Below are 55,120 nucleotides of genomic sequence, written 5' to 3'. Positions count from 1 at the left end.
ACCCGTCGGCGACCGTCCTCGGCAACGGCGACGTGATCTCCTTCGGCGGGCTGAAGGAGGACTCCACGGGCAACGTGACCGCGGAGAAGTTCTCTGCGGCGCAGAACAAGTGGCTGCCGATGAACGAGGTCAACCAGACCTGGTCGTACTGGGGCCTGTACCCGTCGATGATCCTCATGCAGGACGGGCGGCTCTTCTACTCGGGCAGCCACACCTTCGGCAACGGCACCCCGGGCACCGGCGCCTCCGTCTACGACTACGACGCGAACACCATCACCGACGTGCCCGGCCTGCGGAACAAGGACGAGCGCGACGAGTCGGCGAGCGTGCTGCTGCCCCCGGCGCAGGACCAGCGGGTGCTGACCATCGGCGGCGGCAACAACGAGCGCAACCCCGCCGCGAACCGGCTCACCGACATCATCGACCTGAAGCAGCCGAGCCCCGCCTACACGGCCGGCCCGGACCTGCCGCAGGGTCTGGTCGACCAGGGCGCGGGCAAGCGTCCGCAGACCGGCGCCGAGGGCAAGATGTTCGTGTCCGCCGTGCTGCTGCCCGACGGCAAGGTGCTGGAGACCGGCGGCGGCCTGCACGACCGGGCCGACCCGGTGTACGAGGCCTCGTTCTTCGACCCGACCACCAACACCTACCAGCCGGGCCTGGCCACCGACCCGATCCCGCGGACGTACCACTCGGCTTCGTTCCTGATGCCGGACGGCCGCGTCATGTCGGTCGGGGACAACCCGGGCAACGGCACGTACAACCACAACGTGTCGATCTACACCCCGCCCTACCTCTTCAAGGGGGCGCGCCCGCAGATCACCTCGGTGATCGACAGCCAGTGGGTGTACGGGGACACGCAGCGCATCACCGTCAACCGGGCGGTCGCCAAGGCGGAGCTGATCCGTCCGGCGGCGGTCACCCACTCCTCGGACCCGAACCAGCGGTTCGTGGACCTGCCGCTGACGGTCGTCAACGGCACCACCATCGACCTGAACGTCACCAGCAACCCGAACCTGGCCCCGCCCGGCTGGTACATGCTCTTCGCGGTCGACGCGAACGGCATCCCCTCGATCGCGCGGTGGGTGCACCTGGGCGGCCCGTCCGCCCTGGCGGCGTCCGCCGAGCCCCCGACCGCGCACGAGCACACCTTCGCGAACGAGCTGGCGGACCCGAAGAAGAACCCCGCGAAGCGGGACTCGGCCCCGGTGGCCCCGACCGTGGCCGGCTGCGACCGGCACTACGGCACGGCCAACGTGTGCGTGCCCACGCGGTTCCCGGCGGAGGTGAAGGCGACGACGAAGGCCCGCTGCGACTGGCTGGCCGCCCACAAGTACCCGGCCCGCCTGAAGGTCAACGGCAGCGATCCGCTCCGGCTGGACCCGGACGGCGACGGCTACGCCTGCACGTAGGCGCGCACGTAGGCGCGGGCAGGTGCGCGCAGGCGCACGCAGGTGCGCGTCCCAGGGGCCGGGCCCCTGGGACACGTTCCGTGGTTCAGGCCCGGCGGAGCCGGATCACCGGGATGTCCCTGTCCGTCCCCCGCTGGTACTCCTCGTACCGGGGGAACACGGAGAGCAGGAGGGGCCAGACCCTGGCCTTCTCCTCCGGGGGCAGCACGTCGGCCCGGGCCCGGAACCGCTCGCCCAGCACCCGTACGTGCACCTCGGGGTGGGCTTCGACGCTCGCGAACCACAAGGGGTGCCGGTCGGAGCCTCCGTTGGAGGCCACGATCAGCCGGCTGTCCCCGTCCTCGGCGTAGATGAGGACGGTGCGGTGCCAGTCGCCGCTGACCCGGCCCCGGTAGTCCAGCAGCAGGCAGGGCGAGCCGTTCATGTCGGTGTCCCGCGTGCCGTCCGACTCCTCGTACCGAACCGCTTGGTCGCGCACGTGCGGGTTGGGGCTGAGCTTCACGGCGGCCGGGTCGTAGTCGGGCATCTGGATTCCTCTAGTGCGAGTAGGCGGCCAGCGAGATGCCGACGTAGTGGGCGACGAAGGCGGCCAGGGTCAGGGAGTGGAAGACCTCGTGGAAGCCGAAGAAGCGGGGGGAGGGGTTCGGCCGCTTGATGCCGTAGATGACGCCGCCGATGCTGTAGAGCAGGCCGCCGACGATGACCAGGACCAGGACGGCGATGCCGCCGGTGCGCATGAAGTCGGGGAGGAAGAAGACGGCCGCCCAGCCCATGGCGATGTAGCAGGGGGTGTAGAGCCAGCGCGGGGCGCCGACCCAGAAGACGCGGAAGGCGATGCCGGCCGCGGCCGCGATCCAGACCGCCCAGAGCAGGGTCCGCCCGGTGGAGTCGGGCAGGAGCAGGACGGTCAGCGGGGTGTACGTGCCCGCGATGATCAGGAAGATGTTGGCGTGGTCGAGCCGCCGCAGGATGGCCTCGCCGCGCGGGCCCCACGTACCGCGGTGGTAGACGGCGCTGACTCCGAAGAGCAGGCAGGCGGTGAGGACGTACACCCCGCAGGCCACCCGGGCCGAGGTCGAATCGGTGAAGGCCATCAGGACGAGGCCCGCGATCACCACGGCGGGGAACATGCCGGTGTGCAGCCAGCCGCGCATGAGCGGCTTGGCCTCCTGATCGGCGGGTTCGACCATCGGAGCGGCCGCGGCAGCGGCGTCGGAAGTCATGCCGAACATGCTACCTACGGTTGCGTAGGTTTCCGTTAGTGCGCTTTACGGAAGATTGACCGGAGTGGCGATGCTCACGTGAGAGGCCCCCTGGACATATGCGCACACGCACCGGATGATCAGATGAGTGCGGTCGACACCGGATGAGCGGAGCGCGAAGCGTCCGGGTCGCGGCCCCCACGGGGCAATCACAAATCAAACCCCTCAACAAGGAGCGATCGTGGCGCGCGACATCGCGGCTGGCACCACTTCCGACGTCCCCACCAAGCACCAGGAGCTGGTCTCCTGGGTCGAGGGCATCGCCGCCCTCACCCAGCCTGACCGCATCGTCTGGTGTGACGGCTCCGAGGCCGAGTACGAGGCCCTCTGCGACGAGCTCGTCTCCAAGGGCACCTTCAAGAAGCTGGACCCGGCCAAGCGCCCGAACTCGTACTACGCCGCCTCCGACCCCTCCGACGTCGCGCGCGTCGAGGACCGGACCTTCATCTGCTCCGAGAAGGAGGAGGACGCGGGCCCGACCAACCACTGGAAGGCCCCTTCCGAGATGAAGGAGCTCTTCGCCGGCAAGGGCGAAGAAGGCGGCATCTTCCGCGGCTCCATGAAGGGCCGCACGATGTACGTCGTCCCCTTCTGCATGGGCCCCCTCGGCTCGGAGCTCTCCGCCATCGGCGTCGAGATCACCGACTCCGCCTACGTCGCGGTCGCCATGCGCACCATGACCCGCATGGGCCAGGCCGTCCTCGACGAGCTCGGCACCGACGGGTTCTTCGTCAAGGCCGTCCACACCCTCGGCGCTCCGCTCGCCGAGGGCCAGGACGACGTGCCGTGGCCGTGCAACACCACCAAGTACATCTCGCACTTCCCCGAGACCCGCGAGATCTGGTCCTACGGCTCGGGCTACGGCGGCAACGCCCTGCTCGGCAAGAAGTGCTACGCCCTGCGCATCGCGTCCGTCATGGCCCGCGACGAGGGCTGGCTCGCCGAGCACATGCTGATCCTCAAGCTCACCCCGCCGCAGGGTGAGTCCGCGTCCCCGAAGTACATCGCCGCCGCATTCCCCTCCGCCTGCGGCAAGACCAACCTGGCCATGCTCGAGCCGACCATCCCCGGCTGGACCGTGGAGACCGTCGGTGACGACATCGCCTGGATGCGCTTCGGCGAGGACGGTCGCCTGTACGCGATCAACCCCGAGGCCGGCTTCTTCGGCGTCGCCCCCGGCACCGGCGAGCACACCAACGCCAACGCCATGAAGACCATGTACGCGAACACCGTCTTCACCAACGTCGCGCTCACCCCGGACGGCTCCGACGTCTGGTGGGAGGGCATGACCGAAGAGGCGCCCGCGCACCTGATCGACTGGAAGGGCAACGCCTGGACCCCGGAGTCCGAGACCCCGGCGGCCCACCCCAACGCCCGCTTCGCCGTCCCGGCCTCCCAGTGCCCGACGATCGCCGCCGAGTGGGAGGACCCCAAGGGCGTCCCGATCTCCGCGATCCTCTTCGGCGGCCGCCGCGCCTCCGCCGTGCCGCTGGTCACCGAGTCCTTCGACTGGAACCACGGCGTCTTCATCGGCTCGAACATCGCCTCCGAGAAGACCGCCGCCGCCGAGGGCAAGGTCGGCGAGCTGCGCCGCGACCCCTTCGCCATGCTGCCGTTCTGCGGCTACAACATGGGCGACTACATGGGTCACTGGGTCGACGTGGCCAAGGACAAGGACCAGTCCAAGCTCCCGAAGATCTACTACGTGAACTGGTTCCGCAAGAACGACGCGGGCAAGTTCGTGTGGCCCGGCTTCGGCGAGAACAGCCGCGTCCTGAAGTGGATCGTCGAGCGCCTCGACGGGACCGCCGAGGGCGTGGAGACCCCGATCGGCATCCTGCCGACCGTCGCCTCCCTGGACACCGACGGCCTGGACCTGCCGGCCGCCGACCTGGAGTTCCTGCTCACGGTCGACAAGGAGGTCTGGCGCGACGAGGCCTCGCTGGTCCCCGCCCACCTGAACACCTACGGCGACCACACGCCGAAGGAGCTGTGGGACCAGTACGAGGCGCTCGTCAAGCGCCTCGGCTGATCCCTCCGGTCCTCCTGGGCCTCGCCCCACCGAGCTCCCGCGGCCGGCTGTCCCCGGCCACGGGTTGACGCGGGATTCCCCGACTCAGGACTCCCTGCGACCTTCCAAGTAGGTCGTGTGCGTCTGCTGACGGCGGGCCTCCGTTTCACGGAGGTCCGCCGTCATGCGTTCCGCTTCCTCCCGCAGCAGCGTCAGCTGCCGCTCCAGGTGGCGCTCGGGCGATTCGCCGCCCGCCGTGAGCCGGGTCCACCAGCGCGTCCGGTTGTAGGTGTCCACGCACTCCGGCACGTCCGTGCGGATGGCCCGGGTCAGCGCGTGCACCGCCTCCGGATCGGCGGCCAGGACCCCCGCCACCCAGCCCGGCTCCAGCATCGCCGCGTACAGCGCCAGCAGCCCGGCCAGCACCCCGGCCGGCTCGGCCGGCAGGTCCACCTCGCCGACGTACTCCTCGAGCCGCGCGAAGTCCTCCCGTACGAAGCCCAGTTGCTCGGCCGGCTCCGGCGGTACCGGCGGCGCCGGCACTTCCGGCGGGGCGACGAGCGCGCCCGCCCCGTACAGCCCGGCGACCACCACCGGCCAGTACGTGCCGGCCACCCCGGTGAGCGTCAGACCCACCCCGACGAGGCCGCAGGCGCTGCCGGCCAGGTTCTTCTTCGACTCCACGTAGGTGAGGAGACGCGTGCGCAGAGGCCTACTGGTAGCCACGGATCTCCTCGAAGGCTCCGTCCAGCGAACCGTTGCCCTCGGTGGCGTCGAAGAGCCGCCCGCCGGTCAGTTCGGTGATGTGGGCGAGCTCCTTGCGGTCCGAGTCGCCGAACAGCACCGCGAAGACCGGGGTGTGCTTCTGCCCCTCGGGCAGCCCCGCGTAGAAGGCGTCGAACTGCTTGGCCCCGGCGCCCGCGGTGTTCTCGCCGTCCGTCATCAGCACGATCGAGGTGAACGCGTCCGCGTTCCCCTTGCCGAGCTGCTGGTACGCCGCCTGCAGGCTGCTGTAGATGGCCGTACCGCCGTCCGGCCGCAGTGCCTCCACGTCTCCCCGGATCGCGTCCAGCGCCGCTCCGGGGTTGCCCGGTTCGACCGTGTGCGTCAGAACCTTCTTCACCTTGTCGCCGAAGGGCAGCAGCGTGACCTCCTCACGGTCCCGGAACCGCTCACCGGTCCCCGAACTCCCCGTCCCCGTCAGGTCGGTGAGCGCCGACTTCAGCCGGCCGATCCGGTCCTCCTCGGCCATCGACCCCGAGGTGTCCAGCACGTACACCGTGCGCGAGGGGCGGCGCAGCTCGTTCTCGTAGCTGGCCAGCAGCCCGTCCGCCACCGAGCGGGTGCCCGGGAAGGGGAGCTCGCGCCGCTTGTCCGGGTCCAGCCCGGCCGCCGGGGTGACCCCGGCCGCGACGGGCCGCCGGAAGGTCTTCTCGGTGATCGCCTTCTGCGCCTCGGCGCCGCTCAGGTACTCGGTCAGCGCGCGCCCCGACTCGCGGGCCCCGGCCGGGGCCGAGGTCAGCAGGGTCAGCGGATAGTGGGCCGTGACCACGCCGTCGACCGGCCGGATCACCGTCAGGTTCGTCTTCGCGTCCCGGTTCATGGACAGCAGCACCGACTCGTAGTTCACCAGCGCGTCCACGTCCCCGCGCTGGGTGTACGCCGCGGCCAGCCAGCCCGAGGATCCCGAGGTCAGCTTCTGCCCGGCGAAGAAGCCCTTCAGCATCGGCTGCGCCTTCGCCACGTCCGCGTCGGTCAGCGCCGCCTGTGCGCCCGAGAGCCCGGAGGCCACCGAAATCAGCGCGGAAAAGCCGGAGTTGGAGCGCACCGGGTCGGTCATCCCGTACGTCAGCTTCCCGGCGGCCACGGCCTCGTGGACCGCCGACCAGGTCACCGACCCGGGCTGCCAGCCCAGCCGGGCCAGCGCCTCGGGCTTCACGCCGAGGGCGACCGGCGAGGACATCACCGGGGTCTCGCTCGACAGCTTGTCCGCGGCCTCGGGCCGCAGCCGCAGGTAGTCGTTGGAGGACAGCCAGATGGCGTCGTACCTGCCGTCCGCCTTGCCGGAGGCGATCTGCTCGACCGCGTCGAGGGTCCCCGACGTGGTCAGCTCCACGCCGACCCCGGTGGCGGCCTTCGCCGCCTTCAGCACCTCGTCCATGTCGGACAGCTCGCTGGAGGCCAGGACGCGCAGCGTGCCCTCCTGGTACGCGGTCTGCTTCGGCTTCGGGTGGTCGTCGTCCGTCGCGCACGCGCTCGCCCCGAGCAGGGTGGCGGCGAGCGCCACCGCCGCGGCGAGCCGTCGGCGCATCACGGCGCCGCGGATGCTCATGCCGTTCATCGGGCGTCGCCGCCTTCCAGGGCGCTCGCGGTGCGGGTGCGCGCGAGGTATGCGGAGGCGTTCTGGAGTTCGCCGGTGAGGGACTCCACGGTGGCGGCCATGTTCTCGGTGGCCTGCACCTTGAAGGTGTCGATGGTGTCGAGCGTCTTGTAGATCTGGGCGAAGGCCGTCCGCAGCGTCTCCGCGCCGACGGCCGGATCGGCGGCGATCCGCTGGATCTCCCCGCTCTGCGTGGACAGCATCTCCGCGTTGCCGCGGATCAGGCCCTCGGTGGTGTCGCGCAGGGTGTCGATCTGCTTGATGACCTCGCCCTGGGTGTTCAGGGCCTGCGCCAGCATCACGGCGATCCGCAGCGCGGACACCGTGGTGGTCGCGGCCCGGTCGACGCCCTTGATCAGCTCTTCGTTGTTGCGCCGGACCACGTCCATCGCCAGGTAGCCCTGCGCGCAGACGGCCAGCTGGGTCAGCAGGTCCTGGTGCTTCTGCCGTACGGGGAACAGCACGTCCACGCGCAGCGCGTCGGCCTGTTGCGGGTCGCTCTGGCCGGCGATCCGCTGTTCGACGGCCGCGTCCAGGGCCTCGGTGAGCACCGCGTACTCCTGGAGCTTGCCCATGGTCTCCCACAGGCGGGCCCGCTCGGTGTGCAGGGCGGCGTTGTCGCGGCGCAGCTCGTCCTGGCCGCCGCGCAGCGCGCCGACGATCCGGTTGAGGGTGGTCTGCGAGGAGGCGTACTTGGCCACGTGGTCGCGGAACTTGTTGCCGCCGGGCAGCTTGGAGAGCAGCTTGCGCACTCCCTTGGCGGAGCCGCCCGAGCTGCCGCTGGGGTCCAAATCCTCGACGGTGCGGCGCAGTTCGACCAGCGAGCCGGCGACGCGGGCCTGGGCGTCGCCGCCGCCGTCCGTGTCGAGGGAGCGTACGGCCCGCTCCAGCATGCGGTTGGACTGCTGGGCGGCGCCGCGGATGTCGGCGGAGCCGAGCCCGGAGATCTCCCCGATGCGGGTGGCGAACTCGGGGGAGCGGCTGTCGATGCCGGCCAGCGAGCCGACGTACTCGCCGGCCCGTCGGGCCATCTCCTCGCGCACCCCGTCCTGGAGCGGTACCAGGCCGGAGGCCTGCTCCCGCTTGACGGGGGCCACGGGCTCGGGGGCGGTGAGGACGAGCGGGCTGTCTGCGCCGCCGTCGGGCGGTGTCAATGTCATGGTGTTCTGATCCCCCTATCCCTTGGCGCGCGCGGCCAGCGCCATCAGGACCTTGACGGTCGGTGCGCTGACCTGGCGGATGCCGGTCAGCTCCGACTTGAGGTACGCGGTGTGCGGTGCGGCGGCGGTGTTGAACTCGGCCACGCCCTCCGTCGGCCGGAACCCGTGGCGGACCACGAGCGAGCGCAGCTTCGGGTCGGTGGCCAGCAGGGTGCCGAGTTCCGTGGCCTTCTCGCTGATCGGTACGAAGGTGTGCGGGGAGTTCACGGTGGTGTCGGGGTACAGGACCACCATGTCGCCCGGATCCTGCTTCTGCTGGAGCAGGCTGGCCACTTGGGCCTCGTAGGCGAGGATGAGCGGTTCGCCGCTGCCGCTGATGAAGGCGCGGAAGGGGCCGTCGGTGCTCTGTTCCAGGGCGCCCTGGACGGAGATCAGCTTCTTCATCAGGGGCGCGGTCCGCTCGATGCCGGCGTCGTCGGAGACGACGGTCGAGCCGTTGGCGACGTTCGAGGCGGTGGCGAGGAAGAGCGCGCCCGAGTTGGAGGTGGTGGGGTCGGTGGTCTTGATGAACACCGTGCCGCCCAGCTCCGGGTAGGCGCTGGTCCCGCCCTGGAGTTCCTGCCAGGTCTTGGCCTCGCCGGCGGCCTTGAGGAAGGGGCCGAGGAGGAGGGTGCCGGAGTTCTTGCCGGACATCTTCGCCAGGCCGTGGTCGCGGAGCACCTTGGCCGCGTTGGAGCGGGCGATGACGACGAGCGGGGAGAAGAAGGGCTTGGTGTTCTGCGAGCCCTTCACCCCCGCCTTCTGCTCGATCTCCGCGCTGGGTTCACTGCTGCTGGGGAAGGCGAAATCGAAGTCCTTCAGGGCGAGTTGGTTCATCGCCCAGGAGCCCGAGGTCTCGGTCTTCACGGTGTAGCCCTTGTCAGCAAGGGCCTTGACGACGTCGGGGTCGCGGAAGAACTCGGACTTCTCCGAACCGATGACGCCACGCACGGTCTTCGTTGCCGTGCCCTCCGGCTTCTTTCCTCCGATGGCGATGACGGCGATCACGCCGCCCACCAGGAGGACCGCCAGGGCGATTCCTAGGATGCGTCTCACGGGTGCAGAGTGCTCGCGGAAACCCACATTCCGCGATGGGTTGAGTGAACGCCGGGTGACGAGGCGGTCCCACTTCGAAATGCTGTGTGGGCCCGTGAGTGCTGGTGACCGGGGCGGGCGCCCGGGAGGATCGTGCCATGGGCGTGAGCGCGTTGAAGTGGCAGGGCTGGCTGGTCGCCCTGGTGTTCGTGGCGGGACTGCTGGTCTTCGCCCCGCTGGGGCTGTACGTGTGGGCGGGCAGTGCTCCCGCCGCGCGGCCGGCGGGGGCCGCGCGGGAGGACGTACGGATCACCGGCTGCCGGATCGACCCGTCGAGTCGGCGCGTGGTGGCCTCGGTCGAGGCGGTCAACGGCTTCCCGGCGCAAGGGGCTTACGTGGTCACGGTGGAGTTCCGTGAGCCACCCCCGGCCGCCCGGGGCCCGCAGGTGCTGGTGAAGGTCCCGGGTGTCGGCCCGGCCGCGACGGAGCGAGCCGAGGCGGTGGGCCCGGTCTGGCCCCCGGCCACGATCCCCTGGTGCGGCATCGCCGCGGCGGAGTTCGCCCCGGACCCTGTCTCCGCCCGTTCCGTGGGGCTCCGCCCCGGCTCCCGCGCGTCGAACGCCGGTGAGGCCGGATTCTCCAGCCCGCCCGGAGCGCGCTTCGGCCCGTCCGGCGGTTGAGGACCGGCTCCGGGCGGAGCCCGGGGAACGGTGGAAGGGCGGGTGGGGGACAAGCCCCGCAGGGTGTGGCGCCCGGTCCGGAGCCTCCGCGGCCCCGGACCGGGGCCGTCAGTGGGCGCCGACGAGGTCGAGCGCGGCGGCGTGCGCGTCCATGCGCTCGGCGGCGAGGATCGCGACCGTGGTGTCGGCGCGCGAGGCGGCGACGAGCAGGGCGCGGGCGGCGAGGTCGTGGGCACGCTGGTGCAGCGCGGCGGCGGCCCCGGCGTCGGGCTCCTGGCCGGGGCGCAGGGTCGCGCGGGCGGGCTCGGCCCCGCGCAGGCGGGTGACCTGGGCGGCGAGGACGGCGGCGGCCTCGTCGAGGCCGAGCTCGTCGGTCACGGCGAGCAGCGCGGCGAGATGCCCGGCGAGCTGGATGTCCAGGGCTTCGGCGCGGCTGCTGCGGGGGTACTCGCCGCGGTGGACGCCTATGCGGGGGTCGACCGCCTTGGTGCGAATCGGCTCGTACATGGGTGCCTCCTGCGTGGTCAGGAGACCATCCTACATTGGATTGGTTCTAAAGTTGAGCTGAATCTTGGTCTTGCGTGTCGGCTTGAATGCGCCTTGTCGTCCCCGGGAGTAACGTTCAACCTTCTACTTTCGGTGCACGTATGTGCGGAAGTGCGTGCAGGTTGACGGTATTGATATTCGGGGTGGGCGCAATGGCTGTGGCCGGGGATGTGTCGGGCGTGTCGAGGGTGTCGGACATATCGGGTGTAGAGGCTGTGGTGCGGAGCGATGCGGCGCTCCTGGAGGACGACCTGGCGGCCTTCCTGGCCTCCTTGCTCACCCCGGCCGCGCCGCGATCGGTCTACGCGGCGGCGCTGGGGCGTTCCCTGTACGCGCCGGTCGCCGACGCCGTCGGCTCGAAGGTGGGCCAGGCGGCCCTGGCCCCGGCCGCGGGAGCGCCCGCGGACCGGGCCCCGTTGCGGCCCTCGATGGTGTTCTGGGCCTACCGCAACTACCGGGGCTTCCCCGACGCGGCAGGCGATGAGGCTTCCGCCGCGGACCTGGCCGCGGTCCGCCGCGCGGCGGTGGCGGTGCGCGTGCTGCTGAAGGCCGCGGTCGCCCTCGACGACATCCAGGACGGGAGCGGCGTCCGCTACGGCGAGGCCGCCCTCCACGTCACCCACGGTGTCCCGCTCGCCCTCAACACCGGCTCCCTGCTGATCACCGCGGCGCTGGAGCACGCGGCCGAGCCCGCCGTGGTGCGGAGCCTGCTGCGGTCGGTCGGCCGGGGCTTCACGGGCCAGGCCGTCGACGTCTCCACGCGGACCGAGCTCACGCGCGCGGAACTGCTGGCCGCGCCCCTCGCCGAGCGGGTGGCCTTCTGGGAGTCGGTGGCCGCGCTCAAGACGGGCACGCTGTTCCGGATGCCGCTGGACGCGGCCGTGGCGGCCCTGGGCGTCGTGGAGGACGAGCGGCGGGTCCTGGACGGGGCGATGCGCGACCTCGGACTGGCCAGCCAGCTGTTCAACGACCTGACCGACTTCGTACCCGAGTACGGCGGCCGGGGCACCCACGAGGACTACGGCCAGCTGAGCAACCGCGTCTTCCTCGAACTGCTCGACACCGCTCCCGCCGGCGGGCCGGGGCCGGAGCAGCTCGTGGGGGCGCGGCTGAAGGAGTTCGTGCTCGGACACCCGGACCTGCGGCCCACGCTCCTGCGCCTCGCGTCCCAGGCGGTGGAGCTGAAGCGCTCGGCGATGGAGGCGGTGCGCGGTGTGTGCCGTTCCGAGCGGAGCGCGCGCTACTTCGACGTGACGATCGAACGCAAGGGCCACCTCATCGACCGGCTGCACGCGACGCTCGTGAAGGGTGAAGGCGCATGAACCCCACGGACAGCCGCACGGTGGTCGAGCGCATCCGGGCGAGCACCCGCGGCCGGCACGCGGAGCTGGAGGGCACGCCCTTCTCCGCCGCGATGCTCGCCGGGACGCTCCCGCTCGACCGGTACGTCGACCAGCTCGCCGCCTACCGGACGGTCCTGGACGCCCTGGAGGGCGAACTGTCCCGCGCCGGCGCGCCGTGCGTGACCTCGGTGTGGTCGGCGGACCTGGTCAAGATCCCCTGCATAGACCGCGACCTGATGCACTTCGCCGAGGACGGGGTGTTCCCCGGGTCCCGCGCCGGAGCGCCGGCGGTCGCCTTCGCGCGGGAGGTCCGCGCCGCAGCGGCCTCGGACCCCCTGGCCCTGCTCGGGTTCCTCTACGTACTGGAGGGCTCCACGATGGGCGGCATGATCCTGCGCCGGTACGTCGCCGAGGCGTACGGGCTGCGGGACACGGACGGCGTGGCGTACTACGCCAGTGGCGACCGCGAGCGCTGGGCCCGCTTCACGGCGCGCCTGGACGAGGCGCTGCCCGGGCGGGCGGAGCAGGACGGCGTGGTCACCGCGGCCGGCCGGGCCTACCACCACATCGCCGCGATCTCCGCGGCCCTGTCCACCGGCCTCGGCGCGGCCGCCGCGCAGAACGCCGCGTAGAACGGCGCGGCCCCCGCGCGCGGCCCGTGGGTACGGGGTCGCGTGCGGGGGCCGTCGAGCCGGGTCCGTCCTACGGCTGGCTGTACCCGTCGAGGAAGTTGCCGATCCGGGTGACCGCGTCGGCGAGGTCCTTCGCGTTGGGCAGGGTCACGATCCGGAAGTGGTCGGGCTCGGGCCAGTTGAAGCCCGTACCGTGCACGACCATGATCTTTTCCTCGCGCAGCAGGTCGAGGACCATCTGCCGGTCGTCCTTGATCTTGTAGACGGACGGGTCCAGCTTCGGGAACAGGTAGAGCGCGCCCTTGGGCTTCACGCAGGTGATGCCGGGGATCTGCGTCAGCAGGTCGTACGCGGTGTCGCGCTGCTCCAGGATCCGCCCGCCGGGCAGTACCAGGTCGTTGATCGACTGCCGTCCGCCGAGGGCGGTGGCGATGGCGTGCTGGGAGGGCATGTTGGCGCAGAGCCGCATGTTCGCCAGGATCGTCAGGCCCTCGATGTACGACGAGGCGTGCTTCTTGGGCCCGCACACCGCCATCCAGCCCGACCGGTAGCCGGCGACGCGGTAGTTCTTGGAGAGCCCGTTGAAGGTGAGCGTCAGCAGGTCCGGTGCGATGGCGGCGGTGTTCGTGTGCGTGGCGCCGTCGTAGAGGATCCGGTCGTAGATCTCGTCCGAGCAGACGATCAGGTTGTGCCGGCGGGCGATGTCGGTGAGCCCGCGCAGCATCTCGTCGTCGTAGACGGCGCCGGTCGGGTTGTTCGGGTTGATGATCACGATCGCGCGGGTGCGGTCGGTGACCTTGCGCTCGATGTCGGCGAGGTCCGGCATCCAGTCGGACTGCTCGTCGCAGCGGTAGTGCACGGCGGTGCCGCCGGCCAGGCTGACGGAGGCGGTCCACAGCGGGTAGTCCGGCGCGGGGACGAGCACCTCGTCGCCGTCGTCGAGCAGCGCCTGCATGGACATCTGGATCAGCTCGGAGACCCCGTTGCCGATGTAGACGTCCTCGACGTCCAGCTCGATGCCCTTGGTCTGGTAGTGCTGCATGACCGCACGGCGCGCCGAGAGCAGGCCCTTCGCGTCCCCGTAGCCGTGGGCGTTGCCCAGGTTGCGGAGCATGTCCTCAAGGATCTCCGGCGGGCACTCGAAGCCGAAGGCCGCGGGGTTGCCGGTGTTGAGCTTGAGGATGCGATGACCTGCTGCTTCGAGCCGCATCGCCTCTTCGAGCACGGGGCCGCGGATCTCGTAGCAGACATTGGCGAGTTTCGTTGACTGGATCACCTGCATGACGGGAGCTTACGGGTCCGGGTGCGGGCGCGCTCCGCTATTCGACCCGGAGTGGAGGGGTGCATCGCGGACCGATATGTCCCCTTTCGCGCAAAGCTTCGGTACGGGCGCCGCGAGCCCTTGGAAACCGGGGCCGCCGCCCCGCTCCGGCCTGCGGAATGGGTGGGCCCGGCGGAGGGGGCCGGAATGGTGTTGCGCTCGTCACCCTGTCGGCCCGAAGGTGTCGGCGGCGCGCGGCGGTGATCAAGGGGAGCGGGACATGCGGGAGATGGGCGATGCGAGGGCGGGCGGCGCGGGCGGACCGGGCGGACCGGGGGCGCGGGCGGTGCCCGGGCCGAAGGCGGACCTCCCCTCGGTGCTGCGCTTCGCGACGGAGCTGTGCGCCTGGGTGGCGGCTCCGTGGGCCCTGGCCGGCTGGTCGGTGACGGCGGCGGTGGCGAGCGTGGTGCTGCTGATCGGGCTGCCCACGGTGTTCTCGACCCCGGGGGACAAGGCCCAGGTGATCGTCGCGGTACCGGGCGGGGTGACGATCGCGCTGGTGCTGCTCCAGCTCGTGGTGGCCGTGGCGGCGTCCTGGGCGGCCTGGCCCGCGTGGGCGGCGGCTCCGGTGACGGCCCTGGCGGTGGCCTGCCTGATCGCGGAACGCCCCCGCTGGCGCGGGCTGCTGGCAGCGGAGCGGGCCTGAGCGGCGCGGGCCCGAGGGGCGCGGGGGCGGTCGAAGCGAAAGCGGGGACGGTCGTACGCGAAAAGGGGCGGGGCGCCACTGGTCGGTCAGTGGTGCCCCGCCCCTGCCTTCGGGGTGGAACTCAGGTGGTGCCGGCAGCCGGGTCGGTCGGGTCCGTCGGGGACATCGTGGTTGCCCCGGAGCGGATCCGTCGCACCCGGCCCTGGGCGTCCAGGTGCTGGAGGTCCCGGTGGATGGTCATCCGGCTGACGCCCAGATCCCGTACGAGATCACCGACCCGTACGCGGCCCTTGGCCCGTACCTCGCCCGCGATCAGCTCGCGCCGCTCCTCGCAAGGCAGTCCCCGTCCGGGGGTGCGCTGCGCCGAGGGCACGATTACTTCGCCTCGGCCTTGAGGATCTCGGCGAGCTCCTCGTCGGACTCGCGGCCCGGGGTCGGCAGGTTCCACTTGGTGATCGCGAAGCGGAAGATGAAGTAGTACAGCGCCGCGAAGCAGAGTCCGATGCCGGCCAGACCCCACGGGTTGGACGCGATGCCGAGGTTGAGGAAGAAGTCGATCGCGCCGGCCGAGAAGCCGAAGCCGTCCTTCATTCCGAGTGACCAGGTCAGCGCCATGGACACACCGGTCAGGACCGCGTGGATCGCGTAGAGCACCGGGGCGATGAACATGAAGGTGAACTCGATCGGCTCGGTGATGCCCGTGACGAAGGCGGTGAGCGCGAGGGAGAACATCATGCCGCCGACGACCTTGCGGCGCTCGGGGCGCGCGCAGTGGGTGATGGCGAGGCAGGCGGCCGGGAGGGCGAACATCATGATCGGGAAGAAGCCGGTCATGAACTGTCCGGCGCTCGGGTCGCCGGCGAGGAAGCGGGCGATGTCACCGTGCTTGCCGTCGAACTCGCCCGCCTGGAACCACGGGAAGGAGTTCAGCAGGTGGTGCATGCCGACCGGGATCAGTGCACGGTTGGCGACACCGAAGATGCCCGCACCGACGGCGCCGGAGTTGACCAGCCACTCGCCGAAGCCGTGGATGCCCTTGCCGAGGACCGGCCAGATCAGACCGAAGACGATGCCGATGACCAGACCCGCGAGGGAGGACAGGATCGGGACGAGGCGGCGGCCACCGAAGAAGCCCGCCCAGTCCGGCAGCTTGGTCCGGTAGAACTTCTGGTACAGCAGGGCGACGACGATGCCCATGACGACACCGCCGAGGACGCCGGCGTTGACGGGTGCCTCGACCAGGGCGACCTTGTGGTCGATGACGGCCTCGATCTTCGGCACGTTGCCGTCGGTGAAGGTGCCGAGCACCTTCGAGAAGACCAGGTAGCCCGCGACGGCCGCGAGGCCGGTGGAGCCGTCGGCCTTCTTCGCGTAGCCCACCGCGATGCCCACGGCGAAGAGCAGCGCCAGGTTGTCGAAGATGGCCCCGCCGCCGGCGGCCATGTACTTGGCTATCTCGTTGCACCAGCTGGGCAGCGACTCGCTGCCCAGCATGTCGCCCTGGCCGAAGCGCATCAGCAGGGCGGCGGCCGGCAGCACGGCGATCGGCAGCATGAGGCTGCGGCCGAGGCGCTGCATGACCGCCATCGCGGCGGAGTTCTTCTTGGCAGACGGGGCCGTCTGCTCGGCTGTACTCACGGTGCTTCCTCCAGCGGAAACGGGGTGTGTTGCCAAGGCAGGCAGCGCTTGTGTGGGCTGGGCAACAGCTAAGGAAAATGCGCTATTTGCAGCGCGATGTTCCAGTTGTAACACGGTTAAAACGGCATAAACCTGTGACCGGAAGGACTGTGGACCTACGACCCGGAGGCTGAGGTCGGAAGCCCCCCGAGGCTCGTGCCTTCCGGCGATGTCAGAGGGTCCGGGTACCTTGCGGGCAGGGGAGTGGAAAGGGGGTCGGCATGCACGAGCCGACGATCGTCCGGGGGGACGCGAGCAGTCCGCAGGCCGGGGGGCCGAAGATCATCGCCCACGTCTGCAACGACCTCGGGGGCTGGGGGAAGGGCTTCGTCCTCGCGCTCTCGAAGCGCTGGAGCGAGCCGGAGGCGGCGTACCGGGCCTGGCACCGGGGCCGCAGCGGGAACGACTTCGCGCTCGGCGCGGTGCAGTTGGTCCAGGTCCGCCCGGACACCTGGGTCGCGAACATGATCGGCCAGCGCGGCCTGCGCACCGGCAGCGGCGGCCCGCCGATCCGCTACGAGGCGGTCGAGCGATGCCTCGCCCACCTGGCGGTCCACGCCGCCGAACTGGGCGCCTCCGTCCACATGCCCCGCATCGGCTGCGGCCTCGCGGGCGGCAAGTGGTCACGCGTGGAGCCGCTGATCCGCGAGGGCCTGTCCGCGAAGGGGATACCGGTCACGGTCTACGACTTCGGCTAGGCCTGGTCCATACCGGGGGGTCGTGGGCGTGGGGCGGCGGCGAGGGGCGCGAAGGGTGCCACGCTCGTCGTCCATGGATGTGAGCACCTTCTACGCCCTCTTCTCCGCCACCTGCTTCACCCTGGTGGGCCTGTGGTGGAACGTCGTCCAGAGCCACCACGACTGGATGCGCGACCCGGCCCAGCGGCGCGTCGTCGGCGGGATCTACCTGTCCTTCCTGCTCCCCGCCCTGATGGGCCTGTTCGCCCAGGTCGGCGGCACGGAGCAGCCGCAGGTGTGGCGCGCGGCCTTCGTCGTCCTCGCGGTGATCGGCTGCGCGTCCACCCTGCGGCTGCTGGCCCGGGCGCGCGGTGACCGCTTCCTGACCTGGCAGCAGGCCGCCGCCACCCTGCTCTACGTCCTGATCGCCGTCGTCGGTGCCTTCCCCGAACTCGCCGACCCGGCAGGGCTGCGCCCCATCCAGGCCGAGGCGCTGATGCTGATCGGCCTGATCGTGCTGGGCCACGCCCTGGTCTGGCGGTTCATGGCCGGAGAGGGCCGGGCCGCCGAGGAGCAGTAGGGCGGGGAGGAGGCCCGGGGCCCGCCGTGCATCCTCGGGGGCCGTGAGGCCGGAAGTGGGGGTGGGGAGGACACCCCACACCGATGCGGAGGCCTTCATGAGCGGCTCGGACGAGGACAAGCCCGTGATCGTGGTCGGAGCCGGGCTCGCCGGTCTGACGTGCGCGCTTGACCTGGTCCGGTCGGGGCGGCGCGTCAGGGTCCTGGAGGCGAGCGACGCGGTGGGCGGCAGGATGCGCACCGATCGCCGCGACGGATTCCTCCTGGACCGCGGGTTCCAGGTCTTCAACACCTCGTATCCGCAGGTCAGGCGGCGCATCGCGGTGCGTCCCCTGCGGCTGCGCCCCTTCACGCCGGGCTTCTTGATCCACACCGGAAGCGGTCGGATCCGGCTGGCCGATCCCACACGGCGGCCCGCCGACGCCGCCGGTCTCCTGACCGGTGGGCACGGCCCGGGCGCCCGCGCGCTGGCGGCCCTGGGCGCCTTGAGCGCGTTCGACGCGGTGGCGCCCGCCGCGGTCCTCAAACGCCTGCCCGAGCGCACGACGCGCGCGGAGCTGGCCCGCAGGCACGTTCCCGACTCCCTGGTCGAGGGCCTGCTGCGGCCGTTCCTGGCCGGCGTCTTCCTGGAGGACGGGCTGGAAACCTCCAGCCGCATGTTCCACCTGACCTGGCGCAGCATGCTCAGGGGCACCCTCACCCTGCCGGCCGACGGCATCGGTGCCGTGCCCCGGCAGCTGGCCGAGGGGCTGCCGCCGGGGTGCGTGGCACTGGGCACGCCGGTGTCCTCCGTCACCGCGTCGGGCGTCGTCCTCGCCGACGGATCCGCGCTCGACGCGGCCGCCGTGGTCGTCGCCACGGCTCCGTCGGCGGCGAGCGCGCTGATCCCCGTGCTCCCCGCGGTGGCGACCCGTACGGTCACCACGTACCACCACGCGGCCGCCCGCTCGCCCCTCGGCGAGCCCACGCTGCTGCTGGACCAGCGGCGGCGCTTCCTCAACACGTGCGTGCTGACGGACGTCGCCCCCACCTACGGAGACGGCGGGCGGGCCCTGGTGTCCACCTCCGTGCTCGGCGCCGACGCGCCGGGTCGCGAGGCCGGGCTCCGCGAGGTCCTCGCGGAGGTCTACGCCGTCGGCACCGAGGCCTGGGAAACGGTGGGGACGACCACCGTCACCGACGCGCTGCCCGCGATGGTTCCCCCCTGGCCGCTCAGCCGCACCGGCCGGACCGCCGCGGGCGTCTACGTCTGCGGGGACCACCGGGCCACCGGCTCCGTCCAGGGCGCCATGGCGTCCGGGACGCGCACGGCGCGCGAGGTGCTGGCGGATCTGGGGACGGCCTAAGCCGATGGGTGGTCGAGCGGATCCGTCGCGCCCGCGCCGGTTCCGGGGTCGAAGCCCTTGGCGATCAGCCATCCGGCCAGTGACAGTTCCCAGGCGAAGACCGGGAGGGCGGCCGCCGCTCCCGCCGGGGAGAGCTGGTCGTAGGCGCCGAACATCACGGCCACGGCCGAGGCGCAGATCAGCGGGCCGCCGATCAGGCCGAGCACGGCGATGAATCGGGGCACGAGCCGGGCGCGGTAGGCCACGTACGCGAGCAGGACGGTGTTCAGGCCGAGGGCGATGTTGGGGCCGAGCAGGAACGTCCACTCGTGCAGGGCCACCAGCGCGGCATCGGCGCCGTCCGCCGCCCCCGCGTCCCGCCGCAGGGTGACCAGTGCCAGGACGGCGACGATCCCGCCGGCGATGACGGCCGCCTCCAGGAGCCGCCCGAAGGCGTAACCGAGCGCGAGTCCCTCGCCGCGGCGGCGCAGGACGGGGAACAGCGCCGCCCCGGTGCCGGCCACCGCCACCACCAGCACCACCTCGCAGAGCGCCCCGAGCAGGGCCCGCGTATCGGCGCCCTCCGCGAGGCGGCCGTCCGCCGCGCCCAGCAGGGGCCGGTACAGCGCCGCCCCGGCTATCGCGGCCACCTCGGTCAACAGGAACAGCGACCCGGCGGCCACCGCGGTTCTCCGGTCGGGACTCATGTTCGCGGTACCCCTCGCTTGATGGAGGTGTACGCCGTACACCTTGCTGCGACCATAGGTGTACGCCGTACACTCGTCAAGGTGAGGGTGCCGTCGAGGACCGTCGGAGCCAGGGAAGGAGCCCACCGCAATGACCCGGCAGGAAGCCAAGGGCAAGGACACGGGGCGAATCCCCCTGAACAGGGACCGGGTCCTGCGTGCGGCCGTCGCGCTCGCCGACACCACCGGCATCGACGCGCTCAGCATGCGCCGGCTCGCCCAGGAGCTGGACGTCGTACCGATGGCCCTCTACAAGCACGTGGCCAACAAGGAGGAGCTGCTCGACGGCATGGCCGACGCCGTCGTCGGCGAGATCGACCCGCCGGCCGCGGGCCCCGACTGGCGGCCCGTGGTCCGCGGGCGGATCCTCTCGGCCCGCCGGGTACTGCTCCGCCACCCCTGGGCGGCCCGGGTCATCGAATCGCGGACCGGCCCCACCCCGGTGCTGCTGGCGTACGTGGACTCCATGGCCGGGCTCTTCCGGGCCGGCGGGCTCTCCGCCGACCTCACGCACCACGTCATGCACGCGATGGGCAGCCGCCTGCTCGGATTCAGCCAGGAGCTGTTCGACACCTCGGGGCCCTCCGGCCCACCGGACCCGGCACTGGCGGCGCGCTTCCCGCACATCGCGGAACTGGCCGCGACCGCCGCCCACGACGACGGCTCCACCGTCGGCGGGGGCTGCGACGACCAGTTCGAGTTCGAGTTCGCCCTGGACCTGCTCCTGGACGGCTTCGAGAACCTCCGCCGCCGGGGCTGGACCTCCGCGCCGTAGGCCGACCCGCTAGGCGGTAGCGGCAGCGGTGACCGGTTGGTGCGCGGTCACCGCCGCCGGGTAGGCGCGCTGGGCCTCGCGGTCCCGGCGCAGCCACCAGAGGGCGCCGAGGACCACCGAGGCGGCGCCGGTGCAGACCCCGATGGTGCGGATGTCGCAGACGGTGAGGAGCACGCCGAAGAGGGCCAGGGAGACGCGGGCCATCGCGCCGTACGTGGTCATGTGGAGGCTGGAGACCCGCCCGCGCACGGCCGCGGGGACGGTGGCCAGCAGGACGGTGGTGTCCAGGGCGATGATGACGCCGCCGGCCAGCCGCATCAGGCCCAGCAGCACCAGGGCCGGGGCCGGATGCCCCGCGAGGAAGAAGGCCGCCCAGGCCAGACCCTGGAAGACGTAGGCCGCGGTGTACGCCGCCAGGTGGCGGCGGACCGCGATCCGGGCGGCCAGGACCGTGCCGATGATGACGGCGATCCCGTCCGTCACGTACAGCGCGCCCAGCACCGCGCCGCCACCGCCCAGTCGGCCGGTGGCGTAGGCGGCGAGCAGGACGTCGTACGCCCCGCCGATGCAGCCCCAGGCGATCCCGATCCACACGACGGAGCGCGCCAGCGGCAGATCGCGCAGCACCCGCAGTCCCGCGGTCAGCTCCTTGCGGAGGGGCTCCCGGGTCGACGCCCCCGGCTCCGCGTACGGCATCGGCCGCCGGGCCTGCGCCAGCAGCGGTACGGCGGCCAGCACTTGCAGCGCGCACGCGACGGCCATCGCCCCGGCGGGACTCCAGCCGGCCAGCGCACCCCCGAGGGAGGCGCCGACGACGGTCATGGTTCCCGAGACGGACCCCAGCCGGGCGTTGGCGGCGGGCCGCGACTCCGGTGCCACCACCCCGTACAGCCACTGCTGGCGGGCCGGCGGCCAGAGGGTGTTGCCGAGGCCCTGGAGCCCGTAGAACGCGGCGGTGATCCAGATCCCGTGGTCGAGGAAGAGCGCCATGCCGAGGACGCAGACGGCCTGCGCGACCATCGAGCCGACGGCCAGGCGCCGCACGTCGAACCGGTCCGCGAGGGCGCCGGCCACCATCATGAACGCCAGCGCGGGTACGGTCCCGATGAGTTCCACGGCCGCCAGTGCGGCGGGCGAGGAATCACGCAGCACCTGGATGAACAGGCTGATCTGCATGACCCACGTCGAGGCCGAGGACAGCGCGCTCGCCGCCCAGAGGCGGGCGGTGCCGTGGGGGCCCGTGTCGGGGCGCGTGATCATCCGGAGCATCCGGAGATTTGATCATGCTCCGCCGATCACACCCGTCGGCGGGTCAGCGCTCGATGATGACCAGGGGGATCTCGCGGGGTGCGGCAGCCGACTGGTGGTCCTCGTAGGCGGGCCACAGGGCGGTCAGCGCCTCCCAGTACGTCTCCCGCTCCGCCGGGGTCGCCGTGCGCGCGCGGGCCTGCGCGGTCAGGGCGCCGACCTGGACGCGGACCTCGGGGTGGGCGGCGAGGTTGCGGTACCAGGAGGGGACCCCGGGCGTGCCGTCGGCCGCGGTGGCCAGGACGATGTGGCGGCCGTCGTCCCGCGCGTAGATCAGCGGGGTGCGGACGGGCCTCCCGGAGAGCCGGTCGAGGGTGGTCAGCAGGAGCGTCGGGACCCCGTGCCACAGGTGTCCGTCGGCGCCGGAGCTGTCCACGTACGCGCGCACGTGCGAGGAGACCTGTCCGGCCGGCGGGTCGGCCGGGCGGTCCCAGTCGACGGACACCGGGGCCTCGGCGCCGGCGTCGGGGTGCGCGGGTGCGTGCTCGCGTGCGCGGGAGGTCGTGCCGGTCGTCTGCGTCGTGGGCATCGGCATCGTCGTCGTCCTTAGGAATCGGCCCCCCGGGGCGCCTAACGAGCATCCATCGATTCTGGATGCGCACCGGCCCGTTCGCACCTCGGGGCGGACCGGAACTCCGGTCCGCCCCGCTCCGCGCCCACCTACGGGAGGTAGCGTTCGAGCGCCCTCGCGCCCTCCTTCTCGATCAGCTTGCGTGCCTTCTCGACCCGCTCCGGGGTCGGGTCCTGGCCGCGTGCCATGACGAGGTCCTCAGGGTCGAACGGGTGCTCCGACCCGGTGTAGAGGTGGGCGGGGCGCTGGGGCTGCTTGTCCGATTCACTGTCCATGGCTACCTCCTGCTGTGTCCCCCTGGCCCCATCCTCCGGCCCGGCCCCCATGAACGCACCTCGGCGCCTCAGGCGACGCCCAGCGCCAGTGCCGCCGTCAGGGCGACGATGGCGCCGCAGATGCTGAGGTTGGCGATCCGGTGCTCCCAGAACACCGCCACGAACTCGCGGATCGTCGCGCTCGGCCAGAAATACCTCGCCGTCGGCGAGCCCAGTACCTGGCCGTTGACCCCGGCCTTGCGGGCCATCATCGCGGCGCGGAAGGCGTGGAAGTTGTTGGTGACCACCACGCAGCGGTAGGAGGGGTCCTCCGCCTCCATGATCGTCCGGCTGAACTGGAGGTTCTCCTCCGTCGTGCGGGAACGGTCCTCCAGCCGCAGGTGCTCCTGCGGTATCCCGCCCTCGGCCATCAGCCAGTCGGCCATCGCCCGCGCCTCCGCGACCTTCTCGTCCGTCCCCTTGCCGCCCGAGGCGAGCATCAGCGGCACCCGTCCGCCCCGCGCGATCTGGGCGTCGTGGATCGCCTGCCCCTTGCGCAGCCGCGAGGCCAGCAGGGGCGGGACCCGGTCGCCGCCGATCAGGCCGGATCCGAGCATCACCACGTAGTCCACGTCCCCGCGCACCTTGATCCGCCCGTAGAGGTAGGCGTAGGCGAGGAAACAGAGGAAGAGGAAGGAGACGTACGCGACGAGGAGGACCACCCCGGCCACCACCGCGTCCAGGGCGGGCGGTCCGGTGTCGGCCGCGACGAAGACGAAGGCGATGAGGAGGAAGATCGCCACGCCCGCCGCGAAGGACAGCAGGTTGCCCGGGCTCCGGCCCTCCTTGCGGACCATCGTCAGGCCGTTGCTGATGAGGAAGACGCCGAGCGCGAGCGTGCCGACCGTGGGGACCACGAAGACCGCCAGGATCACGGCCTCCGCCAGTCCGGGCGGCAGGTGACCGACCTGGAAGAGCAGTCCGACCGAGGTGAAGATGAAAGTGAGGCCCAGGTAGACCGCGTTGCGGAAGCGCCGGCGGTCCTCCCGGAGGCTCACGCCGAAGAGGACGAGGAAGAGAGCAGCGGGTACGAAGGCGTACATGCGGCTCATCGTAAGTTTGAATCCTCCCCTCCCTGAAGGGAGGGGCTTCCTTACCCTCCAGGGTTGATCGGGGATTTCTGGCTCACGCTGCCAGGCCAGGCAGCGCCTGGTCTGGTCTTCCGCGATCAGCACCAGCCGGGTTGAGACCAGCCCGGACCAGCATCAGGCGTGCGGAGTTCTTGTCCCTGGGGGACACGGCTCCGCACACGGTGCAGGCATATGTTCGTTCTGAGAGAGGTAGTGCGTGCTTGGTTCTCGCTCCGCACTGCGCACAGTCCATCGTGGTGTGCGCGGGATGGACAAGGTGTACGGCCCGGCCGTGCTTGCGGCCCATCTCGACCAGGGCCGTCTTGGTGGCGCCGATCGCCGCGTCGGCCGCCTTGCGGGCCATGGTGGACTTGGCGAGGAACTTCGGCTTGAAGTCCTCCACCGCCAGGGCGTCGTGGTCGCGGACCACGCGCTTTGCCCACTTTCTGCCGGTGTCCTGGCGTTGCCGGGCCACCTTCTTGTGCAGCTTCGCGACGTACTTCTTCGCCCGCTGGTATCCCTTCGATCCGGTCTTGCCCTTTGCCGGCTTGCGCCGGGCCATCATCCGCTGATACCGGACCAAGCCAGCGGCGGCCTTCTTCCCGTGCTGGGCATGGGGAAGGTCGTGCGCGTCGGATGTCGTGGTCGCGGTTTCGCGCACGCCCCAGTCGATACCGACCACACGGCCCGTCTCCGGCAGCGGCTGGGTCTCGGCGGGGACGACGAAGGAGGCGTACCAGGCTCCCGTACTGTCCTGGTAGACGCGCACGCTGGACGGGTCGTCAGGAAGATTCCGCGACCACACCACCGTCAGGGCGATGCCGCCGGCCAGGTGTAGCCTCCCGTCTTTGATCCGGAAGCCGCGCTTGGTGTAGTTCAGGGACGGCAGCGCTTCCCGCTTCTTCTTCCACTTCGGCATCCCGGCCCGCTGCCGCACCGGTAACCGATCCTTGACGTCCTTCTGCGCCTTGGCCCGGGACTTCCCGAAATCCCGGATCAACTGCTGCTGCGGAACGCTGGAGCCCTCACGGAGCCAGGTGTTCGTCTTGCGGCCCTCGGTCAGCATCCTGTCGAGCTGCCCCGGACCACACGTCCGCTTGTCCACGCCCTCGGGCCGACGCTTGTTCCACAGGTGCGTCTGCTTCGACTTCGCGCAGCACTCGTTCCAGATCCACCGGCATCGATCCCACTCCGCCATCAAGGCGGCGAGCGCAGTGGACGACACGCGGCCCCAAGGACCCATTTCTCCCCGGCCTGAAGGCCGGGGTCTCCTGGGAGAAGTCCGGTGAAATATGGCCGGTCGGGGGATGGCCGGCGGCCGATCAGCGGCCGCCGTGCGGGGTCCGGCGGACGGCCCGCCCGGCGAGGACGTCGGTCCTGCGGCCGTCCCGTACGACGAAACGCCCGTCGATCAGGACGTGCGGGATCCCGGCCGGCAGCGCGCGCGGCTGCTCGTACGTCGATCCGGCCGCGACCGTCAGCGGATCGAAGAGGACGAGGTCCGCCCGGTGTCCGACGCGCACCAGTCCCCGGTCCGGCAGCCGCAGCCGGGCGGCGGGGCGGCCGGAGAGGTGGGCGACGCACTCCTCCAGGGAGAGGACGCCCAGCTCGCGCACGTAGTGCCCGAGGTAGTGCGGGAAGGTGCCGTAGGCCCGCGGATGCGGTTTCGCGCCCTGGAGGATGCCGTCCGAGCCGCCCGTGTGGACCGGGTGGCGCATGATCGCCCGTACGTTCTCCTCGTGCCCGACGTGCTGGAGGATGCTCGGCCCGAGCCGGTCGCCCAGCAGCAGCGCCCGGGCCGTCTCCCAGTCGGGGACGCGCGTGCCGACGTACGCCCCGTGGGCCGGGTCCGTGGTTCCGGCGATCTCGATCGTCGACCAGTCGACCGGGACCCCGTGGCAGCCGTCGGCGCCCTCCACCTCCAGCGCGTACCGGATCCGCTCGGCCTCGGCGTCGTCCCGCAGCCGGGCGAGGACCGCCTCGGGTCCGCCCTCGTTCGCCCAACTGGGCAGCAGGGCGACCAGGGTGGTGCAGCCGGGGGTGTACGGGTAGCTGTCGAGGGTGATGTCGGCGCCGCCGGCCAGCGCCCCGTCGAGCAGGGCGAGCAGCTCGTCCGCCCGGCCCTCGTTCTCCCCGAAGTTCATCGTGGCGTGCGCCAGGTGCAGGGCGCAGCTGGCCTCGCGGGTCAGCTCGACCATCTCGGCGTATGCGGCCAGGGCGCCGCGGCCGTACGAGCGGTGGTGCGGGCAGTAGTAGCCGCCGTACCGGGCCACCACCCGGCACAGCTCCGTCAGTTCGGCGCCGGACGCGTACATGCCCGGGGTGTAGGTGAGCCCGGAGGACATCCCCACGGCGCCCTGCGCGAGCCCCTCGGCGACCAGGGTCCGCATCCGGTCGAGCTCCGCGGGGGTGGCGGGGCGGTCGCCCCAGCCGACGACGTGCGCGCGGACGGTGCCCTGGGGGACCAGGTAGGCGGCGTTGACGGCGATGCCCTGCCCGCCGTGGGCCCGGTCGAGCCGGTCCAGGTAGCCGCCGACCGTGCGCCAGTCGAAGTCGATGTCCTCGCCCGTGCCGTTCCAGCCGGCGATGGCGGCCCGCACCTCGCCCAGCGTGCGGTCGTCGACGGGGGCGTAGGACAGGCCGTCCTGGCCGAGGACTTCGAGGGTCACGCCCTGCGCGGCCTTCGAGCCGTGGTCCGGATCGCGCAGCAGGGCGAGGTCGCTGTGGGCGTGCATGTCGATGAAGCCGGGGGCCAGGACGAGACCGCGTGCGTCGAGCGTGCGCCGCCCGCCGCCCGCGATCCGGCCGCCCACCGCGGCGATCCGGCCCTCGTGGACGGCGACGTCGGCGATGTGGGAGGGCCCGCCCGTGCCGTCGACGACGCGGGCCCCGCGGATGACCAGGTCCACGGGCTTAGAAGAACGTCCGGACGTACTCCGTGACCGTGCCGTCGGCCTCCACCACCGGGATCAGCGGCCACTTCTCGAAGATCGTGCACGGGTGGGACATCCCCAGCGCCACCCAGTCGCCGACCCGCACGTCCTCGGCGGAGTCGGTTTCCAGCCAGGCGTGCTGGTCGGAGAGCTTGAGCACGCGGATCCCGGTCGCCGGGCGCTCGGCGCCGGTGAGGGGGTCGCGCACGAGTTCCGCCTCGGGCAGCCCCAGGTCGTAGGCGATGTCCCGCTTGCCGGCGTTGACGAAGGCCTGGGTGGGGGAGGGGCGGGAGACCACCTGCGTCCAGAGCCGGAAGGCGGGGCGCAGACCGCCCTCCTCGGGGACCCGGTTGAAGGGGGTCAGGCGGGTGTACCAGCCGTGGTCGTGGGAGACGTACGCCCCCGAGCGCAGCAGCTTCAGGACCGGCCGCGAGAGCTCCGGGATCTCGGCGAACACGTCGGCGACGGCGTCGAACCAGGCGGAGCCGCCCGCGCTGACGACGATCTCCTCCACCCCCTCGAACCGGCCCGCCTTGTCGAACTCGGCCGCCAGGCCGGTGAGCCGGCGCAGGTAGGCGTGCACGGAGTCCGGGTCGGCCCCGGGCACCTCCGCCTCGTACCCGGCGATGCCGACCAGGCGCAGGGTGTCCGTGCCCGCCACGGCGTCGGCGACGGCCCGGCAGTCCTCGTCGCTGCGGGCCCCCGTACGGGCGCCCTCCCCGGCGCCGAGCTCGACGACCACGTCGACCCGCCGCGACCGGCCGGTCAGGGCCCGGTCCATGAGCTGGACCCCGCGCACGGAGTCCACGTAGCAGACGAAGCGGAAGTCGGGGTCCGCGGCGAGCTCGTCGGCCACCCAGCGCAGGGCGGCGGCGTCGACGAGTTCGTTGGCGAGGAAGATCCGCTGGATCCCGAACGCCCGGTAGACGCGGGCCTGGTGGGGGACGGCGGCGGTGATGCCCCAGGCGCCGTGCTCCAGCTGACGGTGGAACAGCTGCGGGGCCATGCAGGTCTTGCCGTGCGGGGCGAAGGCCAGGCCGTGGCGCTCGGCGTACGTGCCGAGGGCGGCGAGGTTGTGGCTCAGCGCCTCCGCGTCGAGGGTGAGCACGGGCGTCGTGAACCCGCCGGTGTAGAGGCTGCGCCGCTCGGCGGTCAGCTCGCCGACGGTGAGGCCCGCCTGCCCGGCGTCCGGGGGGAGTCCCTTGAACCGGTGGTCCACCGGCTCCTGGGCGAGGGCCTGGACGGGGTCGCTGGGCATGTGTGTGGGCCTCCCGGGCATGGCGGTTGTTGCGTACAGTGCAACAGTCGTTGCGTGTGTCGCTGCATGCTGTCTAACATCCCGGGTGACGACGGGTCAACGGGTCCGAGTCCCGGTCGGGGTCCCGGTCCCGGTCCGAGTCCTGGTCCGAGTCCCGGTCCCGGGTCCGGTCCCGGTTCCGTACGGAGGTGCACGGCGTGAGCCAGTCGGTGGAGCGGGCGCTCCGGATCCTGCCTGCCCTGGCCAAGGGCCCGGCTGGCCTCGGCGAGGTCGCCGAGGTGCTCGACGTGCACAAGAGCACGGCCCTGCGGCTGCTGCGGACCCTCCAGGAACACGGCTTCGTCTACCGGCAGGGCGACGGGCGCTACCGGCTCGGGGCCGCCCTCTTCGCGCTGGCCTCGGAGTCCATCGAGAACCTCGACGTGCGCGAGATCGCCCACCCCCACCTGCTGGAACTGAACCGGACCACCGGGCACACCGTGCACCTCGCCCTTCACCAGGACGACGAGGTCGTCTACGTGGACAAGGTCGACAGCCGCTACGCGGTCCGGATGTACTCGCGCATCGGCCGCCCCGTCCCCCTCACCGTCGCCGCCGTCGCGAAGCTGCTCATCGCCGACCTGCCGGAGGCGGAGCGCCGGGCCCTGGCCGCGCGCATCGAGTACCCGGCCTACACCCCCCGCTCCACCCCCGACGCCGACGCGTACCTGCGCGAGCTCGACCTCGTGCGCGCCCAGGGGTGGGCCACCGACATCGGCGGCCACGAGGAGTCCCTGAACTGCCTCGCCGCCCCCGTCCGCGGACCCGACGGCCGTGTGGTCGCCGCGATGTCCGTCTCCGCCCCCGGCGTGGTCCTCTCCGTCGTGGGGCTGCTCGAACTCCTCCCGCTCGTACGGCAGACCGCCGACGCCATCGGCCGCGAGTACTCAGGCTCGGGCCCCGTACAGGAACAGGAAGAAGACAGGCCATGACCGACAAGATCGCGATCACCCCCGCCACCCACACCGACCCGCCCGCGAAGTTCTCGCACGGCGTCCGCAAGGGCAACATCCTCCAGGTCGCCGGCCAGGTCGGCTTCCTCCCGCACGTGGACGGCCAGGAGCCCACGCCGGCCGGCCCCACCCTGCGCGAGCAGACCCTCCAGACGCTGGAGAACGTCCGCTCCGTACTGGAGGCGGGCGGCGCCACCTGGGACGACGTGATGATGCTGCGCGTCTACCTCACGGACACCACGCACTTCGCGGAGATGAACGAGATCTACAACGCCTACTTCGAGGAGCAGAACCTGAAGGCGGCCCCCTCCGCCCGCACCACGGTGTACGTGGGCCTCCCCGGCGACCTGCTGATCGAGATCGACGCCCTCGCGGTGCTCGACGCCTGATCCCCGGTCCCCGGCCTTACCGGGCAGGGGAGTTGGCGTACCGGGGCGTACGTCTCACGTTGTGCGCATAACGGCGAGAACCTTCCACATTCTGTGTATCTTGAGCGCGCTTTATACACACAATGTGGGGGGAACTCTCTTGCGCAAGCGCTCCGTCATAGCCGCGGCCGCCGCCGCCGGCGCCCTGGCCGTCCTCGCCGTCACCCCGGCCCAGGCCACCGAATCCGGCTCGGCCCTGAAGATCCGCGGAGTCCAGTACGACGCCCCCGGCGCGGACTCCAACAGCTGCTCCACGGGCAACACCCGTGACGAGTACCTGACGATCAAGAACTACTCCGCCTCGGTGACGGTCAACCTCAAGGGCTACGTCGTCAGGGACGCCACCGGCAACAGCTACACCTTCACGAACAACCACTACCTGCAGCCCGGTGACTTCGTGAAGCTCCGCGGGGGCAAGGGCACCGAGTCCGACGCGTCCAACGTGGCCTACCGCGGCAGCTGCAACTTCATCTGGAACAACGACCGGGACACGGTCTACCTGAAGACCCCGTCCGGCCAGGGCGCGGACTCCCACGCCTACACGAAGAGCGGCTCCGACCGCGACGGCAACGGGTACGTCACCTTCCACGGCTGACGGGCGCGGACCGGCTCCCTTCGGCGACCCGGGCATTGGGTACCCTCACGGGTGACTTCGGGGCGCCGGCGGGGGCCGGAACGCCGCTAGGCAGGGATGGGTCCTCATGAGCAGCGCACCTTCGGCAGGCATCTTCCAACCGCTCAAGGCGGACGACCCGGAGATCGTGGGGGGCTACCGGCTCGCGGCGGTGCTCGGCGCCGGCGGCATGGGCAAGGTGTACCTCTCGTACACGCCGGGCGGCCGGCCGATCGCCATCAAGGTCATCCGGTCCGAGTTCAGCGAAGACCCCGAGTTCCGGCGGCGGTTCCAGCAGGAGGTGCGGTCCGCGGAGCGGGTCCAGGGGCTCTACACCGCCCCGGTCATCGACTCGGACACCGAAGGCTCCCAGCCCTGGCTGGCCACGGCCTACGTGCCCGGCCCCTCCCTCGCGCACGCGGTGGCCCACCACGGCGCGCTGCCGTCGCGCAGCGTCCTGCTGCTGGCCGTCGGGGTCGCCGAGGCCCTGACCGTCATCCACGGCGCGGGCATCGTCCACCGGGACCTGAAGCCCGCCAACGTCCTCCTCGCCTCCGACGGCCCGCGCGTCATCGACTTCGGCATCGCCCGCGCGGCCGACAGCACCGCCCTGACCAATACGGGCGTCAGCATCGGCACCCCGGCGTTCATGGCGCCCGAACAGGCGTCGACGGGCACGATCACCCCGGCCACCGACGTCTTCGCCCTCGGCCAGATCGCCGCCTTCGCGGCCATCGGGTCCTCCGTCTACGGCGACGGGCCCTCGCACGCGGTGCTCTACCGGATCGTGCACGAGGACCCCGATCTCAGCGGACTGCCCGAGGAGCTGCGGCCGTTGGTGACCCGCTGCCTCAGCCGCGACCCGGCCGACCGCCCCGCGCTGACCGAGGTCATCGCGCTGTGCAACGAAGCCGCGGGCACCGAGCCGCTGCGCCAGGGCGAGGACTGGCTGCCGCGCGCCGTCGCCGGTTCCATCACCGAGCGGGTGCACCTGCTGCCCGCCCCGGCCCCCACCCCGCCGCCGAAGCCGGCCACGCCCGTCCCGACGGAGGTCTCCGCGCAGCCTCCGGCCCCGAGCGCGCCTCCGGCGCCCACCGCGGCGCCCGCGCACGCCGCGCCGACGCAGGCCGCCCCGGCGCGGCCCGGACAGGCGACGGTGCCGACCGGCTACGGGACGCCGCAGCCTTACGCGCAGCCCCCGCGGCAGCAGCCCGCGTACGGGCAGCCCACGTACCCGCAGCCGCCGCGCCCCCAGCCCGCGTACGCCCAGCCCACGTACAGCCAGCCCACCTACGCGCAGCCCGGCTGGGGGCAGCCCGGGTACCGGCCCGCCCCGACCAAGCCCAAGCGGACCGGGCTGATCGTCACCCTGTCCGTCGTCGGCGCGGTCATCGGGCTCGCCGTCCTCGGCTCCCTGCTGCCGGACGGCGACAAGGGGAACGGCGCCGCCGGGTCACCCGGCGGCACGGGGGGCTCCAGCGCCTCGCCGGGCAAGGCCCAGAAGCCCGTCGACCCGCAGCCGGTCTCGTACAAGGGCGTCGACATGCCCGGGTCCCACCAGCTGATGCTCGCGGACAATCCGCCGCGTCCGGCGGAGGACCCGGAGGGCTCGGGCGTGCACTACGGGAAGGGCGACCTCTTCTACTACCGGGACACGACCTTCGGCAAGGACGAGTTCGGCACCGACAACGGAAAGCTGGTCCTGCTGAACAACTCGGAGAAGGGCTCGCTGGCGACCTGCCGCGCGGTGACCCGCTTCACCGAGAAGATCACCCTCGACCAGCTCACGGTCGGATCCGAGGTCTGCGTCCTGAGCGACGCCGGGCACATCGCGGTGGCGACCTACCGCGGCAAGTCGGGGGCGAAGGAGTCGAGCCAGTACATCACCCTCGACCTCACGATCTGGCGCAACGCCGAGGAAGCGAAGAAGGACGACTAGGTCGTCCCCCCTGACGACTAGGTCGTGCCCCCGGAGGACCGGCCGCCGGTCGCGAGCTCGACGAACGAGCGGACCAGCGGGCTCGGGTCGCCCGCCCGCCAGGCCACCACCGCGCGGCTCGGCTCCATGTCCGACAGCGGCACCACGGTCAGGCCCGCTCCCGGATCGTGGTCAAGGAGGGTCATGCCGACCGTGCCGTTCCACAGGACGGCCTGCCGGCATTCCTGCACGGCGCGCACCTGCGGTCCCTCCCGGAGCGTGCCGCCGCTCCAGTACGCCTGCCAGGCGGCGTCGGTGCCCTCCGGGAACCGGAACCAGCGCCGGTCGGCCAGGTCCGTCAGCTCCAGGCGGTCCCGGCCGGCCAGCGGATCGTCGGCACGCAGCAGCGCCCCGACCGGGTCGGCGCGCAGGACGCGTACGGTCAGGCCGGCCGCGTCGAACGGCGCGCGGGTCAGGGCGACGTCGACCAGTCCGGTGCCGAGCCCGCAGGTGGGGTCGGTCAGATCGGCCTCGCGGATCCGTACCTCGGCGCCCGGATGCCGTCGGCGGTAGGCGTCCGCCAGCCGGATCACGTCGGGAGAGGCGCTGTCTCCGAGGATCCCGACGGTGATGCTCGCGGCGCCGGCCGCCGCGGCCACGCGCGAGCGCACCCGCTCGGCGTGGTCCAGGAGGGCGCGCGCCTCGTCGAGCAGCACGGCCCCGACCTCGGTGAGGGAGACCCCGGCGGAGGAGCGGAGGAGCAGCGCGGCCCCGGCCTCGGTCTCCAGCTGCTTGATCGCCCGGCTCAGCGGCGGCTGGCTCATGTGCAGCCGGGCGGCGGCCCGCCCGAAGTGGAGTTCCTCGGCGACGGCCACGAAGTAGCGCAGGGTACGGAGCTCCATGCGGCGACGATACCCGTACGGTATCGAGGCCGCGGAACAGGTCTTGGACGGGCGCGGCGTCCCGGCCGTGGAATGGGACCCATGAACCTCGCCTTCTGGATCACCGCAGGCCTGCTGGCCCTCTTCTACCTCTACGCGGGCGGGGTGAAGCTGGTCCGCGGCCGCGAGGAGCTCCGCCCGATGATGGCCTGGGTGGACAGCACGCCCATGGGGGCCGTCCGGGCCATCGGGGCGGTCGAGGTGCTCGGCGCCGCCGGCCTGCTCCTCCCGCCGCTGACGGGCATCGCGCCCTGGCTCGCCCCGGCCGCGGCCGGCGGATTCGTCCTCCTGCAGATCGGTGCGACCGTGGTCCACCTGGCCTGCGGGGACCGCCGGATCGCCCTGAACGTCACGCTCCTGCTCGCCGCCGCCGTGACCACCTGGCTGGCGGCGGCCCGGCTCTGACGGCGGCGCGGACGTCCGGGCATGGACGTTCGGGCGCGGACGTTCGGGCGCGCGGACGGCGAAGGGGCGCCCCCCTGGCGGTGGGGCGCCCCCGGTTCACACGACGACCGGCGCCGCGAGCACTACGGGCAGTACTGCGCCTGCTTGCCGATCGACCGGTACATGCAGTCCGCGTTCTCCAGGAGCTGCAGCACCGCGTCCTTGTTGCGCGCGGTCTCGCGGTCGATGACCTCGTCGGGCGGGTAGAAGCCGCTGCTGCCCGAGTCCGTCGGGTACATCTCGAAGGTGTAGGCGAAGATCTTCTGGTTGCCCCACAGCCAGTCGTCGATGGTCCCGTCCGTGATGTACAGGTCGCTCGACTGCTCCGGCGTGTAGCCGTTGCTGGCCGCCATGCTGGTGCCGATCTTCTTGTACACGGCCAGGTCGTCCGCGGTCAGTCCGGGCGCGGTGTCGTTGTACGTCCACCCGTACGGCCACAGCACGAGCTCGCTGTACGTGTGGAAGTCGATCGCGGCCGTGATCTGCTGCTTGCCGCCGACCACCCGGCTGCGCACGAAGTCCGAGACCACCTTCACCTCGGGCGCCGACTCGGCGGCCGCGCCCCGGTAGGTCTCGGAGCTCTTGCTGCCGCTGGAGCCGCCGCAGCAGCCCCACTTGTAGTTCCAGTTGCGGTTCTCGTCCGTGCCGACGTAGGAGGAGCCGGCGTTGGGCTGCCGGTTCTTGCGCCAGGAGCGGTAGGAGCCGGAGGCGATGTCGTACTCGCCGCCGTCCGGGTTGAGGTCCGGGATGATCCAGATCTCACGGCCGTTGACCATGTTGGTGACGCGCGAGTCCGTCCCGTACTTGGAGCCGAACTCCTTGAGCAGGTACAGGGCCATCTCGACGGTCAGGTGCTCACGGGCGTGCTGGTGCGCCGTGAAGAGCACCTCGGGCTCGGCCTCGTCGGTCGCGACGTTGTCGCTGATCTTGATCGCGACGAGGTCCCGGCCCTGGTAGGACTTGCCGATGACCCGCTTGCTCATGAGGGCGGGGTACTGGGCGATGCGCTGGTCGATCTCCGCGCTCGCCTCGGCGTAGTTGTGGTAGAGCGCGTCCTTCGACGGGAAATCGTTGATCCCGGCGGCGATGTCGCGCGCGTCCCGGCGGTCCGGCGGCCCGGGCAGCGCGGTCAGCTTGTAGCCGAGGGCGCGCAGCTTGGTGGCCTGCATGGTGTCGGCGCTGACGACGACCGAGCGGGTGTCCACCTCGTCGATGGAGGCGCCGGTACGGAGCAGGGCGGTGCGCTCGACCGCGGTGGCCGGGCCCTGGATCTCGTACTGGACGATCGCCTCGTCCTGAGTGGCGGTCGAGGGGGTGGGCGGCGGGGCTGCCGTCGCGCTCAGGCCGTAGGCGGGTGCGCCGAGCGCGAGCGCGAGAAGGGCCGCCGTGACGGCGGCCCTTCGGCGGTGGTGGAGCCGCATGCGTTTCTCCTGGGTGGGAGTGTGGGGGTAGCCGTGCGGACGCGCACAGCGTGCTCTCGTGGCATGTCCGGGTCAAGAACCCGAAACCGGCCAATCGGCCATCCCCACACACCTACCTGCTACGGCAGCCCGTGGACCTTCGGACCCACCGCGTTGGACCAAGCGCTACCCGCTTTGGCGTCCCAGTTGGTCGACCAGGTCATCGCGCCGCGCAGACCCGGGTAGGTCTTCGCGGGCTTGAAGGTGCCGCAGCTCGTGCCCCGGGCGAGGCAGTCCAGCGCGTTGTTCACGATGGTCGGCGAGACGTAGCCGCTGCCCGCGCCGCTGGGGGAGGCCGGGACCCCGATGCCCACCTGCGAGGCGTCGAGCCCGCCCTCGAGCTGGATGCAGGCCAGCGCGGTGAGGAAGTCCACCGAGCCCTGGGAGTAGACCTTGCCGTCGCAGCCGAGCATCGCGCCGCTGTTGTAGTACTGCATGTTGACGACGGTCAGGATGTCCTTCACCGCGAGAGCCGTCTTGAAGTAGCCGCCCTGCGTCGACTGCATGTCGATGGTCTGCGGGGCCATGGTGAGGACGAGCGAGGGGCCGGCCTTCGCGGCCAGGGCGCGCAGCGCCTGGGTCATGTAGGTCGGGTTCAGGCCGTTCTCCAGGTCGATGTCGATCCCGGTGAAGCCGTACTCCTGCATCAGGGCGTACGCGGAGTTCGCGAGGTTGGTCGCGGACGTCGAGTCGTTGACCGAGATCGTGCCCTTCTCGCCGCCGATGGAGAGGATGACGGACTTCCCGGCCGCCTTCTTCGCGGCGATGTCCGCCTTGAACTGCGGGACCGTGTAGCCGCCGAGGCCGGCCGAGTCGAGGTTGAAGGTGATGCCGCCGGGCGTGCTCGTGGCGTCGGCGAAGGAGACGGCGATGATGTCGTACTGCGCGGAGACGTCGGAGATCTTCTGGACGGTCGCGCCGTTGTTGAAGTTCTGCCAGTAGCCCGTCACCGCGTGCTTGGGCACCGAGGGGTTCGGGTTGCCGCCCCCGCCGCTCGTGGTGGTGCCGGGGACGGCCGCGCCCTTCACGCCCTCGCCGGCCGCGTTGTACGCGCTCACCTGGAAGGAGTACGTGGTCGACGCGGCGAGCCCGGTGATCTGCGCGGAGGTGCCCGAGGTCACGGTCTGGACGCGGACGCCGTCCTGATACACGTAATACCCGGCGGCCCCGCTGACCGTGTTCCACGAAAGGGTGAGTCCGCTGGAGCTCTGGCCGGAAACGGCGCTGCCGGACGGTGCGCCGGGGATGGTCGGCGAGGGGTCGGTGCCGCCTCCGCCGTCGGGGCCGAAGACGCTGAACTCGTCGACCACGAAGCCCGGCTGGCCGTACCAGCCGTGGGTGTAGACGGTGACCTGGGTGGTGCTCGGGCCGGTGGTGAAGGTGGTGGACAGCTTCTGGAAGCCGCCGCCGGTGCCGGGGGTCCAGGTGGAGACGTCCTGCGTGCCGGTCCCGGTCGCGCCGAGGTACACGTACGAGCCGTTGACCTGCTCGCTGAGCGTGTAGGTCGAGCTCGGCTTGACGGTGACGACCTGGCTGCACCGGGCGTTGTCCTGGCCCGACGGGGTGGCCTTGAGGGCGCCGGCCCCCGCGAAGACGGGGGAGGAGACGACGGCGCCGCTGCCTGAGGTGCAGGTCCAGTTGGCGAGGCCGGACTCGAAGCCGCCGTTGCGGACGACGTTGACGTCGGCGGCCTGGGCGGTGCCGGCGGCCAGGGCCGTGAGCCCGCCGGCGGCGAGGGTGACGGCGAGCGGGACGGCGAGGGAGCGTATGCGGTTCACGTGGGCTCCGGTGGGGGGAGTGGGGATGTGAGAACGCGTCAGAACTGGTTCCGGGGGTAGGTGCGGGGCAAGTGGGGTGCCCCGCAGCCAAGTTGGTCTAGTCCAATGTCCATGTCAAGAGTGTTTGCAGTATGGCTTGAACTGATCGCCCCGCACGTCGTCTCGCGATCCTTGTTGTCCGGATTTTCCCGCCCTCCGTGACACGTGCCCGTGGCACGGGAATGCGCAAGGCCCTGCCCTGTCAGGAAGGACGTGGATATGGTGCTGGGGCAAGGGGGAAGGGTGTTGATCGTTTGCGGTCGCGCAGCATGCGCGCACCCGCCGCGGTCAGGGGAACGCCCGTGGATGACGGGGTGAACGGGGGGATGCGCGTGCCGATCGCCATTGCTGTCACCAGCGCCGATCTGGTGCTGCCGGCCCCGGACCGGCACACCCCGGCCGCAGCCGTACTCCCGCCGCCCGAGGAGCTCGACCTCGAGGGCGCGCTCGCCCAGACGACCGGCCTGCTGGAGCGCCACGGCCACCTGGTGGTCCTCGTACCGACCTGGCTCCGCGTCTCCGCCGTCCGCCGCCTGCACACCGTCCGGGCCATCCTGGAAACCGACCGGATCGCGCTCGTCGACGTCGATCTCCCGCCGCTGGGCTTCGCCCTGCTGGTGCGTCAGCTGCGCCAGCTCAGCGTCTGCGACTTCAGCCCCGGAGTGCTCGCCTCCGCCGCCCGCCTGCTCGCGCACTACATCTACGCGGGCGCCCTGCTCGGCTCGGTCGCCAAGCTGGACCGGGTGCCGGTCGGGCTGAAGGCGCACGCGAGGTCCTGGTCCCCGAACGCCCAGTTCGCCGTACTGGCCCACCCGGCCCCGCACCTGGTGAAACTGGGCTCGGGCTCCGGCGGAACCCACGGCGGCGGCGCCACGCTCCCCCCGGGCCCCGACTTCGCCACCCACCTCACCTTCGCCCGCGGCCAGCTCACCTCCGACTGGGTGGCCTCCGACCTGGCCCCCGCCTGGCGGGTCCAGGGCGTCATGGAGAACCCGCTGCCCGCCGACTCGGCCGCCTGGTGGGCCACACCGAAGCTCGTGGAGTTCGCGGCCGCCATCCCGGACCCCTCGGTGCTCTACCAGCTCGTCGCCTCGGTCCGCCGCGAGGAATGCCGCTGGTGCGGCTTCGAACTCATCGGCGACCGCTGCGGTTTCTGCGCCGCCCCGCTCCTCGCACCGGCGGCCCCGCCGCCGACGGCCTCCGCGCCCGCCGCATCGGCGCAGCTGCGCACCAGATCCAGATCCAGACACTGACCGGCCCGAACGAATGAAGAACGGCGAGGTAAGACGGCCATGAACTCACGCCAGCGCCGCGGCGTCATCCTGCTGATCCTGTCGGTCCTGTGCGCCCTCGCCGCCTTCGGTGGAGTTCTCGTGGTGATGGGCGACGTCAACTCCAAGGTCGGCAAAGAGGTCACCGCCTACCGGGTGAAGGGCGACATAGCCCCGTACACCCCGCTGGCGCCGGGCCAGTTCGAGGAGGTCACGGTCCCGAAGCGGTGGCTGTCCGGGACCGCCGTCACCGACCTGGCCGTCCTCAGGGACAAGCTGGCGCTCACCTCCCTGAAGAAGGGCTCGCTCCTCCAGAGCGACATGTTCGTCGACAAGCCGAAGCTCCAGGCCGGGGAGCAGGAGATCGCCATCATGATCGACGCCTCCACGGGCGTCGCGGGCAAGATCACCCCCGGTGCCAAGGTCAACATCATCGGCACCTACAAGGGCAAGAAGCCCACCGACCCGGACCTGTCCGTCCTCATGGTGGCCAACGCCCGCGTCATCAACGTCGGCAAGCTCACCCCGCTCGACCCCAAGGACGCGGACAAGAAGAGCCCCACCGACGCCGTCCCGATCACCTTCGCCCTGTCCACCAAGGACACCCAGCGCGTCGCCTACGCGGAGTCCTTCGCGGTGCACGTCCGCCTGGCCCTGGTGGCCCCCGGCACCAACTCGGCGCCCAACCCGGGCGACCACTTCTACACCCTCGAAGGGGACAAGTGAGGCGCCGATGACCACTCGCATCCTCCCCGCGGTCGGCGACCCGGAGTCCGCCCGCGTCATCGCCACCCTCCTCAGCCAGCTCCCGGGGGCCGAGCCGGCCGCTCCCGTGCCCGACTCCACCTTCCTCCTCGACACGCTCGCCCGGCTCGCCGCCGAGTCGATCGACGAGCTGCCCGAGGTGGTCCTCGTACACGAGCGGATCGGTCCGCTCCCCGTCCTTGACCTCGTCCGCGAGGTCGCCCTGCGCTTCCCCGCCGTCGGCGTCGTCCTCGTCACCTCCGACGCGAGCCCCGCGCTCTTCTCCGCCGCCATGGACTCCGGCGCCCGCGGCCTGATCGGCCTGCCCCTCGCCTACGAGGAGCTCGCCGCCCGCGTCCAGGCCGCCGCCCAGTGGTCCGTGGGCGTACGCCGCCACCTGGGCCGGGGCCCGGAACTGCCCAGCGGCCCGGGCGGCAGGGTGGTCACGGTCACCGGGGCCAAGGGAGGGGTCGGAGCCACCTTCGCGGCCGTGCAGTTCGCGCTCGCCGCGGTGGCCGCGGGCCGGCGCACGGCCCTGGTCGACCTGGACCTCCAGGCCGGGGACGTCGGCTCCTACCTCGACGTGCAGTTCCGCCGCTCCATCGCCGACCTCGCCGGCATCCAGGACATCTCCCCGCGCGTCCTGTCGGACGCCGTCTACGACGACCGCACCGGCCTCGCGCTGCTCCTGGCCCCGGCCGACGGGGAACGCGGCGAGGAGGTCGACGACCGGGCCGCCCGGCACGTGATCGCCGCCCTGCGCGCCCGCTACGAGCTGGTCGTCATCGACTGCGGCACCCAGATGACCGGCGCCAACGCGGCCGCGGTCGAGCTCGCGGACGTGGCCGTCCTGGTCACCACCCCGGACGTGGTCGCGGTACGGGCGGCCAAGCGCATGGTCCGCATGTGGGAACGGCTCCAGGTGAGGAAGGCCGAGGAGACCACGATGGTCGTCAACCGCTGGTCCAAGCAGACCGAGATCCAGCCCGCGCTGATCGAGAAGATCACCAAGACCCGGTCGGTACGCACCCCCGTGCCGGCGGCCTTCAAGGAACTCCAGGCCGTCGTCGACGCGGGCCGCGTCCAGGACCTCGACAACCGCTCGACGGTCAAGCAGGCCCTGTGGACGGTGGCGGGCGAACTGGGCCTGCTGACCGCCCCGGAGGCAGCACAGGAGACCCAGGCCGCCACCGCCGCCGCCACCGAGCCCGGTGCGGCCCTGGCCGTACGCGGCTCCGGGCCGGTGGCCCGGCTGCGCGGCCGGGGTGACCGGGGCGCACTCGGACCGTGGTCGCGGCGCGGGCGGGAGGGCTGAGGGGTGGCGGGTCGAGGGGTGGCGGGACGGAGACGGTTCCGGTGGCGGGAGCGGGGTGACGACGGGCAGCTCGTGATCGAGTTCGTCGGCATGCTGCCGTACATCCTGCTGGCCGTGGTGGCGGTCTGGGAGATGGTGCTGATCGGCTACGCCTTCTCCCTGGCCGGGAACGCGGCGGACGAGGCGGCGCGGGCCGGGGCGGTGCACGGAGCCGGTGCGTGCCAGGAGGCCGCGGGCGAGCACATCGGCGGTGCCTGGACCATGGGCGCGACCTGCGGGAGGTCGGGCAACCTCTACAAGGCCGAGGTCCGTCTCAACCTCCCGATCCTGTTCCCGGGGTTCAACATCGGCGTCCCCATCACCGGCACGGGCGGCTCCCCGTACGAGGAGGAGGAGTGAGATGAACCGGATCCGGATCCGCGGTCTGCGCCGCGGCCAGCGCGACAAGGGCGAAATCGCCCTGGAGTACATCGGCTTCCTCCCCATCCTGCTGCTGGTGGGTCTCGCCGGCATGCAGCTGGGCTGGGCCGCGTACGTGACCCAGCAGGCCCAGACCGCCGCCCGTACGGCGGCGCGCGTGGAGGCCCGCGACCCGGGCGCGGGCGTGGCCGCCGGCCTCTCGGCGATCTCCTCGAACCTCGCGGCGGGAGCGACGATCGAGCCGACCACGACCCAGGACGCGGTCACGATGACGGTGACCCTCACGATCGAATCGGTCGTGCCCGGAGTGGCCGACCGTCAGGTCATCCGGAGGGCCGTCATGCCCAACGACGACCCCGAGGTGGACGGACCATGAGCCTGCGTTCCCGGGTCAACACCCCCGACGAGCGGCACAATCCGCGCGAGGACGGCCGCCTGGTCTCCTCGTACCGCGCCAAGCTGCTGGAGGAGATCGACCTCGCCGAGATGTCCGCGCTCGCGCCCGCGGAGCGCCGCGCGCGCCTGGAGCGCGTACTCGGCCACATCATCAGCCGCGAGGGTCCGGTCCTCTCCACCGTCGAGCGTGCCCAGCTCATCCGCCGCGTCGTGGACGAGGCCCTCGGCCTCGGCGTGCTCGAACCGCTCCTCGAAGATCCCACCATCTCCGAGATCATGGTCAACGGCCCCGACCAGATCTTCGTCGAGCGCTCCGGCCGGGTGGAGCAGCTCCCGCTCCGCTTCGCCTCGCACGAGCAGCTGATGCAGACCATCGAGCGCATCGTCTCCACGGTCAACCGCCGCGTGGACGAGGCCAATCCGATGGTCGACGCCCGCCTGCCCAGCGGCGAGCGCGTCAACGTGATCATCCCGCCGCTCTCCCTGACCGGCGCCACCCTCACGATCCGCCGCTTCCCCCGGGCCTTCACCCTGCACGAGATGATCGGCCTGGGCTCGCTCGACCAGCAGATGCTCCTGCTCCTGTCGGGCCTGGTGACGGCCAAGCTGAACGTGATCGTCTCCGGCGCCACCGGCACCGGCAAGACCACCCTCCTCAACGCCCTCTCCGGCCTGATCCCGGAGGGCGAGCGCATCATCACCATCGAGGACTCCGCCGAGCTCCAGCTTCAGCAGGCGCACGTCATCCGGCTCGAATCCCGCCCGGCCAACGTGGAGGGCAAGGGCCAGATCACCATCCGCGACCTCGTCCGCAACTCCCTGCGCATGCGCCCCGACCGCATCATCGTCGGCGAGGTCCGCGGCGGCGAGACGCTCGACATGCTCCAGGCGATGTCCACGGGCCACGACGGCTCGCTCGCCACCGTGCACGCGAACAGCGCGGTCGACGCCCTGATGCGCCTGCAGACCCTCGCCTCCATGTCGGAGGTGGAGGTCCCCTTCGAGGCGCTCCAGGACCAGATCAACAGTGCCGTGAACGTCATCGTCCAGCTGACCCGCTTCGGCGACGGCGCCCGCCGCATCACCGAGATCTCCCTCCTCGACTCGCACGGCCGCGAGCCCTTCCGCATCACGACCGTCTGCCGTTTCGCGGCGATGCCCATGGGCCCCGACGGCCGCGTCCACGGCCGCTTCGAGTACTACCCGCTGCCGCGCTGGCTCGCCGACCGCCTCTACATGAACAACCAGCCGATCCCGCAGGCCTTCGGCGTCGCACCGGCGGACGCACCCTTCACCGACCCGCTGACCGATCCGCTGGCGGGCCCCCTGCCCCTCCCCGACCCCCGCACCGGCCGCATCACCCGGAACGCCCTGTGAACCCACTGATCTCCCTCACCCTCGGCGCCACGCTCCTGACCTGCGTGCTGGCGGTCCTCGGCATCCACGCCTACGCCACCGGCCGCGCCCAGCGCGCCGCGCTCATCGAGCGGCTCTCGGCGAGCGGCCTGCCCGAACCCCTCGGCCGAAGGCGCCGCTTCCGCGGCCTGGACCGGCGCCTGCGCAGGACCAGGCTCGGCCGCGCCATCGAGAGCAAGCTCGCGGTGACCGGCCTGGACCTCAGCGTCGGCGAGTACTTCGTCTACATGCTGGCCACGGTCGCCGGGATCTGGCTGGTGGCGGGTTCCTTCCTGGCGCCGTTCTTCGGGCCGGTGGCCGGCCTGATCGCCCTGTGGGGTGCCAACGCCTTCCTCAACTGGCAGCGGGCGCGGCGCACCGAGCGCTTCATCAACCAGCTCCCCGACCTGGCCCGGATCCTCGCCAACGCCACCCAGGCTGGCCTGGCCCTGCGTACGGCCATCGGCATGGCCGCCGAGGAGCTGGAGGCACCGGCCGGCGAGGAGCTGGCCCGGGTGGCCGACCGGCTCGCCGTGGGCCACTCCATGGAGGAGGCACTGAGCGAGATCGAGCAGCGGCTGCCCTCCCGGGAACTGGTCGTCCTCGTCGCCACCCTCGTGCTGTCCGCCCGCGCGGGCGGCGCGATCGTGGGCAGTCTGCGCAACCTCACGGTGACGCTGGAACAGCGCAAGGAAACCCGCCGTGAAGTCCGTACCCAACTCTCCCAGGTGACGGCCACGGCCTACCTGGTACCGGTCATGGGCGTCGGCTCGCTGCTCCTGGTGGACGCGATGATGCCGGGCGCGCTGGACCGCATGACGGGGTCCGTCATCGGCCAGACCGCCGTACTGGTCGCCCTGGGGCTCTTCGCGCTCGGCTTCCTCTTCATCCGCCGCCTGACCAAGATCGCCGTCTGAGGAGGCCGGAATGATCGCGCTGCTCCTGGCCCTGGCCCTCGCCCTCTCGGTCTTCGGCATCTTCCATGGCGTCCGGCTCTACCGCTCCGAAACCCAGCTCCCGAGCGACCTGATGCTGGCCCTGGAGGTCGGCGCCACCCGTACGACGGCCGTCGGCTCGCTCATCGACCGCGCCGGCATCCGGTACGCGCCGCTGATACTGCGCCTGATGGGCCCCGCCCGGGTCGATCGCAAGCGCCGCCAGATCGACACGGCGGGCAACCCCTCCGGCCTCACCATCGACCGCTACGCCGCACGCCGCGCGGTCTACGCCTTCCTCGGTGGCGTCGGCGCCTTCGCCATGCTGATCAACGGGCAGCTGATCCTGGCCCTGCTGATGGTCGCCTTCGGCCTGTTCTGGATCGAGGCGGGCCTCTGGTCGGCGATCCGGATCCGCCGCGACCACATCGAGCGGACCCTGCCCGACTTCCTGGACGTCCTGGCGGTGGTCGTCAGCGCCGGGATCGGCTTCCGGCCGGCGCTGGAGCGGGTCGCGGACAAGTACGAGGGCCCCTGGTCCGACGAGATCCGGATCACCCTGCAACAGATGACCATGGGCGTCAGCCGCCGCCAGGCCTTCGACGAGCTGCGCCGGCGCAACGACTCCGAGCAGGTGGCGCAGTTCGTCACCGCCCTGCAGCAGGGCGAGGAACTGGGCTCCCCGATCGTCGACACCCTGATCGCCATCGCCGAGGACATGCGGCGCACGGACGCCCAGAACGCCCGCCGCCGGGCCGCCAAGGCCATCCCGCGGGCGACCTTCGCGGTCACCACCTTCATGCTGCCCGGCACGATGATCCTCCTCATCGGCGGGTTCATCTACGGAGCCGACGTCGACTTCGGCGCCCTGTTCGGGGGCGGCTGAGCCATGACCGTCTCGCTGGACGACGTCACGGCGTTCGCCGCCGCACGGGGCCGGCCGTCCCCGCGCCCCGCGGTGAAGCTGCCGATCTCCCTCCAGGTCAACGCCCTGCAGGCGCTGTGCCGCCAGGTCTTCGCGTTCCGCCTGGTGATGATCGCCCTCGCCACGCCGCTGGTCCTCAGCCGCACCGCACCCGGCGCACCGACGCACCTGGCGGGCGGCGCCGTCCTGCTCACCTTCCTCCTCTCCTACGTCCTGCTCCGCGACTGGGAGCGCTTCGGACCGCTGCTCCTGCGCCACCGCTGGCCGCTGGCGGTCGACTGGGCGTTCTTCGGCGGACTCCTGTTCCTGACGGCCACCCCCGGCCCCGGCTCCCCGCTCCTCCTCGCCTCGGTGTGCACTCCGCTGCTCGCCGGGATCGTCTACGGCCGGCCCGGCGCGGCGGTCTACGCGGTGGTCCAGGCGGCCGTGGTGGCGGTGGTCGCCGAGGCCCTGACACTGGCGGTGCTCTGCGTCCTGGCGGGCGCGGCCGGGGCCGCCCTGCGCGGCCTGCTCCTCCGCTTCGGAACGGCCGGCCAGGCCCTGCTGGAGACCCGTGCCCGCCTGGCGGTGGCGGAGGCGGTCCAAGCCGAACGGGACCACCTGGCCCGCGAGTTGCACGACTCCGTAGCGAAGACCCTGCACGGCCTGGCCCTGGCCGCCGACTCCCTGACCCGCACGACGGACCCGGCCGTGCTCCGCCGCCAGGCCGCCCTGGTGGCCGGTGCGGCCCGCCGCGCGGTGGTGGAGTCCCGGGACGTACTGACCGACCTGCGGCGGGACCCGGACGCGCCGGGGGTCTCCCTGGCCTCGGAACTCCGGGCCCGGATCGACACCGACGCCGCCGAGCTGCGCGTGACCGGCACCCTCCCGGTGGTGCCCTCCCCGGTGGCCCGCCACCTGCTGGCGGTGGCGGGGGAGGCGGTGGAGAACGCCCGACGGCACGCGGGGGCGGTCCGGATCACGGTGGAGGCCGCGGTGGATGCCGCCGCGGGCCTGGTGCTGGTGATCGAGGACGACGGCCGGGGCCTCCCGGGCGGCGTCGATGTCGCGGCGCTGGCCGGCGCGGGCCGCTTCGGCCTGGTCGGCATGGCGGAGCGAGCGGCGGCGATCGGTGCCCGCCTCCACATCGGAGCCCGCCCCGGCGGGCGTCCGGGGACCCAGGTCAGGCTGACGCTCCCCCTGTCTGCCCTCACGGCGGGGAGGGACGCGTGATGGCACCGCTGCGCGTCCTGATCGCCGACGACAACCCGGTCGTACGGGCCGGCCTGGCGGCCCTGCTGGCCACCGCGGACATCGAAGTGGTGGCCGAGGCGGCGGACGGCCGCGAGGCGCTGCACCTGACGCGGCGCCACACCCCTGACGTCACCCTGCTGGACGTCAGGATGCCGGGGGTGGACGGCATCTCGGCGCTGCCGCACCTGGTACAGCTGGCCCCGGTACTGATGCTGACGTACAGCCAGGAGTCGGAGATCGTCCGGGAGGCGCTGCTGCTGGGTGCGGGCGGCTACTTGGTGCACGGCGAATTCACGCCGGATCACCTCGTCGCGGCTGTGCGCGATGTCCGCGCGGGCCGGGCGCACTTCAGCCCGACGGCGGCGAGCGCGGTGCTCGCGGAACTCCGGGCCTCTTCGCATCCGCAACGAACTGTGGGACAGTCTTCGGAGCGTCTTCCCAACCATGCTGTGTTCGGGCTGAGTTCGCGTGAGGAGGAGATCATGGGTCTCATCGCTTCCGGCATGAGTAACCAACAGATCGCGGCCAGTTGCTTTATCAGCGAGAAGACGGTCAAGAACCACATCAACCGGATCTTCGCGAAGCTCCAGACCGCCACGAGGAGCGAGGCGATAGCCCGTTGGCTGGGAACCGCCCGTCCGGGGGTGGCTGGCCATGGGTAGACGGAGTGCGCAGTGGGTCCGTAATTGGGTCCCGGGACCCTTTGCAACTGCTGGTGCGTCGACGTACCGTCCGCGAATCGACATCGGCGCCAGGTCTGGAGAGGACTCCCATGCAGAACCTCAAGCTGCTCAAGGCGATCGTCGAACGGAAGAACCGGCTGCGGCGGGGTGCGGACGAGGGGCAGACGGTCTTCGAATATCTGGGGATCATCGTGATCATCGCGCTGATCATCGCGGCGATCATCGGGTCGGGTCTGGCGGCCAACATCGCGAACGCCATCCAAGCGGTCTTGGCCGACATCACCGGCTGATAGGCGTGCCAGGCTCGCGCGATCGGGGCCAGGTTCTTCCTTTCTACGCCGCGATGATGGGCTTCCTGCTCTTTGCCGCGTTGGCCTTCGTCGTCGTAGGGATGGCGGGGGCCACGCGGAGCGATGCACAGGGCGCCGCAGATGCGGCGGCGCTCGCGGCTGCCCAAGAGGTCCGGGACAACGCGCTCACGGGCTGGAATCTCCTCACCCTCACACCAGAGGAATGGGAGGAGATCATCAGGGGGCGTCGCTTCGATACCGAGGGGGCTTGCGGCGCGGCGCAGGACTTCGCTAGCACGAACGATGCCACTGCAGAATGCGATTTCGACGTTCCGGAGTTCACCGTCTCGGTGACAACGAACGGCACTGTCGGGGACTCGGTCATCCCGGGGACCGAGAGCATGCAGGCCCGCGCCACGGCAACGGCCGTGATCGAACCACGGTGCTCCCTGCAACCCGCGACCACCCCGCCACCGCCCGAGGGTGGCGGGGCCGTCGACATTCTGTGCCGGGACGGGTCGGTGATCATCGTGAATCCGTCGGATCCCGGTTCTTTGTACAAACTGGCGAGGAAACTCTTCGTTGTGCGACTGACCGACTGACATCGAACGAGAGACAAGGAAACGGCGTACATGAGCATGCGGCAGAAGGTGAAGGTCCGTGGGGGAGCGGCCGTTGCGGTTGCGGCGGTCTTGACCCTCGCGTTGGCCGGGTGCGGTGGAGGAGACGACCAGGCCAAGGAGCCGCAGAAGTCGGCCACTCCTCAGAGTCAGCAGAGCGCTTCGCAGCCCGCACCCACTGATGCAAAGGAGTCGGCGCCTGTTGAGGTCATCGCCACATCGCAAGGGCCGGCAGGCGTGATCTTGGAGATCAACTCGGTTGTGCGCAACCAAGACGGGTACCTCACCGTCAGCGGACGAATCAAGAACACGGGCTCCTCGACGTTCTCGGCGATGGCTACATGGCGTGGTGACGAGAAGACGGCCAGCCCGGCATCGATTGCTGGGGCCACTGTGGTCGATACTGCGGGTAAGAAGCGGTACTACGTGCTACGTGACACTGAGGGAAGGTGCGCGTGCACCACAGGCCTCACGCCCATCAAGGCTGGGGAAAGCGTCGCCATCTTCGCCCAGTACCCGGCGCCGCCGACAAGTACGACCGAGGTCACGTTCGGCTTGCCGAGCTTCGCCGCGGCCACCGTCAAAATTTCCGGGTGACTCCATGATTAAAAGCCACCGCACCATAGCTGCAACAGCCGTAGCCGGTCTCGTCATCACCGGTGCCCACTTCATCGGAGCGACCAGCGCGTACGCGGACGACGCCACGCCGTCCGTACCCCCCGGGACAGAGGCCTCGGCCTCGGCTCCGGTGCCCGTCAAGGCCGACTCCCCAGGACTGAAGCTCCCGCAAGGCGGCATCCTCGCAGCCCCCAAGGTGCTCGACATGGTCGAGGTAGTCGAGGACATCGGCGGCGAGGAACGGCGCCAAGAGACGAACCAGACCGTCATGATGGCTCTGCAGTCCGAGGTGATGTTCCCCGAGGACAGTGCGATCTTCAACGCTCAGGCCGCCGCCCGTATCCAGGCCATCGGGCAAGAGATCAACACCCAGAAGGCCACCACCGTCCGGATCTTCGGTTTCACCGACGACCAGGGCAGCTACGAGCACGGCAAGGAACTCTCGAAGAAGCGCGCCGACGCGGTTCAGGCCGAGCTGGCGAAGACGGTGACGAACCCAAGCGTCACCTTCGACGTACGCGGCTACAGCGAGGACTACCCGATCGCCGACAACGGGACCGAGGAAGGCCGCAAGAAGAACCGCCGCGTGGAGATCACCTTCCCGCGCAGCATCAAGCAATGAAAGACCGGTGGGCGCCGTCGACCATGCCGACCGCGCCCACCGGCAGAGGCCTGTGGATTGCCCCGAACCCGCCCTCACCGCTTCGGACCTGCACGTGGTGATGTGCCGTGTGTTGTGCACTGTTACTTGTGTGCCGTAATGAGCTGCACTGTTATGGGGGAATCGAACCCCTGCGTTGCTCTTCACGCACCAGGAGGGTGGGCCGGAATCCGCCGGCCCTCGGTTGTGCTCGCTTCCGAAGCGACTACCTGCTCCACATGACCCCGCCCTGCCGGGACCTCTCAGTCCAGCAGGTCGGCCTCCCAGTTCGTGCGCTGGATACGCACGTCGAGTTCGCGGACTTCCCGCGCCAGTACGTCGGCCTGGCCGCGCAGCTCCGCGACCGGTAGCCCCGAGAGCGTCACCAGCTCGGAACGCAGCTGCCTGCCGTGACCCCGGTTGCCCGTACCCGCAGCCGCGTCCGCCGCGGCCGTGACCACGGAGTGGCGCAGTCGCAGGACGTCCCGCCGGGCGAGGGCGTCGGTGAGCGTGCCGTCCGTACCCATGTCGATGGCGGCGTTGGTGCGGTTGATCCGCCGGATCAGGAGCTCCAAGGTGTCCAGCGCCTCGGCGGCGTCCGCCAGGAGCTGCGCTGCGTCCTCGGCGGGAGGCTCGCCCTCCTGGTACCGGGCGTTGCTGACCACGCGTGCGCGCAGCTGTTCCACACGTCGTGTGGTGTCCTTGCGTTCCGCAAGTGCCTCGGCAAGCTTCACTGGTCCCACCTCCTGTCTCTCGTCCCTCGTGTCTCCGGCGAGCCTACGAAACCGAATCCGCGGGGGCATTCCCTTTTCGATCGGACAGGCACGAAGGGGACTACTGCGCGAGCAGGTGGTCGGCCTTGCCGGCCTTGATGTCCCGGATCAGCTGTTGCAGTGCCTCGCGGGTGTCCGTGAGGTAGGCGTCCTCCTGGCCGGACAGGGCTATGTAGCTGTTGCCGTCCCCGTCCACCCCGATCCGGTAGCAGGAGTTGCCCTCGCCGCAGAAGGGGTCCTCCCAGGTCACGTCGCTCACGGTGTCCCCTCTCAGAGTTCGCTCGCGATGGCGCGGATGAAGTCCCGGGAGGCTCCCGGAGACAGTGCCAGTCGCTCCATCAGCTCGAAATGGCCTCGGTATTTCGCGAGTTGGGTCTCGGCGTGGAGGAAATCGGGCCCGTGTGAGTTGTCGATCTGCACGGTGTCGAGTTGTGCCGTCGGCCCCTCCGCGTAGAGCACCGTTTGTCCCGCTCCAGGAAAGCCGCCCGCCTCGAACGGGAGGACGAGCAACGTCACATTGTCCTGTTCGGAGCGATGGATCAAGTGGTTCAGCTGCGCCCGCAGGACATCCGCGCTGCCGAACCGCATCCGCAGGGCGGCCTCGTGCACCACGGCCACGAACGCGGGGGCGTTCTCGCCGTCCAGGACGTTCTGGCGCTCCACCCGCAGTGCCAGCCGCAACGCGACCTCGTGCTCGGGCAGGGCGGGGATGACCATGCGGAACACGGCCAGGGCGTGGTCCGAGGTCTGGAGGAGTCCCGGCATGTGGAGCGGGTACGCCACCCGCATGCGGATGCTCCGTGCTTCCAACTCGGCGATGTCCAGGAAACCTTGCGGTACCTGGCCCCGGTAGCGGTCCCACCAGCGCGGGCCGGCGGGCAGGGCCATGTCCGTCAGTCCGGCGATGTACCGCTCGTCGTCCACCTGGCAGTTGGCCGCCAGTGTGCGGAGCCGTTCGGTCGAGATGGCGCGTGTTCCCGACTCCATCGCGGAGATCGCGCCCCGGTCCACGGCCAGGAGGCTCGCCGCGAACTCGGCCGACATCCCTGCTGACGTGCGCATTCGGCGCAGTTCGTAACCCAGTCGCTTCTGGCGCTCGGTGGGAGCTGTCCTCGCGGTCATGGGGTGCAGTCTTACGTGTCACCGGCCCCCCGTTCCACGAGCGGCTGACTTCTGCCGGGTGGCGGGCCAAAAAAGGCCCGCCCGCGCTACATTCGGTAATGCATAGCTCACGCAAGGCAGTTGGAAGTGCATCGCCGCAGCATGCCTCGGCCTCGGCCTCGGCGACGAGCCACTGCCCCCACCAAACGCGAGAGCAACCCGCTCACGGCAGGGAGTCCGTCATGCTCAGCCCCTTCATGCCCCCCAGCCCCGGCTGCTTCGACGCCTGTCCGCCGTCGGACGAGCCGCCGTCGCCCGACGAGCTGTCGTGCAGCCTGACCGTGCCCGGGGAGCCGTACAGCGCCCAGATCGCGCGCGGCACCGTACGGTCCGTCCTGCACGCCCACCACCTCGACCGGGTCGTGCCCGCCGCCGTACAGGTGGTGGGGGAACTCATTGCCGCGGCCTGGTACTTGGACCCAGGCCGGAGCCTGTACCTCGCCCTGCGCCACCGCGAAGGAGCCCTCCGCCTCACGGTCTACGACGGGCACGCCCCGCACACCCACCCCCGCCTCGCCGCCCACTGCGAGGCCCGCCGCAGGGCCGCCCTACGGGTCATGGCGGCCGTGGTCCGGGACTGCGGCGGAGCCTGGGGGTTCGGGGAGTCCAGGGAGCCCGGCGGCGGGACCCGGACCTGGGCCAGCCTCCCGGTCGCCGGCGCCGCGGGGTACCTCGCCTCCTGATGGTGGCGCTGCCCCTCGGTTGCCTGTCCCGGGCCCGCCCTCTTGACGGGCTCCAGACACTGGAATCCGGTGGGTCCGGAGAGCCGGAACACCTCACCCTTCGCTGCGCCCGGCCTGGAGGTCTCTTTGGAACCGACGGAACCGACGGAACCGACTTGGCGTTTGATGCGCGGCCCACACCTTGCAGGCGACCTGTATTGGCGCGGGACCGATATGCCGTGGCGCTTCTGCCGGTTCACGCCCGGCCCCGATTGGCCGGCAGTCCGAGAGCTGTTTGAGGCGTTCGCTCAGTGGGAGGATCAGGGTCACCCGGACGCCGACGTTCGATTCGGCGAGCTCGCGGCCCCGATTGCACAACTCGGCCTGGAACTCGAAGCTCCGGACGGGACGCGCATGCCGGTCTTCAAACGTGCCCTCATATGGATCCGCGACGGCGAGGCCCGCGTCCGTTGCTGACGACGGTACGGCTGAGTCCGCCCAGCCTCCCGATGCATCGGATCTTGGCGTGGCCGCTGCGGCGGCGGCGTACCGGCCGGCGGCCGCGCCCATGAGCAGGCGGCGGGGCCGTTCACAGTGACACGCACCGGGGACGGACGGCCCCCGCCCGTTCTTTCAGGAAGCCCGGATCGCCCGGTCGATCTCCGCGCCGGTACGGGCCACGACGACGGGCCACACGTCCCTGAGGGAGGCGGGTAGGAGCTCGCGGTCCTCGTCCCGCTGGATCACGGTCAGCCCACCCGGGACGACGAGCACGGCATCCAGCCGTTGCAGCAGGACGGCCAGGAGGTCCATGATCCCGTCCCCTCCGAAACGGTTGAAGGTGATGCCGGTCGGGTTGTCGAAGAACACACCCGCCTCCTCTCCCTCCGTCGTACTCACCAGCAGGAAATCCGTCTCGGGATCCCGCCCCACCGCATACGGGTCGAGGACCTCGTGCGCGGCCCACATGTCCAGTGCCGCCGGCTCACCGTTCTCGAACCGGCACACGAAGATGTCACAACTCATGGAGTCCTTTCTCACCTCAGGTCGAGGCGTGGTGAAGGGCGGCGGAGGTCTTCACGATGTCGGCGATCCGGTTGGTGCTGCAGCGGACCTTCCGCAGGAGGCGCCAGCCCTTCAGGGTCGCTATGGCCTGTTCGCCGAGACAGCGGATCTTGGCGTGGGTGCTGTGGTGTCGCCGCCCCCTGCGTGGCCCGCCGTGGGGGCGCCCTACGGGTGATGGCCGCTGCGGTGTGTCGGGGAGCGTGGCGTGGAACTCCGTGAGCGCTCCCGGTCCGGCACAGCTCCACGCCAAGACAGTCTGTCGCAAGAGCGCATGGAGTGCTGGAATCACGAGACAGCAGGGCCCTGGAGGTCCAAAACACCCCTGAACATCCCGTTTTCAGGCCGACTTGAGAGAGTCGGACCGAGAAACTTCGCCCCGAGCTGTAAGAGATCCGAGCGGCCGGACATAGACACGTCGGAGGGGATGTGAGCACGACGACTGACGAACAGCACTTCACCGCGATCTACCAGCTCCACTACGCCAACATAGAGAGCTACATCCGGCGTCGTTGCGAACCGGCCCAGGTCTCCGACCTGGTGGCCGAGGTATTCATGGCGGCTTGGCGGAGATTGGGCGATATCCCCCCGACATCGACCTTGCCCTGGCTGTACGGCGTCGCCAGGAACATCCTGGCGAACTCCTACCGTACGCAGGAGCGCCAAACGCGCCTCCTGGCAGAGCTTGCCGGGCAGCGCGAGGAGAACATCTCGGACCATGCCGAAACTGTGCAGAACCGCCTGTTGATGGCGGCGGCCTTCGACCGCCTATCCCTGGACGATCGAGAAGTCTTGCGGCTTTCCCTCTGGGAAGACCTCTCCGCCCGGGACGCCGCCAAAATCATGGGATGCAGTGCGGCCGCCTATCACGTCAGGTTGCACCGGGCACGCAGGCGGCTCCAAAAAGGAACGGCGGCAGAGCAGCGGTCAGGTGTTTCGTCAGGCGCTACAGGATACGTTCCGGCGCGGACTGAGGGGATCAGGATCAGTGAGTAATTTCGATGAGCTCTTCCGCTCCATGGATCCGTCAAAAACCGGCGGCTGGCAGGCAACGGAGGCGGAGAGGGAGTTCACCCTGGTCACGACCCTGATGTCACCTCACACCAACTCGCCCAGCGAGGCAACGGTGACGGTGACTGCCCCTCGTCGGCGTTGGGGTCTGGGTCTTTCTGCGGTAGCGGCCATGACGGTCTGCGCATTCGCGGCGGTCAATGTTTTCGGGCCCAACGCGCCGCAACCCACCCTTGCCGTAACGCCCGCAGCATTGCACTACAGCACCTCAGGGAAGTCCGCCAAAACTGTCCTTGAGGAACTCGCGCGGGCCGCGGAGGCCGGGAGTCGTGAATCGGTAGACGGACAGGCCTTGTATTTCAAGCATGAAATGTGGGCCCTGTCCACGCGGATCGACGGAGTTCAAGTTACTTCCGCAATCATTCCCGAAGTGCGTGAGACTTGGCAGAAGCCCGACGGATCGGCGAAATGGAAAGCGAAAACGAAGGCGCCGGTCTTTGAGAATGATGCGCAGCGAAGGATCTGGGAGGGTTCAGGATCGGTGGGAAAGACGTCCGAGACCTGGTCCGGCAAGTCAGACCCCGCCGACATGTCTAACCTCAGGAACAAGCCGGCACCAACCGATCCGGCAGGCATGACCCGGTGGCTTTCCGTGAATTACGAGTCCTTCGGACCCGGCCAGCTCTTCGACTCCATCTCGGAGCGGAACCTCAGTCACCTGTTCTCCCCACAGCAACGTGCCGCCCTGCTGCGCGTCTTGGCTGACACGGAAGGTATTGCCTACCGCGGGGAGGCGACGGACCGAGCGGGCCGTCCGGGCGTTTCCTTCTCCGTGGATTCGGACTACGGCGGGCTTCCCGGGAAGCACACGCTCATCTTCGACGCTCACAACGGAAAGTTGCTGGCCTACGAGGAAGAGCTGACAAAAACAGCAGGCCGTCTGAACGTCAGCATTCCTTCAGTGATCCTCTACGTGAATTACCTGGAAGCCCGACCGCAATAAGTGTGCGGGGGGAGCGGGTCGATTCTCCCCCTGCACACTCATGCACTAGGTCGCCGTGAAGCAGTCGGCCATGTTGTCGAGAGTGACAGAAGAACTGCGGCTGTGAGGGAGTTCGGTCCACTGAAGGCTACTGCAGGACGTGTCATCGCCTGCTCGAGTCCGCCCATTCACGCGAATGGTAAACCCGCCTTTGTTGGACCAGGATGACGCCATATCGTTGAACTTGTAGGCCGAAAAATAGACGGTCTTGGTGTGCGGGCCGTTCCACTGTAGACGTCGACCACCGTAATCCTTGTACTGGTAGAAGCAGTACCAGTCGTTACCGAATACTTCCGTGGGGCAACTGCTGTCGTCCTCGGCCGCCGCTGAAGCGTTCTCTTGCGTGCCCGCCGGAAGGCCGGCCGCCTTGGCCTGAAGTCTCTGCGCCGCCGGGCTGCTCGCGGGAGCCTTGAGTTCCCCGGGTAGCGGGAACGACAGGATCGCCTCTCCCTCATTCCAAGCGATCTCGTTCCGGCTGATCTGCACACCGCCTGTGGCGCTCGCCAGGACCTTGTCCATTTCGCGCTGCAACCCATCAACGGTGCTGGCCGAGCCCACCTGTGCAGAGGTCAAAGTCAGGCATATGGCTCCTGCAACCCCAAGCGTGCGGACCGTATTCTTCCGCATCACACCCCCCTGAAATGAGACACGATTCGAGTCTGTTGGCGCCATGAATCGTTTCAGGTTGGAGGATTTCCAGTGCTCTCGTGGTGGAATCGTCGCAGCCTCTCCTTAATCGGAACACTTGATTCAATGCGGGACCCCGGCGGCGGGGCACGGCCTGGGCGATCCTCCCGGTCGCCGGCACCGACGGGTTAGATGCGCGGACCACACCTTGTGGGTGATGACCTGTATTGGCGCGAGACCGATATGCCTTGGCGCTTCTGCCGGTTCACGCCCGGCCCCGATTGCACAACTCGGCCTGGAACTCGAGGCTCCGGACGGGACGCGCATGCCGGTCTTCAAACGTTCCCTCGTATGGATCCGCGACGGCGAGGCCCGTGTCCGCTGCTGACGACGGGCTCACTCCCCACACCCACCCCCGCCACGCCGCCGCACGGCCCTACGGGTGATGGCGGCCGTGGTCCGTGACCGAGGCGGAGGAGCCTGTTCTGGACCGCGCTGCGGACCGCGCTGCTTCCAGGTTCGCTCGCACCATCTCAGTCGACGGGTGGCCGGAGCTGAGTACGCGCTCACAGTCGGCGAGGGTGTGCTCGAACAGGGGGATGGAGCGCTCCAGATCCCCCCTAGACCTGTACGCGCCTGCGAGGTTGTTCCGGGAGGTCAGGGTGTTGGGGTGGTCAGCGCCCAGGACGCGTTCGCTGTCGGCGAGGGTGCGTTCAAACAGGGGGATGGCCCGTTCCAGATACCCCGCCGGCGCGTACGCGTGCGCGAGGTTGTTCCGGGAGGCCAGGGTGTCGGGGTGGTCAGCGCCTAGGACGCGCTTGCGGTCGGCGAGGGTGCGTTCGTACAGCGGGATGGCCCGCCCAAGGTCCCCCGCAGACCTGTACGCGCCTGCGAGGTTGTTCCGGGAGGCCAGGGTGTCGGGGTGGTCAGCGCCTAGGACGCGCTTGCGGTCGGCGAGGGTGCGTTCGTACAGCGGGATGGCCCGCC

59 protein-coding genes and 1 pseudogene (1 of these 60 only partly in view) are annotated in these 55,120 nt (G+C 70.8%); 32 read left to right on the top strand and 28 right to left on the bottom strand.

From position 1 onward, the window contains the following. On the top strand, positions 1–1,409 hold the 3' portion of the coding sequence (locus tag ACFYYB_RS15980; protein WP_389435825.1) for a galactose oxidase-like domain-containing protein. Its footprint begins 1,012 nt before the window's first position; only the last 1,409 of its 2,421 coding nucleotides appear in the window; its start codon lies off the left edge, out of view; it ends in the stop codon at positions 1,407–1,409. Between the two features lie 85 nt (positions 1,410–1,494). Here the strand turns inward: ACFYYB_RS15980 and ACFYYB_RS15975 are convergent, their stop codons facing one another. Next, a complete protein-coding gene (locus tag ACFYYB_RS15975; RefSeq protein ID WP_389435824.1) occupies positions 1,495–1,935 on the bottom strand; it encodes a nitroreductase/quinone reductase family protein in 441 nt (146 codons plus the stop codon). Between the two features lie 10 nt (positions 1,936–1,945). Next, positions 1,946–2,632, bottom strand: a complete 687-nt coding sequence (locus ACFYYB_RS15970) for a hemolysin III family protein (protein WP_389435823.1) — start codon at positions 2,630–2,632, stop codon at positions 1,946–1,948. A gap of 220 nt (positions 2,633–2,852) precedes the next feature. Here ACFYYB_RS15970 and ACFYYB_RS15965 point away from each other — a divergent pair, with 220 nt between their 5' ends. Continuing rightward, positions 2,853–4,703 carry a phosphoenolpyruvate carboxykinase (GTP) gene (locus ACFYYB_RS15965; RefSeq protein ID WP_389435822.1) on the top strand — a complete coding sequence of 617 codons (1,851 nt, stop codon included), beginning with the start codon at positions 2,853–2,855 and terminating at the stop codon, positions 4,701–4,703. An 84-nt stretch (positions 4,704–4,787) separates the two neighbouring features. On the opposite strand, the gene ACFYYB_RS15960 is transcribed toward ACFYYB_RS15965, so the two are convergent. The 4 genes from ACFYYB_RS15960 to ACFYYB_RS15945 are packed head-to-tail and all read right to left on the bottom strand — an operon-like array spanning position 4,788 to position 9,317. Continuing rightward, positions 4,788–5,408, bottom strand: a complete 621-nt coding sequence (locus tag ACFYYB_RS15960; RefSeq protein WP_389435821.1) for a hypothetical protein — start codon at positions 5,406–5,408, stop codon at positions 4,788–4,790. Further along, a complete protein-coding gene (locus ACFYYB_RS15955; RefSeq protein ID WP_389435820.1) occupies positions 5,395–7,023 on the bottom strand; it encodes a substrate-binding domain-containing protein in 1,629 nt (542 codons plus the stop codon). The genes ACFYYB_RS15960 and ACFYYB_RS15955 overlap by 14 nt, the downstream gene beginning before the upstream one ends. Then, on the bottom strand, positions 7,020–8,222 hold the full coding sequence (locus ACFYYB_RS15950; RefSeq protein ID WP_389435819.1) for a toxic anion resistance protein: 1,203 nt from the start codon (positions 8,220–8,222) through the stop codon (positions 7,020–7,022). Before ACFYYB_RS15950 ends, ACFYYB_RS15955 begins: the two co-directional genes overlap by 4 nt. A 15-nt stretch (positions 8,223–8,237) precedes the next feature. Next, on the bottom strand, positions 8,238–9,317 hold the full coding sequence (locus ACFYYB_RS15945) for a hypothetical protein (RefSeq protein WP_389435818.1): 1,080 nt from the start codon (positions 9,315–9,317) through the stop codon (positions 8,238–8,240). A gap of 143 nt (positions 9,318–9,460) precedes the next feature. On the opposite strand from ACFYYB_RS15945, the gene ACFYYB_RS15940 reads away from it, so the two are divergent. Then, complete coding sequence (locus ACFYYB_RS15940) at positions 9,461–9,976, top strand: hypothetical protein (protein WP_389435817.1); 516 nt, start codon at positions 9,461–9,463, stop codon at positions 9,974–9,976. 108 nt (positions 9,977–10,084) lie between these two features. Here the strand turns inward: ACFYYB_RS15940 and ACFYYB_RS15935 are convergent, their stop codons facing one another. Further along, the gene (locus ACFYYB_RS15935; protein WP_389435816.1) at positions 10,085–10,483 is read right to left on the bottom strand and encodes a hypothetical protein; all 399 of its coding nucleotides are present in this window, start codon (positions 10,481–10,483) and stop codon (positions 10,085–10,087) included. A 254-nt stretch (positions 10,484–10,737) separates the two neighbouring features. On the opposite strand from ACFYYB_RS15935, the gene ACFYYB_RS15930 reads away from it, so the two are divergent. Next, a complete protein-coding gene (locus ACFYYB_RS15930) occupies positions 10,738–11,844 on the top strand; it encodes a polyprenyl synthetase family protein (protein ID WP_389435815.1) in 1,107 nt (368 codons plus the stop codon). Beyond that, entirely contained in the window at positions 11,841–12,497 is a 657-nt protein-coding gene (locus tag ACFYYB_RS15925) for a biliverdin-producing heme oxygenase (RefSeq protein WP_389435814.1), read from the top strand. Before ACFYYB_RS15930 ends, ACFYYB_RS15925 begins: the two co-directional genes overlap by 4 nt. A gap of 70 nt (positions 12,498–12,567) precedes the next feature. Here the strand turns inward: ACFYYB_RS15925 and ACFYYB_RS15920 are convergent, their stop codons facing one another. After that, positions 12,568–13,779 carry a pyridoxal phosphate-dependent aminotransferase gene (locus ACFYYB_RS15920; protein WP_266880808.1) on the bottom strand — a complete coding sequence of 404 codons (1,212 nt, stop codon included), beginning with the start codon at positions 13,777–13,779 and terminating at the stop codon, positions 12,568–12,570. A gap of 259 nt (positions 13,780–14,038) precedes the next feature. Between ACFYYB_RS15920 and ACFYYB_RS15915 the strand changes: the two genes are divergently transcribed. Further along, positions 14,039–14,464: a hypothetical protein gene (locus ACFYYB_RS15915; RefSeq protein ID WP_389435813.1), complete on the top strand. Its 426-nt coding sequence runs from the start codon at positions 14,039–14,041 to the stop codon at positions 14,462–14,464. A gap of 121 nt (positions 14,465–14,585) precedes the next feature. Here the strand turns inward: ACFYYB_RS15915 and ACFYYB_RS15910 are convergent, their stop codons facing one another. Together ACFYYB_RS15910 and ACFYYB_RS15905 are read right to left on the bottom strand one after the other, a co-directional pair. After that, positions 14,586–14,837 (bottom strand): DeoR family transcriptional regulator, encoded by a 252-nt coding sequence (locus ACFYYB_RS15910; RefSeq protein ID WP_389435812.1) that lies wholly within the window; start codon positions 14,835–14,837, stop codon positions 14,586–14,588. 2 nt (positions 14,838–14,839) lie between these two features. Next, the gene (locus tag ACFYYB_RS15905; RefSeq protein ID WP_389436216.1) at positions 14,840–16,051 is read right to left on the bottom strand and encodes a PTS transporter subunit EIIC; all 1,212 of its coding nucleotides are present in this window, start codon (positions 16,049–16,051) and stop codon (positions 14,840–14,842) included. Between the two features lie 311 nt (positions 16,052–16,362). On the opposite strand from ACFYYB_RS15905, the gene ACFYYB_RS15900 reads away from it, so the two are divergent. From ACFYYB_RS15900 to ACFYYB_RS15890, 3 genes are all read left to right on the top strand, one after another. Next, positions 16,363–16,839: a macro domain-containing protein gene (locus tag ACFYYB_RS15900; RefSeq protein WP_389435811.1), complete on the top strand. Its 477-nt coding sequence runs from the start codon at positions 16,363–16,365 to the stop codon at positions 16,837–16,839. A 73-nt stretch (positions 16,840–16,912) separates the two neighbouring features. Then, positions 16,913–17,398 carry a hypothetical protein gene (locus tag ACFYYB_RS15895; protein ID WP_389435810.1) on the top strand — a complete coding sequence of 162 codons (486 nt, stop codon included), beginning with the start codon at positions 16,913–16,915 and terminating at the stop codon, positions 17,396–17,398. A 97-nt stretch (positions 17,399–17,495) separates the two neighbouring features. Further along, positions 17,496–18,743 (top strand): NAD(P)/FAD-dependent oxidoreductase, encoded by a 1,248-nt coding sequence (locus tag ACFYYB_RS15890; protein WP_389435809.1) that lies wholly within the window; start codon positions 17,496–17,498, stop codon positions 18,741–18,743. Here ACFYYB_RS15890 and ACFYYB_RS15885 read toward each other — a convergent pair. Beyond that, positions 18,740–19,429, bottom strand: coding sequence for a DUF4386 domain-containing protein (locus ACFYYB_RS15885; protein WP_389435808.1), 690 nt, complete (start codon positions 19,427–19,429; stop codon positions 18,740–18,742). The two genes, ACFYYB_RS15890 and ACFYYB_RS15885, sit on opposite strands and share 4 nt — an antisense overlap. Positions 19,430–19,559: 130 nt before the next feature. Here ACFYYB_RS15885 and ACFYYB_RS15880 point away from each other — a divergent pair, with 130 nt between their 5' ends. Next, positions 19,560–20,243 carry a TetR/AcrR family transcriptional regulator gene (locus tag ACFYYB_RS15880; protein WP_389435807.1) on the top strand — a complete coding sequence of 228 codons (684 nt, stop codon included), beginning with the start codon at positions 19,560–19,562 and terminating at the stop codon, positions 20,241–20,243. A 9-nt stretch (positions 20,244–20,252) separates the two neighbouring features. On the opposite strand, the gene ACFYYB_RS15875 is transcribed toward ACFYYB_RS15880, so the two are convergent. From ACFYYB_RS15875 to ACFYYB_RS15845, 7 genes are all read right to left on the bottom strand, one after another. After that, positions 20,253–21,503 (bottom strand): MFS transporter, encoded by a 1,251-nt coding sequence (locus tag ACFYYB_RS15875; RefSeq protein WP_389435806.1) that lies wholly within the window; start codon positions 21,501–21,503, stop codon positions 20,253–20,255. Positions 21,504–21,555: 52 nt separating this feature from the next. Then, positions 21,556–22,086 (bottom strand): nitroreductase/quinone reductase family protein, encoded by a 531-nt coding sequence (locus tag ACFYYB_RS15870; protein ID WP_389435805.1) that lies wholly within the window; start codon positions 22,084–22,086, stop codon positions 21,556–21,558. Positions 22,087–22,211: 125 nt separating this feature from the next. Then, complete coding sequence (locus tag ACFYYB_RS15865) at positions 22,212–22,397, bottom strand: hypothetical protein (protein ID WP_389435804.1); 186 nt, start codon at positions 22,395–22,397, stop codon at positions 22,212–22,214. 68 nt (positions 22,398–22,465) lie between these two features. Next, on the bottom strand, positions 22,466–23,479 hold the full coding sequence (locus tag ACFYYB_RS15860; protein WP_389436215.1) for a YdcF family protein: 1,014 nt from the start codon (positions 23,477–23,479) through the stop codon (positions 22,466–22,468). 82 nt (positions 23,480–23,561) lie between these two features. Continuing rightward, a complete protein-coding gene (locus ACFYYB_RS15855) occupies positions 23,562–24,749 on the bottom strand; it encodes an RNA-guided endonuclease InsQ/TnpB family protein (protein WP_389435803.1) in 1,188 nt (395 codons plus the stop codon). 79 nt (positions 24,750–24,828) lie between these two features. After that, on the bottom strand, positions 24,829–26,415 hold the full coding sequence (locus ACFYYB_RS15850) for an amidohydrolase family protein (protein ID WP_389435802.1): 1,587 nt from the start codon (positions 26,413–26,415) through the stop codon (positions 24,829–24,831). A 4-nt stretch (positions 26,416–26,419) separates the two neighbouring features. Next, the gene (locus tag ACFYYB_RS15845) at positions 26,420–27,697 is read right to left on the bottom strand and encodes an amino acid deaminase (RefSeq protein ID WP_389435801.1); all 1,278 of its coding nucleotides are present in this window, start codon (positions 27,695–27,697) and stop codon (positions 26,420–26,422) included. A gap of 197 nt (positions 27,698–27,894) precedes the next feature. Here ACFYYB_RS15845 and ACFYYB_RS15840 point away from each other — a divergent pair, with 197 nt between their 5' ends. From ACFYYB_RS15840 to ACFYYB_RS15825, 4 genes are all read left to right on the top strand, one after another. After that, positions 27,895–28,668 (top strand): IclR family transcriptional regulator, encoded by a 774-nt coding sequence (locus ACFYYB_RS15840; RefSeq protein WP_389435800.1) that lies wholly within the window; start codon positions 27,895–27,897, stop codon positions 28,666–28,668. Beyond that, a complete protein-coding gene (locus tag ACFYYB_RS15835) occupies positions 28,665–29,078 on the top strand; it encodes a RidA family protein (protein WP_389435799.1) in 414 nt (137 codons plus the stop codon). The genes ACFYYB_RS15840 and ACFYYB_RS15835 overlap by 4 nt, the downstream gene beginning before the upstream one ends. 139 nt (positions 29,079–29,217) lie before the next feature. Then, positions 29,218–29,712 (top strand): lamin tail domain-containing protein, encoded by a 495-nt coding sequence (locus ACFYYB_RS15830; protein ID WP_389435798.1) that lies wholly within the window; start codon positions 29,218–29,220, stop codon positions 29,710–29,712. Between the two features lie 106 nt (positions 29,713–29,818). Further along, positions 29,819–31,669: a serine/threonine protein kinase gene (locus ACFYYB_RS15825; protein ID WP_389435797.1), complete on the top strand. Its 1,851-nt coding sequence runs from the start codon at positions 29,819–29,821 to the stop codon at positions 31,667–31,669. A 17-nt stretch (positions 31,670–31,686) separates the two neighbouring features. Here the strand turns inward: ACFYYB_RS15825 and ACFYYB_RS15820 are convergent, their stop codons facing one another. Then, on the bottom strand, positions 31,687–32,550 hold the full coding sequence (locus ACFYYB_RS15820) for a LysR family transcriptional regulator (RefSeq protein ID WP_389435796.1): 864 nt from the start codon (positions 32,548–32,550) through the stop codon (positions 31,687–31,689). Positions 32,551–32,631: 81 nt separating this feature from the next. Between ACFYYB_RS15820 and ACFYYB_RS15815 the strand changes: the two genes are divergently transcribed. Further along, positions 32,632–32,994, top strand: coding sequence for a DoxX family protein (locus tag ACFYYB_RS15815; RefSeq protein WP_389435795.1), 363 nt, complete (start codon positions 32,632–32,634; stop codon positions 32,992–32,994). A 122-nt stretch (positions 32,995–33,116) separates the two neighbouring features. On the opposite strand, the gene ACFYYB_RS15810 is transcribed toward ACFYYB_RS15815, so the two are convergent. Further along, a complete protein-coding gene (locus ACFYYB_RS15810) occupies positions 33,117–34,454 on the bottom strand; it encodes a M14 family metallopeptidase (RefSeq protein WP_389435794.1) in 1,338 nt (445 codons plus the stop codon). 119 nt (positions 34,455–34,573) lie between these two features. Then, complete coding sequence (locus ACFYYB_RS15805) at positions 34,574–36,271, bottom strand: chitinase (protein WP_389435793.1); 1,698 nt, start codon at positions 36,269–36,271, stop codon at positions 34,574–34,576. Between the two features lie 365 nt (positions 36,272–36,636). Here ACFYYB_RS15805 and ACFYYB_RS15800 point away from each other — a divergent pair, with 365 nt between their 5' ends. The 14 genes from ACFYYB_RS15800 (at position 36,637) to ACFYYB_RS15735 (ending at position 47,777) form a co-directional block, all read left to right on the top strand. Then, the gene (locus tag ACFYYB_RS15800) at positions 36,637–37,563 is read left to right on the top strand and encodes a hypothetical protein (RefSeq protein ID WP_389435792.1); all 927 of its coding nucleotides are present in this window, start codon (positions 36,637–36,639) and stop codon (positions 37,561–37,563) included. 39 nt (positions 37,564–37,602) lie between these two features. Continuing rightward, complete coding sequence (locus ACFYYB_RS15795; protein ID WP_389435791.1) at positions 37,603–38,307, top strand: Flp pilus assembly protein CpaB; 705 nt, start codon at positions 37,603–37,605, stop codon at positions 38,305–38,307. 7 nt (positions 38,308–38,314) lie between these two features. Continuing rightward, complete coding sequence (locus ACFYYB_RS15790) at positions 38,315–39,640, top strand: CpaE family protein (protein ID WP_389435790.1); 1,326 nt, start codon at positions 38,315–38,317, stop codon at positions 39,638–39,640. A gap of 72 nt (positions 39,641–39,712) precedes the next feature. Next, positions 39,713–40,039, top strand: a complete 327-nt coding sequence (locus tag ACFYYB_RS15785) for a pilus assembly protein (RefSeq protein WP_389435789.1) — start codon at positions 39,713–39,715, stop codon at positions 40,037–40,039. Position 40,040: 1 nt separating this feature from the next. After that, positions 40,041–40,436, top strand: coding sequence for a TadE/TadG family type IV pilus assembly protein (locus ACFYYB_RS15780; protein ID WP_389435788.1), 396 nt, complete (start codon positions 40,041–40,043; stop codon positions 40,434–40,436). Next, a complete protein-coding gene (locus ACFYYB_RS15775; protein WP_389435787.1) occupies positions 40,433–41,833 on the top strand; it encodes a CpaF family protein in 1,401 nt (466 codons plus the stop codon). The genes ACFYYB_RS15780 and ACFYYB_RS15775 overlap by 4 nt, the downstream gene beginning before the upstream one ends. Next, positions 41,830–42,768: a type II secretion system F family protein gene (locus ACFYYB_RS15770; RefSeq protein ID WP_389435786.1), complete on the top strand. Its 939-nt coding sequence runs from the start codon at positions 41,830–41,832 to the stop codon at positions 42,766–42,768. Before ACFYYB_RS15775 ends, ACFYYB_RS15770 begins: the two co-directional genes overlap by 4 nt. Positions 42,769–42,781: 13 nt before the next feature. Beyond that, positions 42,782–43,672 (top strand): DUF5936 domain-containing protein, encoded by an 891-nt coding sequence (locus ACFYYB_RS15765; RefSeq protein ID WP_389436214.1) that lies wholly within the window; start codon positions 42,782–42,784, stop codon positions 43,670–43,672. Between the two features lie 3 nt (positions 43,673–43,675). Further along, positions 43,676–44,923: a sensor histidine kinase gene (locus ACFYYB_RS15760; RefSeq protein WP_389435785.1), complete on the top strand. Its 1,248-nt coding sequence runs from the start codon at positions 43,676–43,678 to the stop codon at positions 44,921–44,923. After that, a complete protein-coding gene (locus ACFYYB_RS15755; protein WP_389436213.1) occupies positions 44,923–45,606 on the top strand; it encodes a response regulator in 684 nt (227 codons plus the stop codon). Before ACFYYB_RS15760 ends, ACFYYB_RS15755 begins: the two co-directional genes overlap by 1 nt. A 110-nt stretch (positions 45,607–45,716) precedes the next feature. After that, complete coding sequence (locus tag ACFYYB_RS15750; protein ID WP_389435784.1) at positions 45,717–45,917, top strand: hypothetical protein; 201 nt, start codon at positions 45,717–45,719, stop codon at positions 45,915–45,917. A 5-nt stretch (positions 45,918–45,922) separates the two neighbouring features. After that, entirely contained in the window at positions 45,923–46,519 is a 597-nt protein-coding gene (locus ACFYYB_RS15745) for a pilus assembly protein TadG-related protein (RefSeq protein WP_389435783.1), read from the top strand. A gap of 30 nt (positions 46,520–46,549) precedes the next feature. Beyond that, positions 46,550–47,134, top strand: a complete 585-nt coding sequence (locus tag ACFYYB_RS15740; protein WP_389435782.1) for a hypothetical protein — start codon at positions 46,550–46,552, stop codon at positions 47,132–47,134. A 4-nt stretch (positions 47,135–47,138) separates the two neighbouring features. After that, positions 47,139–47,777, top strand: coding sequence for an OmpA family protein (locus ACFYYB_RS15735; protein ID WP_389435781.1), 639 nt, complete (start codon positions 47,139–47,141; stop codon positions 47,775–47,777). A 281-nt stretch (positions 47,778–48,058) separates the two neighbouring features. On the opposite strand, the gene ACFYYB_RS15730 is transcribed toward ACFYYB_RS15735, so the two are convergent. The 3 genes from ACFYYB_RS15730 to ACFYYB_RS15720 form a co-directional block, all read right to left on the bottom strand. Further along, positions 48,059–48,529 (bottom strand): DIP1984 family protein, encoded by a 471-nt coding sequence (locus ACFYYB_RS15730; RefSeq protein ID WP_389435780.1) that lies wholly within the window; start codon positions 48,527–48,529, stop codon positions 48,059–48,061. Between the two features lie 100 nt (positions 48,530–48,629). Further along, a complete protein-coding gene (locus tag ACFYYB_RS15725; protein WP_389435779.1) occupies positions 48,630–48,827 on the bottom strand; it encodes a hypothetical protein in 198 nt (65 codons plus the stop codon). Between the two features lie 11 nt (positions 48,828–48,838). Continuing rightward, positions 48,839–49,690: a helix-turn-helix domain-containing protein gene (locus tag ACFYYB_RS15720; protein WP_389435778.1), complete on the bottom strand. Its 852-nt coding sequence runs from the start codon at positions 49,688–49,690 to the stop codon at positions 48,839–48,841. Positions 49,691–49,911: 221 nt separating this feature from the next. On the opposite strand from ACFYYB_RS15720, the gene ACFYYB_RS15715 reads away from it, so the two are divergent. Beyond that, the gene (locus tag ACFYYB_RS15715; protein ID WP_389435777.1) at positions 49,912–50,412 is read left to right on the top strand and encodes an ATP-binding protein; all 501 of its coding nucleotides are present in this window, start codon (positions 49,912–49,914) and stop codon (positions 50,410–50,412) included. A 612-nt stretch (positions 50,413–51,024) separates the two neighbouring features. Here the strand turns inward: ACFYYB_RS15715 and ACFYYB_RS15710 are convergent. Next, positions 51,025–51,417, bottom strand: coding sequence for a hypothetical protein (locus ACFYYB_RS15710; RefSeq protein ID WP_389435776.1), 393 nt, complete (start codon positions 51,415–51,417; stop codon positions 51,025–51,027). A gap of 16 nt (positions 51,418–51,433) precedes the next feature. Further along, positions 51,434–51,577: pseudogene (locus tag ACFYYB_RS15705) on the bottom strand (IS5/IS1182 family transposase); the annotation flags it as partial. Positions 51,578–51,882: 305 nt separating this feature from the next. Between ACFYYB_RS15705 and ACFYYB_RS15700 the strand changes: the two are divergent. Both ACFYYB_RS15700 and ACFYYB_RS15695 read left to right on the top strand, forming a co-directional pair. Next, positions 51,883–52,449, top strand: coding sequence for an RNA polymerase sigma factor (locus tag ACFYYB_RS15700; RefSeq protein WP_389435775.1), 567 nt, complete (start codon positions 51,883–51,885; stop codon positions 52,447–52,449). Then, the gene (locus ACFYYB_RS15695) at positions 52,442–53,467 is read left to right on the top strand and encodes a CU044_5270 family protein (protein WP_389435774.1); all 1,026 of its coding nucleotides are present in this window, start codon (positions 52,442–52,444) and stop codon (positions 53,465–53,467) included. Before ACFYYB_RS15700 ends, ACFYYB_RS15695 begins: the two co-directional genes overlap by 8 nt. A gap of 45 nt (positions 53,468–53,512) precedes the next feature. Here ACFYYB_RS15695 and ACFYYB_RS15690 read toward each other — a convergent pair whose 3' ends face one another. Then, complete coding sequence (locus ACFYYB_RS15690; protein ID WP_389435773.1) at positions 53,513–54,079, bottom strand: peptidase inhibitor family I36 protein; 567 nt, start codon at positions 54,077–54,079, stop codon at positions 53,513–53,515. A 490-nt stretch (positions 54,080–54,569) separates the two neighbouring features. After that, the coding region (locus ACFYYB_RS15685; RefSeq protein WP_389435772.1) for a tetratricopeptide repeat protein at positions 54,570–55,120 on the bottom strand (551 nt) is incomplete at its 5' end.

It is taken from the genome of Streptomyces sp. NPDC002886, from assembly GCF_042888445.1.
Lineage (GTDB): Bacteria > Actinomycetota > Actinomycetes > Streptomycetales > Streptomycetaceae > Streptomyces.
This window is presented reverse-complemented; position numbering and strand designations above follow the sequence as displayed.

Excerpts from the sequence above, each read along its gene's own strand:
- ACFYYB_RS15915 (WP_389435813.1), top strand. The coding sequence starts at position 14,039 with ATGCGGGAGATGGGCGATGCGAGGGCGGGCGGCGCGGGCGGACCGGGC.
- ACFYYB_RS15825 (WP_389435797.1), top strand. The coding sequence starts at position 29,819 with ATGAGCAGCGCACCTTCGGCAGGCATCTTCCAACCGCTCAAGGCGGAC.
- ACFYYB_RS15815 (WP_389435795.1), top strand. The coding sequence starts at position 32,632 with ATGAACCTCGCCTTCTGGATCACCGCAGGCCTGCTGGCCCTCTTCTAC.
- ACFYYB_RS15855 (WP_389435803.1), bottom strand. The coding sequence starts at position 24,749 with ATGGGTCCTTGGGGCCGCGTGTCGTCCACTGCGCTCGCCGCCTTGATG.
- ACFYYB_RS15790 (WP_389435790.1), top strand. The coding sequence starts at position 38,315 with ATGACCACTCGCATCCTCCCCGCGGTCGGCGACCCGGAGTCCGCCCGC.
- ACFYYB_RS15750 (WP_389435784.1), top strand. The coding sequence starts at position 45,717 with ATGCAGAACCTCAAGCTGCTCAAGGCGATCGTCGAACGGAAGAACCGG.
- ACFYYB_RS15970 (WP_389435823.1), bottom strand. The coding sequence starts at position 2,632 with ATGACTTCCGACGCCGCTGCCGCGGCCGCTCCGATGGTCGAACCCGCC.
- ACFYYB_RS15735 (WP_389435781.1), top strand. The coding sequence starts at position 47,139 with ATGATTAAAAGCCACCGCACCATAGCTGCAACAGCCGTAGCCGGTCTC.
- ACFYYB_RS15905 (WP_389436216.1), bottom strand. The coding sequence starts at position 16,051 with ATGGCGGTCATGCAGCGCCTCGGCCGCAGCCTCATGCTGCCGATCGCC.
- ACFYYB_RS15820 (WP_389435796.1), bottom strand. The coding sequence starts at position 32,550 with ATGGAGCTCCGTACCCTGCGCTACTTCGTGGCCGTCGCCGAGGAACTC.
- ACFYYB_RS15860 (WP_389436215.1), bottom strand. The coding sequence starts at position 23,479 with ATGTACGCCTTCGTACCCGCTGCTCTCTTCCTCGTCCTCTTCGGCGTG.
- ACFYYB_RS15900 (WP_389435811.1), top strand. The coding sequence starts at position 16,363 with ATGCACGAGCCGACGATCGTCCGGGGGGACGCGAGCAGTCCGCAGGCC.
- ACFYYB_RS15955 (WP_389435820.1), bottom strand. The coding sequence starts at position 7,023 with ATGAACGGCATGAGCATCCGCGGCGCCGTGATGCGCCGACGGCTCGCC.
- ACFYYB_RS15975 (WP_389435824.1), bottom strand. The coding sequence starts at position 1,935 with ATGCCCGACTACGACCCGGCCGCCGTGAAGCTCAGCCCCAACCCGCAC.
- ACFYYB_RS15890 (WP_389435809.1), top strand. The coding sequence starts at position 17,496 with ATGAGCGGCTCGGACGAGGACAAGCCCGTGATCGTGGTCGGAGCCGGG.
- ACFYYB_RS15715 (WP_389435777.1), top strand. The coding sequence starts at position 49,912 with ATGCTCAGCCCCTTCATGCCCCCCAGCCCCGGCTGCTTCGACGCCTGT.
- ACFYYB_RS15755 (WP_389436213.1), top strand. The coding sequence starts at position 44,923 with ATGGCACCGCTGCGCGTCCTGATCGCCGACGACAACCCGGTCGTACGG.
- ACFYYB_RS15925 (WP_389435814.1), top strand. The coding sequence starts at position 11,841 with ATGAACCCCACGGACAGCCGCACGGTGGTCGAGCGCATCCGGGCGAGC.
- ACFYYB_RS15800 (WP_389435792.1), top strand. The coding sequence starts at position 36,637 with ATGCGCGTGCCGATCGCCATTGCTGTCACCAGCGCCGATCTGGTGCTG.
- ACFYYB_RS15775 (WP_389435787.1), top strand. The coding sequence starts at position 40,433 with ATGAGCCTGCGTTCCCGGGTCAACACCCCCGACGAGCGGCACAATCCG.
- ACFYYB_RS15845 (WP_389435801.1), bottom strand. The coding sequence starts at position 27,697 with ATGCCCAGCGACCCCGTCCAGGCCCTCGCCCAGGAGCCGGTGGACCAC.
- ACFYYB_RS15885 (WP_389435808.1), bottom strand. The coding sequence starts at position 19,429 with ATGAGTCCCGACCGGAGAACCGCGGTGGCCGCCGGGTCGCTGTTCCTG.
- ACFYYB_RS15865 (WP_389435804.1), bottom strand. The coding sequence starts at position 22,397 with ATGGACAGTGAATCGGACAAGCAGCCCCAGCGCCCCGCCCACCTCTAC.
- ACFYYB_RS15880 (WP_389435807.1), top strand. The coding sequence starts at position 19,560 with ATGACCCGGCAGGAAGCCAAGGGCAAGGACACGGGGCGAATCCCCCTG.
- ACFYYB_RS15710 (WP_389435776.1), bottom strand. The coding sequence starts at position 51,417 with ATGAGTTGTGACATCTTCGTGTGCCGGTTCGAGAACGGTGAGCCGGCG.
- ACFYYB_RS15935 (WP_389435816.1), bottom strand. The coding sequence starts at position 10,483 with ATGTACGAGCCGATTCGCACCAAGGCGGTCGACCCCCGCATAGGCGTC.
- ACFYYB_RS15740 (WP_389435782.1), top strand. The coding sequence starts at position 46,550 with ATGAGCATGCGGCAGAAGGTGAAGGTCCGTGGGGGAGCGGCCGTTGCG.
- ACFYYB_RS15920 (WP_266880808.1), bottom strand. The coding sequence starts at position 13,779 with ATGCAGGTGATCCAGTCAACGAAACTCGCCAATGTCTGCTACGAGATC.
- ACFYYB_RS15950 (WP_389435819.1), bottom strand. The coding sequence starts at position 8,222 with ATGACATTGACACCGCCCGACGGCGGCGCAGACAGCCCGCTCGTCCTC.
- ACFYYB_RS15835 (WP_389435799.1), top strand. The coding sequence starts at position 28,665 with ATGACCGACAAGATCGCGATCACCCCCGCCACCCACACCGACCCGCCC.
- ACFYYB_RS15720 (WP_389435778.1), bottom strand. The coding sequence starts at position 49,690 with ATGACCGCGAGGACAGCTCCCACCGAGCGCCAGAAGCGACTGGGTTAC.
- ACFYYB_RS15895 (WP_389435810.1), top strand. The coding sequence starts at position 16,913 with ATGGATGTGAGCACCTTCTACGCCCTCTTCTCCGCCACCTGCTTCACC.
- ACFYYB_RS15760 (WP_389435785.1), top strand. The coding sequence starts at position 43,676 with ATGACCGTCTCGCTGGACGACGTCACGGCGTTCGCCGCCGCACGGGGC.
- ACFYYB_RS15810 (WP_389435794.1), bottom strand. The coding sequence starts at position 34,454 with ATGCGGCTCCACCACCGCCGAAGGGCCGCCGTCACGGCGGCCCTTCTC.
- ACFYYB_RS15780 (WP_389435788.1), top strand. The coding sequence starts at position 40,041 with ATGAACCGGATCCGGATCCGCGGTCTGCGCCGCGGCCAGCGCGACAAG.
- ACFYYB_RS15795 (WP_389435791.1), top strand. The coding sequence starts at position 37,603 with ATGAACTCACGCCAGCGCCGCGGCGTCATCCTGCTGATCCTGTCGGTC.
- ACFYYB_RS15870 (WP_389435805.1), bottom strand. The coding sequence starts at position 22,086 with ATGCCGATGCCCACGACGCAGACGACCGGCACGACCTCCCGCGCACGC.
- ACFYYB_RS15875 (WP_389435806.1), bottom strand. The coding sequence starts at position 21,503 with ATGATCACGCGCCCCGACACGGGCCCCCACGGCACCGCCCGCCTCTGG.